The sequence below is a fragment of the Parabacteroides sp. genome (genome assembly GCF_977054455.1).
Genome location: NZ_CDRTCT010000002.1, coordinates 115343 through 173013, shown reverse-complemented (window position 1 = coordinate 173013; position 57671 = coordinate 115343). Strand labels below are relative to the sequence as shown.

Sequence of the window (57671 nt, the reverse complement as noted above, 5' to 3'; positions counted from 1 at the left end):
ACGCTTGCCGCCAGAGCTGCGTCTGCTTTTCCGAGAGCAAAAGTGTCGCGGAAGTGCTCCATTTTCCCGGCTCCCCCCGAAGCGATGACCGGAATGTGGAGGTTGCCGGCCAGCGTAGCCAACGCTTCGTTGGCGTAGCCGTCTTTCACGCCGTCGTGTGTCATGCTGGTAAACAGGATTTCTCCGGCTCCCAGGCTTTCAGCTTCTGCCGCCCACTGGAAGAGACGTTTTTCCGTCGGAATGCGTCCGCCGTTCAAGTAGCATATCCAGTCGCCCGTTTCGAAATTGGCATCGATGGCGACCACACATACCTGGCTGCCGAAGTTCTTGGCAATCTCTTCGATCAGTTTCGGATTGCGCAGGGCTGCCGAGTTGATGGAAACCTTATCGGCTCCGGCGCTCAGCAGGCGGTCCACATCTTGCAGTTCGTTGATGCCGCCGCCGACCGTGAAAGGAATGCTGATATTGGCCGCGACCTTTTTGACCAGTTCCGTAAATGTCTTACGTCCTTCGTGCGAAGCGGTTATATCCAGATATACCAATTCGTCTGCTCCCTCCCGGCTGTATTGTGCGCCCAGTTCGACCGGATCGCCGGCATCGCGGAAGTTTACGAAATTGATTCCCTTAACGGTTTTTCCATCTTTTATGTCCAAACAGGGTACTATTCTCTTGGCAAGCATATATCATCATTGTTTTTTATCAGGTGAAGCGGATCAAATCTTTCAACTGTATCTTCCCTTCGTAAATCGCTTTACCGAAGATGACAGCCGGAATACCCGCTTCAGCCAGTTTTTCAATATCTTGTATGGAACTGACACCTCCGCTGGCTATCAGGTAAAGCAGAGGTATTTGTTCCTGTATCTCCTTATATAATCCGATGGCAGGCCCTTGCAGCATGCCGTCGCGACTGATGTCCGTGCAGATTGTCTTCGTGATTCCTTTGTCGTGATAATTCCGGACGAAAGGGATCAGCTCTTTGTCTGTCGTCTCTTCCCATCCGCTTATCGCGATCTTTTTATCTTTGGCATCTGCTCCGAGGATGATTTTCTCCGGACCGAACCTGGTGATCCAGGAGGTGAACGCCTCCGGGTTCTTCACGGCGATGCTTCCGCCCGTAACCATCTGCGCACCGCTTTCGAAAGCGATTTCCAGATCTCCTTCCTGTTTCAGCCCGCCTCCGAAATCGATGATCAATGACGTGCGTGTCGCCAGTCGCTCTAACGTGCGGTAGTTGATGATCCGTCCTTGACGTGCTCCGTCCAGGTCTACCACATGCAGGCGGCGGATGCCGTGATCTTCAAACATCTTGGCTACTTCCAGGGGGTCTTCGTTATACACTTTCTTGGTGTCGTAATCGCCCTGGGTGAGTCGCACGCATTTCCCGTCGATCATATCTATTGCCGGAATCAACTCTATCATATCACCTTATAGTTTTAAAAAGTTACTTAATATGACCTCGCCGATCGAACCGCTTTTTTCCGGGTGGAACTGTGTCGCATAGAAATTGCCTTTATGCAGGGAAGCGCTGAACGGAAGGATATATTCGGTTGTCGCGGCGGTGTATTCGTTTACGGGTACATAATAACTATGTACGAAATAAACAAACTTGTTCTCCAATTGCTTGCCGAACAGTCCGCCTTTGACATCCGTAATCGTGTTCCATCCCATGTGCGGGACTTTATCCGTATGTTGTTGCGGGATGAAACGTTTTACTTCCGTATCGAAAATGCCCAGGCAATCCGCGTCTCCTTCTTCCGAATGGCGGCACATCAGTTGCATGCCGAGGCAAATCCCTAAAACCGGTTGCTTCAATCCTTTGATAAGGGCATCCAGTTTATGCTCTTTCAGGTGTTCCATGGTGGTCTGCGCTTCACCGACACCCGGAAAGATTACTTTGTCCGCTTTACATAACAGTTCCGGATCTGCTGTGATCGTTGCCTCGACTCCTAATCTCTTCAGTGCGTAACTCACAGAATAAATATTTCCGGCATTGTATTTGATAATGGCGACATCCATTGTTGCTTCCTTTTTTATATTGAGCTGCAAAACTAACAAATTATCATGACATATAGATGTCTGCTTTATGAAAAGTTGCAGAATAGATGTTATTTGTGATAAACTGGCCGGTTTGCCATTCCGGGCTTATTGTATAGTTTCTTCAAATACCCGCTGGTCCGAATCGAAACAGTAGTGCATGAAATTTGATTTTCTACCCCGTTTATTTCAAATTACCCGCAAGGGTAATATTTTTTAATAAACATGGTTTTTGCCAAAGCGTTGAACATTAATAAAATACGAATATCTGCCATTTAGTGGGGGTTGTTGTATTTTTATCGAGTATGCATCTGCTTGGAATCCGTTCCTTTTTGGCAAAAGCAGGCTTTCCTTGTTTCTGCATTTTTGCCCTGTAAAGACGCTGCAAAGCATAAGGGGCGGAACCACGGGATAATAGTAAGATGGAAAGCAATTGTGCTTTTCAGAATATAAACAAAAAAAGTTCCGATGTAAGATGTTTATTATCAGAGGCGATTGAAAAATAATGAAAAATATATGCATATAACTCTTGCATAATTCAAATAAACCACCTACTTTTGCATCGCAATTCAGAGGAATAGCAGTTCAATAAAATAATGGTTATAATGGTTCGGTAGTTCAGCTGGTTAGAATACATGCCTGTCACGCATGGGGTCGCGGGTTCGAGTCCCGTCCGGACCGCACAATAATATATTGGTGCGTTAGTTCAGCTGGTTAGAATACATGCCTGTCACGCATGGGGTCACGGGTTCGAGTCCCGTACGCACCGCGATAAATATTGAAAATCAATGCTTTATAAAGAAAATACCCGGTTTTACACCTAATAATGTAAAACCGGGTATTTTTTTGTATTATTTAAAATTTTCTGTTGATGGATTGAGTTCTTATCATATATAATATGAAAGTTATTCCAGGGCTTGGTCGGGGAAAAAATAACTGAAGCTACACCCAAACACCCGGACAATTTCGTTAAGATGGTTTAAATTATACTTTGCTCTTTTTCGTGGATTTTCACAGTCACGGATAAATCCCTGACTCAAGTTTATGTTATCACCAAATTCTCTCTGGGACATTCCTTTTTCTATACGGAGTTCTTTCACTCTTTGAATTACAAAATCTTCTATTTGTGTCATACATTCTTCCTTTTGTCAAAGGAAGAACTCTTTGCATAAATATTAGAGGGTACATGTGCTCTTGTATAATGTATGTATATTTTCCTCACTGTAGAAGAACATAGTATCATGATAGTTTTAGCGTGATGATAGCTTTCAGTACTAATCTTTTTTTCTCCTTTGAATAAATATGACGGTTTAAAGAATTTGTTGAAAAGTTTTTAGACTGCTCTCTTGTGTATGCATCTTTAATAAATACCTTTGAGAATTATAAATCATGAAAGATGGAAGATATTATAAATAGACGTTGTGGTTGGGCTGGAACTGACGATTTGTATGTGAAATATCACGATGAGGAATGGGGGCGATTGATTACCGATGATAAAACCTTATTCGAATTTCTGGTTCTGGAGAGTGCTCAGGCTGGATTGGCTTGGATTACAATTCTTCGCAAACGCGAAGGATATAAAAAGGCATTTTGCAACTTCGATGTTGAGAAAGTGGCCTCGATGACCTCGGATGATATTGACCGGTTGATGCTTTTTGATGGGATTGTCAGGAATCGGCTGAAGATCGCATCCGCCATCACGAATGCCAAATGTTTTATGGCGATTCAAAAGGAATTTGGCAGTTTCTATAATTATACGTTATCATTTCTTCCCGGACAGAAACCGATTGTAAACCGTTTTAAATCATTAAAGGAGATTCCTGCTACGACTCCGGAATCGGACGCAATGAGCAAGGATATGAAGAAACGAGGATTTAAGTTCTTCGGTTCTACTATATGTTATGCTCATATGCAGGCGACAGGGTTTGTTAATGATCACTTGGAAGGATGTTTTTGCAGGGAGAAGATTCTTGCTGATTGCCCCGTTTAGCGGTTTCTGGAGGGTAAACGCTCTTTACGAAGTGGGCGTATAATCCGGATAATAGGACTGTTTTGCCGGTCTTAACAAGAAAAATGACAATTTATAGGGTGATAATAGTTGTTGGTTTGATTAATAGTGTTACCTTTGAGTCAGAGTTTGAGTTACGTATTATTAGCGTATAGTTCTTCTTTATTATTAAGTAGGCCTCTCCATTAATTTTCCTCTCATACCCTATTAGTATTTATTAAAAACGAAATTTTAAATGAACATTTACATTACAGGTTTGAATTATAGCATTAATGATGCTGATTTGAATGATTTGTTTGCAGAGTATGGAGAGATTACGTCTGCAAAAGTTATCATGGACAGAGAAACTGGAAGATCCAGAGGATTCGGTTTTGTTGAAATGGTAAACGATGCTGATGGCGAAAAGGCTATCGAGGCGCTTAATGGAGCTGAATTTGAGAAAAAAGTGATCTCGGTAAGCGTGGCCCGTCCCCGTGCCGAAAAACCTTCAAACGGCGGATACCGTGAAAGAAGAGGTGGTTATAGTAATTCCAGACGATATTGATCTCCTGATATATGGGGGTATGTCATAAATCTGTATATTAGAACATAGATAACACAGATGAGACGGATTCACACAGATTGATTATTGTAGATCAATAAAATAAAAATCTGCGGTTCTCTGTCGGATCTGTGTCATCTGCGTTCCGTTTTCTATTTTTGACACTCCTTCATGACTCTCCCATAGCTTATAGTTAGCTCCTACTCTTCAATGCAATAGCAGGGATTTTTTTATATCCTGCGTTTCCATATTCCGGAAATACCTTGGCATTCCACTCCGAACCTTTACATAAGAGGTTGATTATTAATGTAATTAAATATAGATTAAATGGCAAAATCCGTAACATACAATAAACGAGAAAACGAAAAAAAGAAACAAGCCCGGCGGGCAGAAAAACAAAAAAAGAAGGAAGACAGAAAACTACTTGGCAAAGCGAATAGTTTTGATGATATGATCGCTTATGTGGATGAAAATGGTGTGATTACATCGACCCCTCCCGAAGTGAATCCTAATAAAGAAGAGATTAAACAAGAAGAGATTCTCATCTCGACTCCCAAAAAAGAAGATATAGAGACGCCTTCCGTACTGAAAGGGAGGGTTGATTATTTTAATGAATCAAAAGGTTATGGTTTTATCAAAGACCTTGATAGTGCCGAGAAGTATTTTTTTCATGTCAGCAATAATACACTGACCGATATTTCGGAAACTGACATCGTTACTTTTGAACTTGAACGCGGTCTGAGGGGGATGAATGCGATTAATATTCGTATTGAAAACGAATCCTGACAAGATACAATAAATCTTGGAAAGTCTTTTAGAGTCATGATTTATTGTTCAGAAAGCTCACGATATAGGTGGCTATCGGGGGCCTTCTTTGACTATTTCGGTTCGTTGAGTGAAGACCAGTGATAAAATGATGGCGACCATCACTAAGGTGAAATCGAAAATGGGCTTGAATTTACCGGACTTTTTATTGTAACGGCTGGCGGTGTAGTTGACTTGGGGCTTGATCTCTAATAGGACATCGATAGAAAAACATTATTCATCGAAGCGATTGTTACTATTTGTCAATCGCTTGTTGGGAAAGATTTAGTACCTTTAGAGCAATTAAAAAGAGTATCTTATGTTTGAAAGTTTTGATTTTCAGCAAATGATCAGTGCATTCATTGTATTATTTGCAGTGATTGATATTATTGGTTCCATTCCGATTATTATCAATTTGAAAGAAAAGGGTAAGGATGTGAACGCCATGAAGGCGACGGTTATCTCTTTTTTGTTGATGATCGGATTCTTTTATGCAGGTGATGTCCTGCTGCGGCTTTTCCATGTGGATATCGAATCGTTTGCAGTAGCTGGTTCGTTTGTTATTTTCCTGTTGTCGCTGGAGATGATACTCGATATAGAAATCTTTAAAAACCAAGGACCGATAAAAGAGGCGACTCTGGTTCCGTTGGTCTTTCCTTTACTGGCCGGTGCCGGCTCGTTTACCACATTGTTGTCTTTGAGGGCGGAGTATGCCAGTGTCAATATAGTGATAGCTTTAATACTGAATATGATATGGGTTTATTTTGTTGTCCGTATGACAGCCCGTATCGAACGTTTTTTTGGAAAAGGCGGAATCTACATTATCCGGAAATTCTTCGGCATTATTCTGTTGGCGATATCAGTCCGCTTGTTTACCGTCAATATCAATCTTCTGGTAGAAGCACTGCAAGGGCATTGAAAAGGAATTTATAAAGTTTCCTTTTCGCTATCTATTTGTCCTTTGTTTTTGCGGGCGGCAGGTGAATAACTGTAATCGCCTGCAAACTGATGTGGCATTAGCTCGACGGATTTTACTGCGATTTTGTTGCCTTTTTTGGTGAATACCAAGCATTGATCGTTAAGTTTTCGTTCTTGCAGGTCGAATACTAAATTCGGATTGAAGTGTTGCCCGTTTACCCGTACTTCAAAATGAAGATGTTCGGTCGTGGCCCTTCCGGTACGTCCGGTCAGGGCAATCGGTTGTCCGGCTTTTACATAATCTCCCGGCTTTACCAGATTCTTGGAGTTATGACTGTAGACTGTTTCTAATCCGTTGTAGTGGCGTACGACAATAACATTTCCGTATGCATAATAGGGTTTTGCTAAACGGACAATTCCATCGAAAGCCGATACAATCGTATCATTGGCACGGGTTTTCAGATCGACACCCGAATGGTGTTTCCTGCGTCCGGCATACGGGGATATTACTTTTGCTCCGGGTAAGGGGAATGCATAATCTTCTTTTTGTACCAAACTTAAATCTATAAGCATCGAATTTTCTTCCGCCATCAGTAATGGATCTGATGCGGCAATATCGCTTTTTTCCCTGCTGGAAAAGTTTTCTGTAATATTTTTGCGGGGAGATGTTTGTTTGTTCAGTTTCGGTTCTTCCGGAAACAGAAAAGCAAAGTCTGTATTAGGAAGAGGAATATCCGTTGTCGGCAGAACTAAGAGCGATTCCTGCTGCGGCGCAGGTTGCGTCTGGGCAGTCCATAAAGAATGGCATGCGCTTAACACGAGTAAGAAGATGACTGACAGTATGCTGTAGTGTGTTTTAGACATTTTGTGAAATTGTTAGCGCTACAAAAATAGGGAAAAACGGTTAAAATCGCTATCTTCTTTTTCTTTGTTTACATATCATTCTGATTTCTTTATATTTATTTTCGTTTTGAAAAGAGCGGAAAAGGGAAAAAGAAAGGCGTCCGAAAAAGAGTCGAACGCCTTTGAATGTCAAACTATTTGTGATTACTTGTCTCTATTATTTAAATAAAGAACGAGCAATACCCAGTTCCAAGCCACGCAATTCAGCCAAGCTACGCAAACGACCGATACAGGAATAACCCGGATTTGTTTTCTTGTGCAAGTCATCGATCATCTGATGGCCGTGATCCGGACGCATCGCGATCGAACAACCGCGTTCCTGTTCGATTTCAAGAAGTGCCTTCATTACTTCATAAACGTTCACGTCGCCTTCCAATAGGTTTGCTTCGAAGAAGTTTCCGGCTTCGTCGCGTTTGGTACTGCGAATATGGACAAAGTCGATACGGTCGCCAAAACGCTTCATCATGCCTGCCAGGTCATTGTCGCCACGAACGCCGAATGAACCGGTGCAGAGACATAAACCGTTACTTTTGTTCGGCACGGCTTCGATCAATTTGCGAAAATCTTCTTCAGTACTCAAGATACGGGGCAAGCCCAGGATCGAGTAGGGTGGATCGTCCGGATGGATGACCATACGTACGCCTACTTCGTCGGCAACCGGAGTGATCTCTTTCAGGAAATAAATCAAGTTGGCCCGAAGTCTTTCTGCATCGATATCTTTATAACGATCCAGTTCGGCACGGAACTGATCCAATGTAAAGCTTTCTTCCGAACCCGGTAAACCGGCGATCATGTTACGAACCAGCAATGCTTTGTCATCTTCGCTCATTTCGTCGAGGCGGGCCTTTGCAATCGCTTTTTCTTCGTCTGTATATTCTTGTTCTGCAGCAGGGCGTTTCAAAATATAAAGATCGAAAGCCATGAAAGCAGCACGTTCGAAACGCAATGCTTTGGAACCGTCCGGCATGGTGTAGGCCAAGTTGGTACGGGTCCAGTCCAGAACCGGCATAAAGTTGTAAGTGATCACACGGATATCACAAGCTGCCAGGTTACGGATGCTTTCTTTGTAATTGTCGATATATTTCTGGAAATCTCCACTCTGTGTCTTGATATGTTCATGTACAGGTACACTTTCCACTACGCTCCAGCGTAAGCCGGCAGCTTCGATCATATCCTTGCGTTTCTGGATTTCTTCAACTGTCCATACTTCTCCGTTCGGGATATGGTGCAAGGCATTTACGATTCCGGTAGCACCGGCTTGGCGGATATCGGAAAGGCTAACTGGATCGTTCGGTCCGTACCAGCGCCATGTTTGTTCGCATAAATACATAATGTCTTGTTTTAATTGTGAGATTAAATAGAAAAAGCATCAAAACCACCGTCTACGATAGCGATTGTTCCGGTTACGAATTTGGAAGCGTCGCTGATCAGATACTGGATCGTACCAAACAGTTCATCCGGTGTACCCAGACGTCTGAACGGAGTATGTGCAATAACGGATTCGGCACGCGGAGTGTAGGATCCGTCCGGATTAGTCATCAAAGTACGGTTCTGTTCCGTCAGGAAGAATCCCGGAGCGATTGCATTTACACGCAAACCTTCTCCGAATTTGATCGCCAATTCACCGGCCAGGTATTTAGTCAGGTTGGAGATGGCTGCTTTAGCCGCGCCATAACCAACTACACGGGTAAGCGGACGCAAGGCGGATTCGGAAGAGAAGTTGACAATAGCACCTTCTTTCTGGTTTGCCATTACATCGGCAAATACCATTGTCGGGAGAACTGTTCCGAACAGGTTCAGGTCTACCACCTTACGGAAAGCGTCGATGTTCAGGTCAAAAATCGTGCTGTCCGGTCCGATAGTCGCACCTGCCATATTTCCGCCGGCTGCATTCAGCAACGCATCGATACGACCGTATTTGGCCAGGATATCTTTTTTGTTCTGTTCCAGAACTTCTTTGTTTAATACGTCAGTCAGGAAAAAACTTACTTCTCCGCCTTTAGCTTTGATGTCGGCTACAATCTGTTCACCAACTTCGGCTGCACGATCGAGAATAACGATTTTGGCACCTTCTTCAGCCAAATGGCCTGCAATACCTCTACCTAAAATTCCGGCTCCACCGGTAATAATGACAACTTTGTCTTTAACGCAAAATAAATTAGCCATATTTTTATTGTTTATGATTGTGATAATTTCATTGTTACTATCCCATTGTGCTCGCGCACACATTGGGTACAAATGTATAGTATTTATTTATCAAACAAAAAGAAAACAGGGAAAAAATACCTTTTTATGTTTTCAAATATAATTGTTATAATATTTGATATTCTCTTTCATCAGGATATCGATCGGCATATAATTGATCTGTTCGACTTTTTCCTTGAGGACCAGGTGGCGGAACAGTGCCCGTATGCAATTGAATCCCTGTACTTCCGGCCGTTGGGCGATCAGGTGCGTGATGGAACCGTCATTCAGGCAAGTGATATTCGGGTCTATCACGTCATAGCCGATCAATCTGAATTTTCCTCCTTTGTCACGGAAGTACTTTCCCAGTAAGTGGGCGCGGGAGTTGAATATGATACCGGCGTTCACTTCCTTATGCTCTTCTAAAAAAGCATCGAGGATGCTTATGTTCTTTTCCGGCTCGTCAGCGTGCAGCTGTACGGAATAGATGCGCCCGTCGTAGTCCTTTTCTGCCAGATAATTCCTGAAGCCTTCCTCGCGTTTCATTACCTGGGTCACCTGCATTTCTCCTTTGCGGATAAAGCGGAAGATTGCGATGTTTTCGGTCGGGTTGATTTGTTCGTACAGCAGACGGCCGGCAATATATCCGGAGTCATACGAATTGGTTCCGTAATAGGCCACGCAATTGGTGTTTTCGATGAATGCATCTATCAGTATATAAGGTATCTGTAGCTGATCCAACCTGGATGCGAGTTTGATAACGCTGTCGTGGAATTGTGTTGCGATCACGACTCCCTGGCAGTCGGCTTTTTCGATTTGGGGAATGAGCTCGTCGAAACTGCTCTTGTCGTATTGGTTGAAGCATATACGTTCGACTTCTACGTTGTAGCTGAAAAGTTCCTGTTCCGCTTTATCTATCCCTTCACAAAGTTTATCCCAATATTCGCCTTTTGCAAAAGAAGGGATCAGTGTGATGAAATGGTAGTTCTTTTTTAGTGCAAGAGAACGGGCTATCAGGTTCGGGTGATAGTCTATTTCTTTTAAGACTTTTTCTACTTTTTTCTGTGCCTCTTCGGATACTTTGCCTCGGTTGTGTAATATGCGGTCGACAGTTCCGGTCGAAACACCGGACATCTCTGCAATGTCTTTGATTCTATATGTCTTACCCATAGGTTGGAAAGCTATACAGCCCGCAGAATGTTTATTTTTGCGGGCTGTTGTCTGTTTTTATTGATTTAATTATTGTAGTTGTTGTACTTCTTCTTCCGTTGAAATTGTATTTAATTTTCTGAATGTGTAGCACTGCATCATAAAGATAAGAGGAATAGCTACGAAAACACCGACGACAAACAATATACAGCCGATGATCGCGATGCCGATCATTGCCAGCAACAATAAGAATAACGGCATTACCTGTCCTTGTGTCAGATTCCAGCTTTTTTGCAAGGATTCTATGATTCCGCAATCTTCTTCCACGATGTAGGCGGCAAAAAATTGTAAACGGATCCCCAGGTAAATCCCCGGAACAATCAGCAAGAATGCACCGATAGTCACCACGATACCTACAATAAGGCTGGCGATAAAATAAGTGACGATTTTACGGGACTGTTGTCCATAAGCCGAAAACTGTGGCTCTTCCCCATCCATTGTCTGGAACAGGTTCTTGATGTATCCCAGCATAAAAGCGCTGTATATCGCGGCGCTTATCAGATACACAATGATTTGCCCGACCATCGATCCTTGTGCCGGCATGCCGAACAGGCTAATGATCATTGACAGGATAAAATACCCGATATACAGTCCTACCAGTACCCAAATCTGAGATTTAGTGTACTTCCATGAAGTGCCGAACACTTCCGATATCATAAACTTTGGTTCCATGTGAATTGATAATTTAGGTTATATAAGCCGTAAAATTAGGATAAATTATTGAATAAACAAATTCCGTGTTAAAATTATGTAGCAATTTAAACGAATATATTTTCGATCGGTCAAAGTCCTGATATATCTCTGATACAGAAATACAAAATAAGCGGTTTTTTAGTATAAAAGATTGTATAAACGGAAAAAGTACAACAAAAAGATTCTACATTTGTACGCTTTTTATGAGGAATAGGCTATGAACCCATAAATTTTGAACAGCATCGTTGTGGAATTTTTACTATGGTGCAGCGGATCTCACCCGTTGCGATGGCTTTAACGGTCTTACTAATGACTAAAAAACGAAAATAGGTAGAATATATATAAATAATGAATATGGATAAACAAATGTTGAGAACTACTATTACCCAATTGAGGCAAATCGCATTGTTTGCAGTAGGGGTGTCTTTATTAACCGCTTGTGGAAACAGTCAAAGCGGTATGAAGTTAGGGGATAATGAGTTTGCTGTTCTTGCTGTCAATTCGACAACGAGCGACCAGTCGACTTCCTATCCGGCCACGATCAGAGGAACGCAGGATATCGAGGTGCGCCCCCAGGTTTCGGGTTTTATTGTTAAGTTATGTGTGGATGAAGGAGCAACTGTTCGTAAAGGGCAGGCTTTGTTCCAGATCGATCCGACCCAGTATGCAGCTGCGGTAGGACAGGCGAGAGCGGCTGTCGAGATGGCAAAAGCCAATGTCGCTACTCTGACTTTGACCGAAAAGAACAAAAAGGCTTTGTTCGATCAAAAGATCATCAGTGATTTTGAATATCAGACAGCGGTCAACCAACTCATGTCTGCCAAGGCAAGCCTGGCCCAAGCGGAAGCATCTTTGGTAAGCGCGAATCAGAATTTATCTTTCTGTACGGTGACGAGCCCGTCGAATGGCGTTGTCGGTACATTCCCGTACCGTATCGGAAGTTTGGTCAGCCCTTCTGTTTCACAGCCGTTGACAACCGTGTCCGAAATCAACGACGTGTATGTTTATTTCTCTATGACGGAGAAAGAGTTGTTGCGCCTGACAAGAGCCGGGGGAACTTTGAAAGAACAGTTGGAAAAGATGCCGGCTGTCCGCTTGCAGCTGTCCGACGGCACTACCTATCAGTCGGAAGGTAAGATCGATGCCGTTAGCGGCGTAATCGACCAATCTACCGGATCTGTCAGCATGCGCGCTGTTTTCCCGAATGATAAAAATATCCTGAGAAGCGGCGGTACCGGTAACATTATATTCCCGTACACGATGGATGGAATCATTATTATCCCTCAGTCCGCTACTGTCGAAATCCAGGACAAGAAGTTCGTTTTCGTCTTGCAGGCGGACAATTCCGTGAAAAATACGGAGATTCAGATCTCCAATCTGGATGACGGAAAGAATTACCTGGTGACGAATGGTTTGAAATCCGGCGATAAAATCGTGATTGAAGGCGTACAGAACCTCCGTGACGGCCAGGCTATCGAGCCGATCACCCCGGAACAGCAGAAAGCGAAATATGATCAGGCCTTGAAAGATCAGAATGAAGGTAATCTGAAGACCGCTTTTAATTAATAACTCCCATTTGTTCGTTAAAAACAGAAAATATGAAATTAGATAGATTTATAAACCGCCCGGTGCTCTCAACGGTGATCTCCATCCTGATTGTCATACTGGGTATATTAGGCTTGCTGTCCTTGCCTATTACCCAATATCCGGATATCGCCCCTCCAACCGTTTCGGTAAGAGCTACTTATACGGGTGCAAACGCGCAGACGGTATTGAATAGTGTGATTGCGCCGCTGGAAGATCAGATCAATGGTGTGGAAAACATGATGTACATGACTTCCAATGCTTCTAACAACGGATCTGCCGATATTTCCATTTACTTTAAGCAGGGAACCGACCCCGATATGGCTGCCGTAAACGTGCAGAACCGTGTTTCTATGGCACAAGGTTTGCTGCCCGCCGAAGTAACCAAGATCGGTGTAACGACCCAGAAACGTCAGAACTCCATGTTGGTCGTGTTCTCCGTCTATGACGCCGAGGACCGTTACGACCAGCGATTCATCGAGAACTATGCGAAGATCAACCTGATCCCCGAAGTACAGCGTGTACCCGGTGTCGGTGATGCGAACGTGTTAGGTACCGACTACTCCATGCGTATCTGGCTGAAACCGGATGTGATGGCACAGTACAACCTGGTTCCGAATGACGTTGCCGGTGTCCTGGCCGAGCAGAACGTGGAAGCCGCTCCGGGTTCGTTCGGCGAACAGGGGAACCAGAGTTTCCAGTACACGATTCGTTATAAGGGACGTTTGCAGGAGGTAAACGAGTTCGAAGACATGGTTGTGAAAGCCTTGCCGAATGGTGAAGTCCTCCGCATGAAAGATATCGCCGATATCGAATTGGGACGTCTGACCTATAACTTTGTCAATAAAGTAAACGGGCATAGCGCCGTAACCTGTATCGTCTATCAGATGGCGGGAACCAATGCGACGGAGACTATCAATAATATCCAGAACTTGTTGGAAGAGACGGAAAAGATATTGCCTCCGGGCTTGAAGATCGACGTCGGCATGAACGCGAACGACTTCTTGTACGCTTCTATCCATGAGGTGCTTAAGACATTGATCGAGGCCTTCATCCTGGTGTTTATCGTCGTGTATATCTTCTTGCAGGATATGCGTTCGACTTTGATTCCGGCTATCGCGATCCCGGTTGCGTTGATCGGTACGTTCTTCATGCTGTCGCTGATCGGCTTTAGCTTGAACTTGTTGACTCTTTGTGCTATGGTGCTCGCCATTGCGATTGTGGTCGATGATGCGATCGTGGTCGTCGAGGGAGTCCATGCCAAGCTGGACCAGGGTTACAAATCGGCGAAACTGGCTTCCATCGATGCCATGAACGAGTTGGGCGGTGCTATCGTCTCGATCACGTTGGTCATGATGTCCGTGTTTATCCCGGTAAGTTTCATGAGCGGTACGGCCGGTACATTCTATCGTCAGTTCGGTTTGACGATGGCTATCGCAATCGGTTTGTCCGCATTGAACGCCTTGACATTGAGCCCGGCTCTGTGTGCGATGTTCCTGAAGCCGCACGAAGAAGGACATGAGAAGAAATCGACTTTCGTTTCCCGTTTCCACGCTTCCTTCAATGCTGCATACGACTCTTTGCTGAATAGCTATAAAAAACGTGTCGTATTCTTTATCCAGAAGAAATGGCTTTCGTTCGGTATCGTTGCCGGATGTATCGTCTTGCTCGTCGTTTTGATGAATGCGACTCCGACAGGTATGGTTCCGAATGAAGATACCGGTACGATCATGGGGGCAGTGACGCTGCCGCCGGGAACTTCCCAGGAACGTACGATAGAGGTAATGAATAAGGTGGACAGCCTGATCGCTGCCGACCCGGCGGTCAAATCACGCACGGCCATCATCGGCTTCAGCTTCATCGGTGGTCAGGGACCTTCCTACGGTTCGTACATTATCAAGTTGAAAGACTGGGAAGAACGTTCCATGATGCAGAGTTCGGATATCGTGTATGGCAGTTTGTTCATGCGTGCGCAAAAGATCGTGAAGGATGCACAGGTGTTGTTCTTTACTCCGCCTATGATTCCGGGTTATTCCGCTTCCAGCGATATCGAGTTGAATATGCAGGATAAGACCGGTGGCGATCTGGAAAAATTCTTCGATGTGACGAAGCAATATACGGCAGCCTTGACCGCCCGTCCTGAAATCAAGTCGGCACAGAGTACCTTCAATCCGAACTTCCCGCAGTATATGATCGATATCGATGCGGCTGCCTGTAAGAAGGTGGGGATTAGCCCGAGCGATATTCTGGCAACCATGCAGGGATATTACGGTGGTCTGTATGCCTCCAACTTCAACCGTTTCGGTAAGATGTACCGTGTAATGGTCCAGGCTGATCCGGCTTTGCGTACCAATCTGGAATCATTGAAGAATATCAAAGTCCGCAATGGAAACGAAATGGCTCCTATCTCGCAGTTCGTATCTATTAAGAAAGTGTACGGTCCGGATATCATCAGTCGTTTCAATATGTACACCTCTATCAAAGTGATGGTTGCCCCGGCAGACGGTTACACCAGCGGTCAGGCATTGAAAGCGATCGAAGAAGTTGCCGGAACGACGCTTCCGACCGGTTTCGGATACGAGTTGGGAGGTATGGCGCGTGAAGAGGCCGAAACCAGCGGCAGCACGACCGGTTTGATCTTCCTGCTCTGTTTCGTATTCGTTTATTTGCTGTTGAGCGCCCAGTATGAAAGTTATATCCTGCCGTTGGCCGTATTGCTTTCCATCCCGTTCGGTTTGATGGGTAGCTTCCTGTTCGTGCAGGGGTGGGCCGCTTTGGGCAATATCCCGGCTCTGAAGATGCTCTTAGGTACGATGTCCAACAATATCTATATGCAGATCGCCTTGATCATGTTGGTCGGTTTGTTGGCGAAGAACGCCATCCTGATCGTAGAGTTTGCCCTCGACCGTCGCCGTATGGGGATGAGTATCACGTGGGCTGCCGTTTTAGGGGCTGCCGCCCGCTTGCGTCCTATCCTGATGACATCACTGGCCATGGTTGTCGGTCTGTTGCCTATGATGTTCGCGTTCGGTGTCGGTGCTCACGGTAACCGTACTTTGGGTACTGCTGCCATCGGAGGTATGTTTATCGGTATGATCTTCCAGATTTTTATCGTTCCGGTTCTGTTTGTGGTATTCCAATACTTGCAGGAGAGATTCAAGCCTATCGAATGGGAAGATCTGGATAACAGCGATATGAATACGGAAATAGAACAGTACGCAAAAACAAAATAAGAGATGACAATGAAGAAACAGATTATATATATGGTGTGTGCAACCGCTCTTTTGAGCAGTTGCCACATCTATAAAGCATATGACCGTCCGGATACGATCGAAACTTCCGGTATCTACCGTGATCCGGTATCGGCTACCGATACGTTGGGCGCAACCGATACAACCAATATGGGAAACCTGCCCTGGAAGGAAGTTTTCCGTGATCCGAAATTGCAGGTCTTGATTGAAGAAGGGTTGGCAAACAATGTGGATATGCAAGCCGCTATCCTGCGGGTCGAGGAGGCTAAGTTATTGCTGACTTCCGCCCGCCTGTCTTTTCTCCCTTCTCTGAATTTAGCTCCCCAAGGTTCCGTTACGACGATCGGCAACTCTGATTATGCAAAAGCTTATACCTTGCCGGCAGCAGCCAGTTGGGAAGTGGATTTGTTTGGTAAACTGTTGAATGCAAGTCGTGGACAAAAAGCCGCTTATTTGCAAAGCCAATACACGCAGCAAGCGATACGTTCACAGTTGATCAGCGGAATCGCCAATACCTACTTTACCTTGTTGATGCTGGACCGCCAGGTGGAGATTACTTCCAAGACGGTGGATATCTACAAAGAGAATGTGCGGGTTATGGAGGCGATGAAGATTGCCGGCATGACAACCGAGGCCGCAGTCGTCCAGATGCGTGCCGTGTTCCATCAGGTGTCCGGTTCGTTGATCGAACTGAAACGTCAGGTGCGTGAGGTGGAGAACTCTTTGTCCGTATTGCTCGCGAAAGCACCGCAGTCCATTGATCGCAGTACGCTCGAAGACCAGGTAATGCCGGAAGAACTGATGGCGGGTGTTCCTTTGCAATTGTTGGAAAACCGTCCGGATGTGAAGATGGCTGAAATGACATTGGCCGGCGCTTATTATACGACCAACAAGGCCCGTGCCGCCTTTTATCCGGGACTCAATATCACGGCGACAGCCGGTTGGACGAACGGTTCGGGCATTACGGTTTCCAATCCGGGACAGTTTATGTTCCAGGCGTTGGCTTCGCTGGCACAGCCTATCTTTAACAATGGTAAGCTGGTGGCTAACCTGAAAATCTCAAAAGCGGAAGAGCAGATTGCCAAGATGAACTACCAGCAGACGATCCTGGAAGCAGGAAAGGAAGTGAGCGACGCCTTGCATCTTTATGACGCGACAGATCGGAAACTTGTCCAGGACAAGGCTCAGATAGAAGAGTTGGAAAAGGCGGTAACCTATACCAATGCTTTGTTCCAGTCCGGACAGTCCACTTATCTGGAAATTCTTTCTGCCCAGCAGAGTCTGCTCAGTGCGCAGTTGACGGAAGTCTCCGACAATGTCCAGCGTATGCAGGCTGTTATCAATTTATATAGTGCCGTCGGTGGCGGAAGAGAGTAAAAAGCAATTGTCAATTAAAAAAGAGATTATTATTATGATTAGTCCGTTAGCTTATATAGATGCAAGCGCGAAGTTAGGAGCGAACGTAACCGTCCATCCGTTTGCATACATCGACAAGAATGTGGAAATAGGGGATGACTGCGAGATCATGCCTCATGCCAGCATCATGAGCGGAACCCGCATGGGAAAGAGAAACCGCGTCTTCAATGGCGCTGTCATTGCTGCCGAACCGCAGGATTTTAAATACAAAGGAGACGATACGATCGTCGAAATCGGAGATGATAACGTGATCCGTGAAAACGTGGTGATCAACCGTGCGACCCTTCCTGATGGAAAGACGATCATCGGCAATGGCAATTTCCTGCATGAAGGCGTACATGTTTCCCACGACACGCATATCGGTAATCATAGCGTGTTTGGCTACGGGAGCAAGATATCCGGCAACTGCATGATTGAAGATTATGTGATTTTCGGAGGTAATGTATTGGTGAGCCAGAATTGCCGTGTCGGGACTTGGTCGATGACGCAGACCGGTTGCCGTTTTCGCAAGGACGTGCCCCCTTATATTGTTGCCGCATTGGAGCCAACCACCTATTACGGGGTAAATTCCGTAATCCTGATGCACGAGGGCATGAGTGAAAAGGTCGTAAAACATATCAGCCATGCTTACCGTATCATCTATCAAGGCAACACCAGTATATTCGATGCCCTGCTGATGATCAAGGACCAGGTCCCGATGAGCGATGAAATTCAGCATATCATCGACTTCGTCAATGCTTCGAAGTTGGGGATTATCAAATAAAATCGGATGATCCGAACTGAAAAGAAAGAGTTGTTCTTTATGGAGCAGCTCTTTTTTTATTTATCTTTGCTCAGTTTTAATATTCTCAATGTCTAATTTAAAAATGAAATGTAACATGAAAAACGTATTGAAATCGTTTGTGGTCCTTTTGGCCGTTATGGCTGCTGTCCCATCTTTTGCGCAAAAAGCGAATAACACGTTGACTGAAAAAGAAAAGAAACAAGGTTGGACCTTGCTGTTCAACGGGAAAGATTTTACCGGTTGGAGACAATGCAACAATACAGGAATGGCTTCGAACTGGGTAATCGAAGACGAAGCGATGAAAGTCTTTACCGCTCCGGGCAAGAAACCGGGACATGGTGCAGGAGGCGATATCCTGTATAAGGAAAAGAAATACAAGAACTTTGAACTGTCTGTTGATTGGAAAACCAGCAAAATGGGAAATTCAGGCATCTTCTACTATGTACGTGAAGTTCCGGGCAAACCGATCTATTATGCAGCTCCCGAAGTGCAGGTCTTGGATAATGTGGATGCTACCGACAACAAGTTGGCCAACCACCTTGCCGGCTCTTTGTATGATATGCTTCCTGCCGATCCGAAAACGGTGAAACCTGCCGGCGAATGGAACACGATCGTAATCAAAGTGAAGGATGGCAAGGTGACGCATACCCAGAACGGTAAAAAGGTCGTTCAGTACACTTTGTGGAGCAAAGAGTGGGATGAGTTGGTTGCCAATAGCAAATTCAAGGATTTTGAAGGTTTTCAGGAAGGTATTTCCCATGAAGGTTATATCGGCTTGCAAGATCATGGCTATCCCATTTGGTTCCGTAACATCAAGATTCGGGAATTGAAGTAAGTGATTGCCTAAGAATATGAGCTGATTGGTAAATCTTAATTTAACGGTCGCCGCCCATTGTCCAATCGGCTCATATTCTTGTAAACGGACCTTCTTCTTGCAAGGTTACAGCTTCCCTTATAAAGACCGGATCGTTTCCTCGCTCAAGCCGGTACACCTTGCTATGGTAGCCATATCTACGCCCGTCTCTTTCATCTTGGAAGCGACTTGGCGCATGCCTTCGGCAAAACCTTCCGCTTTTCCTTCTTCAAGACCTTCTGCTTTCCCTTCCGCTTTCCCTTCGGCGATTCCTTCCAGCTTGGAAGTATAGATCGCGTTGTTCTGGATGTTGATATCTTCGAGGTGACGGATGTAGACGAGGCGTTCGGCGGGCGACATGGAATAGAATTTCAATTTCTCGCGGGCTTCCTTCAGGCCGGGGACGGTCGTGTCCGGACGGATCGTGCCGTCTTTCAGGTATTCCATCCATTCGTCCAAGGGCGTGAGGGCCACTTTGTCGAACTCGTTCACGCGGATCAGGATATATTCGGGAAAGATTTCGGCAGGAAGACGCGAGACGAGGACATTGCGTTCGCGCTCATTGACACGCAACTGGTCGCCCGTATGCACGCCGACGAAATGGTTCTGGCCGTGGTAGATATAGTCCGTCCCGATACCGATGTCGAAATAGAGGACGCTGATGGAGTAGACTTTCTTGATCTTGTCGTAGTCTTCACCCAAGGAGATGTGTTCGGTGATGGCTTTGGCCACGCCGTAGAGGATGCGTTCGAGGTAGTTTATCTCGCGGGTGTTCTGGATCTCGACGATGATGATCTCGCCTTTGCTGTTGAGCGCCTTGATGTCGACGCGGTTGAACTTGTCGTCGGCGCGTTCCTGGTTGCCCTCGCTTTCGAGGATCTCGACGATCTTGATCTCTTCGTTCAGCATGACGGTCAGGAAACCGTCGAGCACGTCGAAGTTGGCCTTCTGGCGCAACAGACGCTTGATGGCCCAATCAAAACGGATATACCTGTCCTGCAACTCTTTTCTTTCCATCTCTTCCATGATTTTCAGATCCGACTCTTCCTTTTTCATAGTTACTGTTTTTTGTTTGTTATGTAATCCACAAATATACATATTATTTACGAACGGGAGGGCCGAACGGGAAGAATGTTTCGGATATTCATACTGTTTTTGCAGGATTCTCTATCACTCTATCACACTTCCTCTTGTAAGCATTGATAAACATAATGTGCGAGAGTGATACATGCCGGATTTATGTATCACTCCTGTATCACACCAGTGTCACACCCTATCGATGTCCGGGTGATGGATATAGCCTTTTTATTCTTGTCAAGTGATTTAATTACATGGGGTTAGTATGGCAAAGTCCTGTACATCCGGGTGTAGCCGTCCCGTACATCCGGGTGTGGAGAGTGGCAACATCCGGGTGTAGAAAGCCCGAAGATGGGCATGTTTCTAAACATTTAAGCTATAATAAGATAAAAAAGAGGATAACCCGTCACGGATTATCCTCTAATATTATATTATCAAACCTTTTTCCGATTATTAGAGAGCGCCGACTTCTTTCAACGCTTCGTTTGTTTTGTGAACGGCTGCTGCACTCTTGGCGAAGAGTTCTTTTTCTTCGGCTGTCAGTTCCAGTTCAACGATCTTTTCGATACCGTTCTTACCTAAGATGACAGGAACACCGATGCAAAGATCAGATTCTCCGTATTCACCTTCCAGATAAACAGAACAAGGGATCATCTTGCCTTGGTTGTGGATGATAGATTCAACGACGAATGCTCCTGCAGCACCCGGTGCGTACCATGCGGAAGTACCCAACAGCTTAGTCAGTGTTGCACCGCCAACCATAGTGGAAGCGACAACTTCCTGCAGTTTTTCTGCGCTCAGCAATTTGCTTACAGGAATACCTTTGTAAGTGGCCAGACGAGCCAACGGGATCATAGTCGTGTCACCGTGACCGCCGATAACCATGCCTTCGACTTCGTTGGCATTGCAACCTAAAGCCTGAGACAGGAAATATTTGAAACGAGAGCTATCCAAAGCGCCGCCCATACCGATGATACGGTTTTTCGGCAGGCCCAGCGACTTCAACGACAGGTAAGTCATGGTGTCCATCGGGTTGGAGATCACTACCAGGATTGCGTTCGGAGAATATTTCAGGATGTTCTGAGCCACGCTCTTCACGATACCAGCGTTAACACCGATCAATTCTTCGCGAGTCATGCCCGGTTTACGGGGAATACCTGAAGTGATGACAACAACGTCAGAGTTAGCTGTTTTTTCGTAGTCGTTTGTGCAACCTGTAACTGTAGTATCGAAACCGAGCAGTTGAGCAGTCTGCATCATATCCATTGCTTTACCTTCGGAAACACCTTCCTTAACGTCAAGCATTACAACTTCGTCTGCCACTTCATTGAAGGCAAGAACATTTGCGCAAGTAGCACCTACATTACCGGCGCCAACAACTGTTACTTTAGACATAATAATAAGTTTTATATGTTTTACTTATGATAATACTTCCATCTCTCTTAAAAGCGAGACAAAGGTACAACCTATTACGAAATAAAGAAATATTTCCGTAAACAATTTGCGCCTCTCTTGATTAAATTTATGATTCATACCTTTTCTCACTCCACATAGAGAACCAGCCCCTTCAAATATTCCCCTTCCGGGTGGTAGATGTTGACCGGATGGTCGGCGGGTTGTGTCAGTTGGTGCAGGATGCGGACACTGCGGCCGGACTGGGCGGCGGCGCTGAATACGGCCAGGCGGAAGTTTTCCTTGCTTACCACCTGCGAGCAGGAGAAGGTGAACAGGATGCCTCCCGGTTTGATCTTTTCGAAAGCGATGGCATTCAGTTTGCGGTAACCCTGCAAGGCGTTGCGCAATACGTTTTTATGTTTGGCGAAAGCGGGCGGGTCCAGAATGATGAGGTCGTAGTTGCTTCCCATCTTTTCGAGATACTTGAAAGCGTCTTCGGCATAAGCCTCATGGCGCGGATCGCCCGGAAAGTTCAGTTCCACGTTCTTGTTGGTCAGCGAGATCGCTTTGGCAGAGCTGTCGACCGAGTGAACGACCTTGGCGCCTCCGCGCATGGCGTAGAACGAGAACCCGCCGGTGTAGCAGAACATGTTCAGTACGGAACGCCCTTTGGCATAGCGTTCCAGCAACGAACGGTTTTCACGTTGGTCGACAAAGAAACCTGTCTTTTGCCCTTTTTGCCAGTCGACGCAGAATTGCAAGCCGTTTTCAAGTGCGATGTCCTCCACTTCTCCGCCGTACAGGTAGCCGTCTTCGCTGCCCAGGTTGGCCTTGTAAGGCAAGGTCGCTTCCGATTTGTAATATATATTCTGTAAAGAATCTCCCAACACGGCTTTCAAGGCCTCGGCAATCTGGTGGCGGGCATAGTGCATGCCGACGGAATGCGCCTGCATGACGGCGGTGTGGGCATACATGTCGATGACCAGCCCCGGAAGATTATCCCCTTCGCCGTGCACCAACCGGTAGGTATTGTTGTTCTCCACTCCGGCAAGCTCCAGTGCCCGGCGCAGTGTGTAAGCGATACGGATGCGTTCTTCCCAGAAAGCGGCATCGATCGTGACCGGGTTGAAAGATAAGATGCGTACGGCGATACTGCCTATCTGATAATGTCCGATACCCAGGAAACGCCCGTTCGTCCCATACACTTCTACCAAGTCGCCTTCTTCCGGTTCGCCTTCGATCGTCTGGATGGCGCCGGAGAATACCCACGGATGGAAACGCAGCAACGATTCCTCTTTTTTCGGTTTGAGAAATACTTTACACTCCTTCATTTATATCTGTTTCAATTGATTGTATATTTTCAGGCAGGCCCATGCGTCGAGGGCCGCATATTTTTTCTGCGCATCGCTGAGGACATCGGCATCCCAGTTGCTCAGACGCTGTCCCTTCGAGATCTTCTTGTTGAACAGGATGGCGTATATCTTTTGCAGGCTGGCGTCTTCGATGCCGAACTGCCCGACGTAGTTCTGCAAGTCCAGGAAATTGGCGGGCTGTATGTCCGTGCGTTTGCGCATCGCCCCGAAATCGTCACGTAGCGAAAGGCCGATCTTCAGCACCTTTCCGTTTGACAGAAATCCTTCGAGAACTTCCGGGATGTCGATCCGGTTCAGGCGGAACAGGAAACAAGTATCGTCGGTCGAAATCTGCATAAGCGATATTTTGAACCGTTGTCCTTTCTTGAAGCTCGGACGGGTTTCCGTGTCGAACCCGACAGACTGGAATTCGGAAAGGTAGCTGACTGCTTTCTCCGCATCTCTCAATGTGTCGATCACGATGATCCGTCCGGCAAATTCCTCTAAGGGGAGTCCGGATATTGCTTCTTTTGTTATCGAATGTGTATATTGTTGTGTCATTCTTCTTCGTCGGTTTCTAAAAGCCCTTCATCGCTGTATCGCACGGCGTGGAGCGCTTTCAATGCATTTAATAATTGTTGTCCCCAGAATTCGCGGAAGTTTTTACGGCACAAAACGATTGCTTCGAGCATCACTTCTTCATTGCCCTGGCGGAACAAAGAGATGAAGTTGCCCGTATCCTGGTAAACATCGGCCAGATTCTCCGAGATAAAGGCGGCGATCGGCGTGTCGCTGTATTGCATGTCCGGATGGAACGTCTCGAGGTAGGAGTCTTTCTCTCCGAGCAGTCCGGCGATCCGGTTGCGGACCGATTCGTACATATCTTCCGTGACAGTCAATTCCGGTTCTGCATCTTCGTCTTCTTCCGTTTCGGGCAGAAGGGTGGCTTTCAGATACAGCAACGGCAAGATCTTGACCGCCTTATCCAAAAAGTCGAAAAGCCCGCTATTGCCGGCATTCTCGACAAACGTACAAAATTCCAGTGCAACGGTTACAAATTCCAGCGTGTTGCGTTCGTATATCGGGTTGTTTTCTTTTTCCATGCGAATGATCTTTGTAGATACCTTGCGTTTATAACTTGCAAAAGTAACAATTTTTTCTTTGTAAAGCTAATAAGGATTCTGACTTTAGTCGGTATTTATTTGTAATCCCGGCGGCGATTACGGAATGAAGGGTGAAAAACTGTTTTTTTTCCGATAGCTTCGAAAGAATTAGATGCAGTTGCCGGGGGAAAATGCGAATGTCGTAGGGAACTTGAAATTTTCTATGTACATTTGCGAGTTGTAAATTTAATTGTGTAATGGCTAAAAAGACGACTGCAAAACAAAATACGAATAACGGGGAAAGTAAATTTAAAGGGATTCGGAATTTCTTTACCAGCGAGCGGACCCGTTTTATTACCGGATTAGTTATTTCCATTGTTACCATATATGTCGGTCTGGCATTGATTTCGTTTTTCTTTACGGGAGGCGCGGATCAGAGCAAGATCGAGAATGTCCCGTTGTCGGATTTGGTGATCAATCGTGGATCGGTAGAGAACTGGACGGGCGTGCGCGGGGCTTTCCTTGCCGATTTGCTGATGAACCGGTGGTTTGGGATTTCTTCTTTCCTGATCCTGTTTTTCCTCGGTTCGGTCGGGGCGAAGCTGATGAACCTGAGCCGGGTGTCGTTGCTGAAACGTTTCCTGTTCAGTGCGGCCATGCTGATATGGGGATCGTTGTTCTTTGCTTTTATCTTTATCCGCGGATATGAAGATACATTTATTTATTTGGGCGGTCAGCACGGATATTATCTGTCGGAGGTGATGATGAATAATATCGGGATACCGGGTACGGTCCTGCTGCTGGTCGGCCTGTTTCTGATTATTGCGATCTTCACGAGTAAACGGACGATTCCGTTCCTGCAAAATGTCTTCTCTTTCGGATGGTTGAAGAACCGTTTGAGACGGGAAAAGAATGAAACGGCGGAAGTGCCGGGAGTGGAAAAAGAGGAGGAAGGGGAAACGGATGTCTATGTTCCGGTTGAAAAAACGGCGGCAATTCCTCAGCCTGCTGCATATTGCGAGACAATGGAAGAGGCCGTCGAACCGGACGAATATGTTTTCGATACGGAAACCGAGATGCGGAAAGCCGAAGAAGAAAAGAAAAGGCCGGTAGAAAAGGAGAGTCCGCAAAAGAATGATTTTGAATTTGAAGTAGCCAGGGGAGATGATCCGGTTGTCGAGGCATCCGTCGATGGCGGTACGACCTTTGAAGTGGAAGTGCCGGAAGACGAAGAAACTTTCGATCAGTCCCAATTGGGTAAATATGATCCGCGGCTGGACTTGTCCCGCTATATGTTCCCGACGCTCGACCTGCTGAAATTTTACGATTCGGGCAATGTTGAGGTGAACCGCGAGGAATTGGAAGAGAACCAGCAGATGATCAAGCAGACGTTGGAGGATTTCGGCATCAATATCGCCTCTATCAAGGCGACGGTCGGACCGACGGTCACGCTTTATGAGATCATCCCGGAAGCCGGTGTGCGTATTTCCAAGATCAAGAACCTGGAAGATGACATCGCTTTGAGCCTTTCAGCCTTGCAGATCCGTATTATCGCGCCGATGCCGGGTAAGGGAACGATCGGGATCGAGGTCCCGAACAATAAACCGCAGACTGTTTCGATGCAGTCGGTGGTCGCTTCGCGCAAATTCCAGGAATGTTCGTATGATTTGCCGGTGGCGATCGGAAAGACGATTGTCAACGAGGTGTTCATGTTCGACTTGTGCAAGACTCCCCACCTGTTGGTGGCCGGTGCGACCGGACAAGGTAAATCGGTCGGCTTGAATGCGATAATCACGTCTCTGCTGTATAAGAAGCATCCGGCCGAACTGAAGTTCGTGATGGTCGATCCCAAGCAGGTGGAATTTAGTATCTACTCGAAGATCGAACGTCATTATCTGGCGAAATTGCCGAATGCCGACAAGCCGATCGTGACGGAGCCGGGCGATGCGGTGGCGACCTTGAATTCCTTGGTAATCGAGATGGAAAACCGTTATAAGTTGCTGGTGGAGGCTTCGGCACGTAATATAAAGGAATATAATGAGAAGTTCATTTCACGTCGTCTGAACCCGGAGAAAGGACATCGGTTCTTGCCCTATATCGTTGCAATCGTCGATGAGTTTGCCGACCTGATCGCGACCTCGGGCAAAGAGATCGAGTTGCCGATCTCGCGTATTGCGGCTAAGGCCCGTGCGGTCGGTATCCACATGATCCTGGCAACCCAGCGGCCGGACACGAAAGTGATCACCGGTACGATCAAGAGTAACTTCCCGAGCCGTATCGCGTTTAAGGTGATGTCGCAGATCGACTCCCGTACGATTCTGGATACTCCGGGTGCCAACCGTCTGATCGGTAAGGGCGATATGCTGATCCTGATTACCGGAAGCAGCGAGCCGACGCGTGTCCAGTGTGCTTTTGTCGATACGCCGGAAGTGGAAGATATCGTGAACTATGTCGGTGCGCAGGTGGCTTATCCGACGGCTTACCTGTTGCCTGAATATGTAGGTGAAGGCGGTGAGTCCTCTTCGGCCGGGTCGGTGGATCTGTCGGATCGCGACCCGTTGTTCGACGAAGCCGCCCGTCTGATCGTGATCCAGCAGCAGGGTTCGACTTCGCTTATCCAGCGAAAGTTCGCAATCGGTTACAACCGTGCAGGCCGCCTGATGGACCAGTTGGAAGCGGCGGGCATCGTCGGTCCTTTCGAAGGCAGCAAAGCCCGTCAGGTCTTGATCCAGGACGAATACGGTCTGGAACAGTTGTTGAATTCATTAAAATAAAAGATAAATGATGATTGAATACAAGATAAATCATCAATCATTTTGATAGTGAAGAATAAGATGAAAAGAGAGAATAAAATAAAAGTTTACCGTGTTTTAGTTGCTGTCTTCCTGTGCCTCTGGGCTGTATCCGGTATGAGAGCATTGGCGCAGAATGCCGCTTCCATTCTGGATAAGGCCGCGTCCGTTTATGAGGATTCCAACGGCTTGACTGCTTATTTTACGATGCAGACACGGTCGGATGTGCAGAAAGTATCGGAGAGTTTTGACGGCACGGTCGATATCAAAGGCGATAAATTCGTACTGAAGACTCCTGACATGATCACCTGGTTCGACGGAACGACACAATGGTCGTTTGTCGAGCGCAACGGGGAAGTCAATGTCTCCACCCCGACCGGTGAAGAGTTGCAGGCTACGAATCCGGCCCTGTTGCTCCGTTCCTATAAAAAAGGTTTTACTGCTAAATATAAGGGTGAGAGCACGGCTCCGAATGGCAAATCCGCTTACGACATCGAGCTGATTCCCAGAAAGAAAAGCGATATCATACGGGTGGAACTCCAGATAGAGAAGTTTTCCGGTCTTCCGGCGTCAATCGCCGTTTTTTCAAAGAATGGAATCAGCAGTACGATCCGTCTCAGTAAAATGAAAACGGGAGTAAACCAACCGGATAGCTATTTTGTTTTTAACGAGAAAGACTATCCCGATGCTGAAATCGTGGACCTTAGATGATGGGATATTAAAAATTAAGAATTAAAAAATAAGATGATGAATACAACTCAGAATGAAAAAGTCCGTTGCCTGATTATCGGTTCGGGCCCGGCCGGTTATACTGCGGCTATCTATGCTTCACGTGCAAATCTGTCTCCTGTTCTCTATGAAGGCATTCAGCCTGGCGGACAGCTAACGACTACGACCGAAGTTGAGAATTTCCCCGGTTATCCTGAAGGTGTTACCGGTACGGAACTGATGGAAGACTTGAAACAGCAGGCTGCCCGCTTCGGTGCGGATATCCGCATCGGCATTGCGACTGAAACGGATTTGTCTGCCGCTCCCTATAAAGTGACGATCGACGGCGAGAAGGTGATCGAGACGGAAACGCTGATCATCTCGACCGGAGCGACTGCCAAATATTTAGGATTGCCGGATGAGCAGAAATATGCCGGAATGGGTGTCTCGGCTTGTGCGACCTGCGACGGTTTCTTCTATCGCAAGAAAGTGGTGGCTGTCGTCGGCGGTGGCGATACGGCTTGTGAAGAAGCGCTTTATCTTTCCAGCTTGGCGAAACAGGTGTATCTGATTGTCCGCAAACCTTATTTGCGTGCATCGAAAGTCATGCAGGAACGTGTCCTGAACACTCCGAATATCACGGTCTTGTTCGAGCATAACACGATCGGCCTTTTCGGTGAAGACGGTGTCGAAGGTGCACATTTGGTAAAACGTATGGGTGAACCGGACGAAGAAAAGGTGGATATCGCAATCGACGGTTTCTTCCTGGCTATCGGCCATACTCCGAACTCCAAGATATTCAAACCCTGGGTCGAAACAGACGAGATCGGCTATATCAAGACGGTTCCGGGCACGCCGAAAACAAGAGTGCCGGGTGTATTTGCTGCCGGTGACGTGGCTGACCCGCATTATCGCCAAGCTATTACGGCTGCCGGTAGCGGTTGCGCAGCTGCAATCGAGGCGGAACGTTATTTGTCAGAGATTGGAAAATAATCCTTTACTTTTGGCTTGATCCGAAAATAACATATAAACTACTACATTATGAAACACTTGAAACTCTTTCTCCTTTTTCTTTTGTGCGTGCTGGTGGCGGTTCCCGTGTCGGCTAAAAGGAAGACAAAGGTGATTGCCCATCGCGGTTATTGGAAAACGGAAGGTTCCGCCCAAAACTCCATTCGTTCGTTGGAACGGGCGAATGAGATCAAAGTCTATGGTTCCGAGTTCGACGTGCACCTGACCGCAGACAATGTCCCGGTCGTGTTCCACGATAGCAAGATTCAGGGTAAGCATATCCAGACGACTCCCTATGCGGAACTGAAAGACCTGAAACTGCCGAATGGTGAAACGCTTCCGACATTGGAGCAGTATTTGGACAGGGCGAAGAAGCTGAAAAAGACCAAGCTGATCTTCGAATTGAAATCCCATGCAACTCCCCAGCGGGATCGGGAAGCGGCAAAGATTGCAGTCGACATGGTGAACGGCAAGAAATTGACGAAACGCACCGAATATATCGCTTTCAGCCTGGAAGCTGCAAAGGAGCTGCATCGCCTGTCCCCGAAGACGCCGGTCTACTACCTGAACGGCGACTTGTCTCCGAAACAGTTGAAAGAACTCGGTTTTGCCGGTCTCGATTATAATTATAAGGTCATGCAGAAACATCCCGAATGGTTTGCCGAAGCAAAAGACCTGAAACTGAAAACCAATGTCTGGACGGTCGATGATCCTCAGGTGATGAAAGAAATGATTGAAAATGGCGTGGACTTCCTTACAACAGATTATCCCGAAGAAGCGCAAAAAGCAGTACATTTGTACCGCTGAATAAATGTGTGAAATGAGAAAGTATTGCCTGTCGTTATTGCTCCTGTTACTGATATCGGTTTCGAATGCGGTCGAACCTCCCAAGCGCGAGATTCGAGGTGTATGGCTGACAACCGTTTATGGTCTGGACTGGCCGCACAAGCCGGCAACGACGGAGGCAGGACGGAAGATGCAACAACGCGACGTCTGCGACATTCTGGACCGTTTGCAGGATGCGAATTTCAATACCGTTTTTTTGCAGGTCCGTTTGCGGGGCGACGTCATCTGGCGCTCGGCTATTGAACCGGCAAGCAAGACTTTCTCCGGAAAATACGGAACGATGCCGGGCTATGATCCGTTGGCTTTCGTGGTCGACGAGTGCCACAAACGCGGGATGGAATGCCACGCCTGGTTCGTTACTTTCCCGCTGGGAACGGACAAAAGCGTGAAAGAGAAGGGGAAACTCTCCGTTGTCAAGTGCCAACCGAAACTATGCAAGCGTCATAACGGCGAGTGGTATCTGGACCCCGGCGTTCCCGGAACTTCCGACTATATATTGTCTTTAGTGAAAGAGCTGGTGAACGGATACGATATCGACGGTATCCATTTTGATTATATCCGTTATCCGGAACAAGCAAAATCCTTTCCCGATAAGGCGTTATACAATAAATACGGCAAGAAGCGCCCGTTGGCGGAATGGCGTCGGGAGAATATCAATAAGATGGTTTACCGCATTTACGACTATGTCAAATCGGTAAAGCCCTGGGTGCAGGTCAGCAGTTCGCCCCTCGGAAAATATAACCGCATCGAACGTGTCCCTAACGCCGGATGGACGGCCTACGAAAGCGTCTTCCAGGATCCGAAAATGTGGATGCAGAATGGGAAGCAGGATATGATCGTCCCGATGATGTATTACCTGCATGATAATTTTTTCCCGTTTGTCGACAATTGGGTCGATAATTGCAACGGACGCCTTGTGGTTCCGGGATTGGGCGCATATCGGATGCTGAAAGAAGAGGCGGACTGGACTGTCAACGACATCACGGACCAGATCGACTACAGCCGTTACTACGGAGGGGCCGGCTGCGCGTTTTTCCGTTGTGCGAACATCCTCGACAATACGAAAGGGCTGTACGACGAGTTGAAAGATAAATATTATAAATATCCGGCACAGCTTCCGCCTTTGTCATGGTTGGATGATACGGTTCCCGCCGCCCCGGAAGAGATACGGGTGGAAAAGGAAGGGAGCGAGTTGAAGCTCTCCTGGCAGAAACCGGATTCGGAAAAGGACGTGTTGACTTATACCGTCTATTATTCGCTGACGGATTCGATAGATCCGGCATCCGCCCGGAATATCCTGATGACGGGAATCCGGGATACTTCCATCTATCTGCCTGTCGATACGGCTTCGGAGCGGGGATATACGTTTTCCGTTTCATCTTCCACCCGCTACCATATCGAAAGTGCGCTATCGAAAGAAACCTATTATTATCTTTCATCCTTCCCTAAATGATCTTTTCTCTTTCCTTTTCCGATTATTTGCCGGAATACAGTATCTTTGTGCGTTTTCAGGAAAAATATTTCATCCGGAATGCAGCGTTTCGGATCATCTGAACATCATAATAAATGTATGGCCCTGGAAAGGGCATGAAGGCACACATTAAATGACGGAGAAACAACTGATAGAGGGTTGTAAGAATGGGGAAAGGCTGGCTCAGAAGGAGCTGTACGAAACGTATTCCCGTAAAATGATGGGGGTTTGTCTGCGTTATGTTAGCGACAGGGAGACTGCCCGTGATTTGTTGCAGGATGGTTTTGTAAAAGTCTTCACCGGCATGGACTCTTATTCGGGGATCGGGTCATTTGAAGGGTGGATGCGAAAGATCTTTGTCAATTGTGCGTTGGAGTATTTGCGCAAATCGGATGTCTTGCGTGAGGCTACCGATCTGGATAATACTGCGGAGTTGATCCACCCGGACAGTTCCGCGATATCCGATATGTCGGCCGTCGAGTTGATGAAATTGGTGCAGGAGCTTCCTGCCGGTTTTCGAACGGTGTTCAACTTGTTTGCAATAGAAGGTTATTCGCATAAGGAGATCAGCGAGATGATGAATATAACGGAGAGCACGTCCCGGTCGCAGTTTACGCGTGCCAAACAATTATTGCAACGCAGGATTAATGAATTGTATTGAGTAAAAAGAAATGAAGGATAAGGAAAGAGATACATTTGACGATTTGTTCCGTTCGAAGCTACAGGACTTCGAAGCGGATACGATGCCGGGCGATTGGGAAGCGATAGCTGACCGCCTCGCAGCTAAAAAGTCTGTCCCTTTCCGGAGGACTTTACGCTATTGGGCGGCGGCAGCCGTTATTTCTTTATTAGTTGTGACGGGTGGGGTTTATGTCTCTAACCACGACCGGGAACATCTGCCTGTAGCCGAAACGATCCAGCAAGAAACCGAGGTTGTAGAGAGCCGGCTGGCTGAACAGTCCGAGCCGGTGATACCTGCAGTTACAGCTTCCGCTCCTGTTAACCGGGTGGCAAAACGTGTCGTTGCGCAAGTTGCGGCCGCTACTGCATTCCGGTCTGACATAACGGAAGACGACGTAGCTCTTTCGGCGGAAGACAAGGACGCTGTCGCAGTGGTTGCTTCCGAAGCTGCTGAAGTAGCCGAGGTAGCCGAGGTAACCGAGGTGGCCGAGACGGCAATGCCGACGGAAATGCACTCTTTACTCGCGGATGCAGCGCCAGTGAAAAAAGAAGAAAAGAAAACGCGGGCAAAAAGATGGAGTTTTGGAATGGGGGGCGGCAGCGTGAGTGCCGGGACATCTAATTCTTTGAATACTTATGCCTTGAAGAATACGTTGATGACAGATCAGGAGTTGTTGCAATTGAATTCCCCGTATTTCAATAACCAATCTCCGAAAACGAATATTCGCCATAAGACACCGGTTTCGGTCGGATTGGGCGTCAGTTATTCTTTGAATGATCGTTTTTCCCTTCAATCCGGTTTGAACTATACACTCCTCTCTTCCGAATGGGAGACTGGGGCTATATATCATGGCGAAACGAAGCAGAAGTTGCATTTTATAGGAATCCCTCTTTCTTTGTCTTATAAGATTGCAGAATGGAGACGTATTCAATTTTATGCAGCGGCGGGTGGCATGACCGAGGTCAATGTTGCCGGCAAGCTGAATGCCAAAATATTTGTGGAAGACAATGAAATCCGTCACGAAAAGAAGCATATCCGTATGAAAGAATGGATGTGGTCTGTGAATGCCCGTGCCGGTGCCAGCTATCCGTTGCTCCGTTTCTTGAGTGTTTATGCGGAGGTGGGAGCCGGTTATTATTTCGATAACGGAAGCGATATCGAAACGATCCGTTCCGAGAAACCGTTTAATGTGAATTTGCAGGCGGGTTTCCGTTTCGGCTTTTGAGTAAGAACAAATAAATAATAAATAATTTATAATTAAAGAACAGTAAAAATGAAGAAACTTAAAGTTTTAGGATTGGCAGCAATCGCTGCAGGCATGTTTTCGTTAACCTCTTGTTTGGATGGCGGCGGTAATCAACGGACGATTCCGGGGATATATGCAATAGTGGATTATTCTTCTTCGATGAAAACACTGATTTATCCTGTCGGTTATCCTTACACTTCTATTCCTCTGTATATCTCGTCAATTGCAAACGATCCGACGTATAGTTCTGGAGATTGTATAGTAGCTAATGTACAGATTGATTATGATTCACCGGATAATGCAAATGTCTCTACTAATGGTTTTTATGTGGCGACAGGAATAGCATCGTCACCATTCGCTAAATATAATTTGAATTTTTCGTCTTTAGATTCAACGGCATTGGATAATGAATTGCTCTTATCTGACTGTGGAGCAGGATTATTGATGTCTAATAACTATAAGAGAATCATTGCTGTCCCTGCTTTTGCTTCTGTGTTGACGGATCAGAAGAACAGTTACGTAATAACTATGGACTATGATCAGGAGCCGGAAACAGTGGATGGAACAGAACGTGTTTATACATTATGTGTACGTGCTCAAAAGAAGGAAGAAGGAAAAGCTCCCACTATGAGCAATGCGATAGATCCGATCGCTATTGAAGGTGGTCAATTTTATTCCATGTTGAAAAGTAAAGAATCGGCAGCAGGGAAAAAGAGTGTAAATTATCGTGTGAAGTATCCGTTGACATTCAACTCGGATTCGACAAAGATCGCGACTTGGGGATATTCTGAGATTTCTCAATTCTCGATTGAGGAAACTACAAATTGATATCTATAAATAAGTGAGAATAGATAGGCATCGGATGGAAAACGGACAAGCACCGGATTTCTATCCGATGCTTGTTTGTTTTTTAGCCAATGCCTTTCAGTTGTAATTAATCTTCAGGCTTTTGCCGTATAAACCTTTTTTCGTACCTTTGTGCGTTTCCTCCATTAAGAGAGGAGGATAAATACGACTTCAAATTTGTTATGGAAATGAGAAAAACAGTATTATATGGCGTTTGGACCTTTTGTTTGGTTGTGTTGAGTTCTTGTTTGGGAGATCCGGCCACCCAGTTGACGATGGCAAATCAGGCTGGGGTCGTGGTGACCGGATACGGACCGGGTAAAGCTATTTATACCAAGGGAGACGTTGTGGTTTCTTCGGAAGATTTCCAGAATGCCAATGTGGAAAACGGAGAATGTATTTTGTTTGATTATTCCATCGATTATGGGACTGCAAACAATATGGGGACAGGAACGGATACCAGTTATATCGAGGCGGTTATCTATGAGAATACGATCTCGGAGGTCAATCGTTGGAACTTCTATAATACATTGACCGATACTTCCAGCGTTGCAAAGGACGAACTGTTGCTTTCTTCCCTCCAGGCGCGTTCCGCTTATATCAGAGGCAATTTGTTCCTGTTCACGGAGATAAGCAATCACCCGGCAAACCAAGTGGACAGTTTCTCTTTGTCCTATAATTCGGATAAATTGTTGGGAGACGATAATATTTATAGCCTCTACCTCCGCACGATCAGAATCAAGGCGGACACGACAAGAGGCGAGGCGATGATTATTCCTTGTGCGTTCAATATCGAAGATCTGGTGAAAAAGGCGGAAAAGAATCATTCGGATGAACTGAAGTTCCGGATTAACTATGCATATTCGTTCGGGAAGGATTCTGCATCGATAAACTGGAAAAGTTCCGACGTGTTTACAATAGACTTGACAGGAAAAGGCAAATAAAATGATAAATAGCAAACGAGCGTATTGAAAAATGTATAAAGAGATATTTAAATTGGTTGTAGCCATCATCTCCCAGCCGGGAAAGGCGTGGGATATTCTGACGAGAAAAGAAGAAAAGGACGATGAGTTTTTATCCCGGTTTGTGTATCCCCTCATCGGATTCGTTACGGTTGCTGCTTTTTTAGGCGTGCTGTTCACTCGGAAGGAGTTTGATGTCGAACTGGCGTTGAAGTCGTCTATCCGGACATTAGTCGCTGCGTTCGGCGGCTTTTATCTGGCTTCCTATTTGCTGAATGAGATTTGGCAGGGATGGTTCAAACGGGAGAAGGATATGAAACTGTGTCAACGCTTTGTCGGCTATTCGTCTTCGTTGATGTTTGCATTGAACATCGTGTTGATGTTGCTTCCGGAGTTTTTCTTTTTGCGTATATTCGTGTTATATACATTTTATATCGTATGGGAAGGGGCCGGCCCTTATATGCAGGTGGAGGAGAAGATCCGGCTGAAATTTGTCGGGACCGCGACCGATCTGATTTTGCTGACGCCCTGGTTGATCGAGGTCATTCTTTCCATGCTGATGCCCGGTTTACGTTTTTGATAGGAGAATAAGATGAAAGAGAAGATTAGTAATAACATACAGATAAAGAACAAGCGGGCGACTTTCGATTATGAGTTGCTCGACACGTTTACGGCAGGGATCGTGCTGACCGGTACGGAGATCAAATCGATCCGTCTGGGAAAGGCGAGTCTGGTCGATACGTTTTGTATTGTGGAGAAGGGTGAATTGTGGGTGAAGAATATGTATGTGGCAGAATATTTCTACGGGACATACAATAACCATACGGCTCGCCGTGACCGCAAGCTGTTGCTGACTAAAAAGGAATTGCGGAAGATTGAAAGCGCTGCCCGCAATAATGGCTTTACAATTATTCCGACACGTCTTTTTATTAATGATAAAGGACTGGCCAAAGTCGTTGTGGCTATCGCCAAAGGTAAGAAGGAATATGACAAACGCGACTCTATCAAGGAACGGGACGACCGCCGGGAGATGGATCGTGCATTTAAACGGTAACGAACCTTTATGGATAAAGAAATATTTTTGAATCTCCTGAAAGAACGCATTTTGATTCTGGACGGAGGAATGGGTACGATGGTCCAAGGCTTTAAACTGACCGAGAAGGACTATCGCGGAGAACAGTTTGCCGATTGGACGAGCGACCTGAAAGGAAATAACGACCTGTTGTGCATCACCCGGCCGGATGTGATCAAATCGATCCACCGTCAGTATCTGGATGCCGGTGCCGATATTTTTGCTACCAACACTTTCAATGCCAACGCCATCTCGATGGAAGATTACGGCATGCAGGGACAGGTACGGAATATCAACCTGGCTGCCGGAAAGTTGGCGCGCGAGGTGGCCGACGGTTTCATGACGGAACATCCGGATCGCACGATTTTTGTTGCCGGTTCCATCGGCCCGACCAATAAGACGGCCTCGATGAGTCCCGACGTGGGCGATCCGGCTTACCGGGCTGTCACCTATATGGATTTGTATGACGCCTATAAGGAACAGGTGGACGCTTTGGTAGACGGGGGCGTGGATATCGTCTTGTTTGAAACGACTTTCGACACGCTGAATGTGAAAGCCGGACTGGAAGCCGCCGAGACCGTGCTGAAGGAAAAAGGCAAGGATTTGCCGATTATGCTTTCTCTGACGTTGTCTGCCCAGGGGGGACGTACCTTTTCCGGACAGACGTTGCTTGCGTTTTTGGCTTCCGTCGGGCATACCAATATAGTCAGTGTCGGCCTGAACTGCTCTTTCGGTGCTGCCGATATGAAACCTTACCTGGCTGAACTGGCTAAACATGCTCCTTATTATATAAGTGCTTATCCGAATGCCGGCCTGCCGAACAGTTTCGGCTCCTATGACGAGACGCCGGAAAAGATGGCTGTCCATGTAAAACCCTTTATCGACGAAGGGCTGGTGAATATCTTGGGTGGCTGTTGCGGTACGACGCCGGCCCATATCGCCAAATATCCCGAATTGGTGAAAGGGGCCAAGCCGCATGTACCGGCTCCGAGGCCCGATTGTCTTTGGTTGTCCGGTCTGGAGCTGCTGGAAGTAAAGCCGGAAAATAATTTCGTGAATGTCGGTGAACGATGCAATGTGGCCGGTTCACGCAAGTTTTTGCGCCTGATCAAGGAAGAAAATTATGAAGAGGCTTTGACAATTGCCCGCAAGCAGGTGGAAGACGGTGCGCAGGTGATCGATATCAATATGGACGACGGAATGTTGGATGCCGTGAAGGAGATGACGACTTTCCTGAACCTGATCGCTTCCGAGCCCGATATTTCCCGTGTTCCCGTGATGATCGACTCTTCCAAATGGGAGGTGATCGAAAAAGGCTTGATGTGCGTGCAGGGTAAAAGCATCGTGAATTCGATTTCTTTGAAAGAAGGCGAAGAGGTATTCCTGCAACATGCCGCCCGCATCAAACAGCTGGGGGCGGCTACGGTCGTAATGGCTTTTGATGAAAAAGGACAGGCCGACACGTTCGAACGGAAGATCGAGGTTTGCGGACGCGCTTACCGTCTCCTTCGGGAGAAAGTCGATTTCGATCCGAACGGAATTATTTTCGATCCGAATGTGCTGGCTATCGCTACCGGTATGGAAGAACATAACGGGTACGGACTTGACTTTATCCGTGCCGTGGAATGGATCAAGAAGAACCTGCCGGGGGCGAAGGTGAGCGGCGGTGTCAGCAATCTTTCCTTCTCTTTCCGTGGAAATAATTATGTGCGGGAGGCCATGCATTCCGTATTCCTGTATCATGCGATTAACAAAGGCATGGACATGGGGATCGTGAACCCGTCGTCGTCCGTACTCTATGAAGATATCGAACCTGCTTTCCGTACGTTGTTGGAAGACGTCATTCTGGCGCGCCGTCCGGAAGCTGCTGAAGAGCTGATCACATATGCCCAGAACCTGCATGTGAAAGTGCAGGAGGGTGGAGAGGAAAAGCAGGAGGTCTGGCGTGAATATCCGTTGAAGGAGCGTTTGGAATATGCTCTGATAAAAGGGGTCGGCGATCATTTGGAAGAAGATTTGCAGGAAGCCTTGAAGGAATACCCGCGTGCGGTGGATATTATCGACGGACCGTTGATGGGGGGGATGAATAAGGTCGGCGAATTGTTCGGCGCCGGAAAAATGTTCCTGCCACAGGTTGTCAAGACTGCTCGTACGATGAAAAAGGCCGTTGCCATCCTGCAACCGGCAATCGAGGCGGAAAAGGTTTCATCTGATTCTGCTAAGGCGGGGAAAGTCCTGTTTGCGACCGTGAAAGGCGATGTGCATGACATCGGAAAGAATATTGTTTCGATTGTCCTGGCTTGCAACAATTATGAGGTGGTCGATTTGGGGGTGATGGTTCCGGCGGACGTGATCGTAAAAAAAGCAATCGAAGAAAAGCCCGACCTGGTCTGTCTTTCCGGTCTGATCACGCCTTCGCTCGAAGAGATGGTACATGTGACGGACGAGATGCAGAAAGCCGGCCTGAGCATTCCCATAATGGTGGGCGGCGCCACGACTTCGAAGTTACATACGGCCATTAAGATCGCTCCGCATTATGACTATCCGGTCATTCATGTGCTGGACGCCTCGCAAAACCCGTTGATTGCGGCCAAACTGTTGAACCCGGATACGCGCGATGCTTATGTGGCCCAGCTGAACAGTGAGTATGAAGCTCTGCGTGTCTCTGTGAATAAGAAAAAAGAGATACTGGTCCCGTTGGCGGAAGCCCGGACGAATCGTCCGGTGATCGACTGGGCTTCTTATAATCCGGTCGTTCCGGCCCGGAGCGGGGTACAGGTGATTCCTTCTATTCCTTTGGAGGAAATAATCCCATATATCCATTGGACCTTCTTCTTTAGCGCTTGGAAACTGAACGGGCGTTTTTCGGAAATTACGCAAGTCCACAGTTGCGATGCTTGTCGTGCCGCCTGGCTGGCCGAATTTCCGGAAGCGGACCGTGCAAAGGCGTCGGAGGCTATGCAGTTATATAAGGATGCCGTTAAGTTGCTGGATCGTCTGGTCGAGATGAAAGCCGAGTATTGCAAGGCGGTTTATGGCTTCTTCCCGGCGAATGGTGACGGAGATAATATCCGGATAGGAGAAGTCTTGCTTCCTGTTTTGCGCCAACAGGCGAAGAAAGAGGAAGGCATCTATAAGTCGCTGGCCGATTATGTGATGCCGCTATCGGAAGGACGTACGGATTATGTCGGCGCTTTCGTGGTGACGGCCGGTGCCGGCGCCGAATCTCTGAAAGAACGGTTCGAGCAGGAGGGAGATACCTATAATTCCATGTTGTTGCAAACCCTGACCGATCGTCTGGCCGAGGCTACGGCCGAATATCTCCATGAAAAGGTCCGTAAGGAATATTGGGGATATGCTCCGGATGAATCGCTTTCCATCTCCGACCTGTATAAAGTGAAATATCAGGGAATACGTCCGGCTATCGGTTATCCTTCATTGCCGGACCAGCTTTTGAACTATACGTTGGATAAATTGTTGGATATGTCACAGATCGGCGTCCGGTTGACGGAAAACGGCGCTATGTATCCGACGGCGACGGTGAGCGGTATTTATATCGCTCACCCTGAATCCCAATACTTCATGATCGGTAATATCGACGTGGAGCAGATGAAGGACTACGCCCGTCGCCGGAATCTGTCGGAAGCGGAAGTGAAGAAGTTATTGAATAAAAACATTTCAAATTGAAATATATACGCTGGATAGTCTTGTCTCTCCTTCTGGCCGGTATCTGGTGCGCCATGCGTTCGCCGGATATGGGAGAGGCGTATGCCCGGAATGTATATCCCTATATATCGGGTGCTTTGTCCTGTTTTTCTTCTCTATTTTCTTTTTCGATAGGTGATTGCCTGATATACGGTAGTATGGCCGGTTTGCTTGCTTATCTGGTTTATGCCATTGTGAAGAAACGTTCCTGGCGGGCGACAGCCGGACGGATGATCGAATATTTGTTGTGGATATATGTCTGGTTTTATCTGGCTTGGGGATTGAATTATTTCAGGAAAGACTTTTTTACACGGACGGAAATCCCGTATGCGGCTTATTCAGCCGATGCTTTCCGTTCGTTCTTATCCACTTATACAGATTCGTTGAATGCGTCCTTTGTGCCTGTCGAAAAAATAGATAAGGCCCTCGTCGCAGAGGAAGTGAAAAAGGGATATCATGAAATTGCCGGGCGTTTCTCTTTAGTCAGTCCTGCCGGGTATTTGCATCCGAAGCCGATGTTAATGCCCTTTTTGATGAGTGGAGTGGGGGTATTGGGGTATATGGGACCGTTTTTTACCGAATATAATCTGAACCCTGATCTGCTCCCGGTCCAGTATCCGTTTACTTATGCACATGAAATGGCGCATGTATTGGGAGTTTCCAGCGAGGCGGAAGCGAATTTGTATGGTTTTCTCGTCTGTTCCCGTTCCGGAGTGCCGGAAATCCGGTTTTCGGCTTATTTGGCTTTGTTGCCTTATGTGTTGAGCAATGCCTACGGCTTATTGTCGGAAGAGGAGTTTAATGAATGGAAAGAGACGATCTCCCCCGAAGTAAAAGATCTTTACAACCGGAAAGTCGCTTACTGGGAGAATTTGTACAGCCCGTTTATAGGCGAGATCCAGAGTACCGTTTACAACTGGTTCCTGAAAGGAAACAACATCCCCTCCGGCCGGAAGAATTATTCGGAAGTGGTGGCATTATTGATGGCGCTGGGAAATACGTCCGGAGAGATTTGATACCTTGTGGTTCCCATATTGCCTAATTCGAATTAAATCACTACCTTTGCGGCAATTTTTGAGAAGATAGATAAATATAACGCATATGAGTAAGAAATTTGCCGAATACTCGAAATTTGACTTGTCGAACGTCAATAAAGAGGTGCTGAAGAAATGGCAGGATGGCGACATCTTCCATAAGAGTCTTGAAATCCGCGAAGGACATCCCTCGTTTGTCTTTTATGAAGGTCCTCCTTCTGCAAACGGTATGCCCGGTATTCACCATGTGATTGCCCGTTCGATTAAGGATATTTTCTGCCGTTATAAGACCATGAAAGGATATCTTGTCAACCGTAAGGCGGGATGGGATACACACGGACTTCCGGTAGAGCTGGGAGTTGAAAAAACATTGGGTATCACCAAGGAAGATATCGGCAAAAAGATCTCTGTGGCCGAATATAATGCCGCCTGCCGTCGCGACGTGATGAAGTTCACGAAGGAATGGACGGATCTGACACAGAAGATGGGATATTGGGTCGACCTTGAAAACCCGTATATCACTTACGACAACCGTTATATCGAAACATTGTGGTACCTGCTGAAGGAACTGTATAAGAAAGGATTGCTTTACAAAGGGTACACGATCCAGCCGTATTCGCCGGCTGCCGGAACCGGTCTTAGCTCGCATGAGCTGAACCAGCCGGGCTGCTATCGTGACGTGAAGGATACGACTTGTACGGCCCAGTTCCGCATTCTCGATCCGAAACCGGAGATGGCGGAGTTCGGCGAACCGTTCTTCCTGGCATGGACGACTACTCCGTGGACATTGCCTTCCAACACGGCTCTTTGCGTAGGCCCGAATTTTACTTATGTGGCTGTCCAGACTTATAATCCGTACACGGGCATGCCGATGACGGCTGTTTTGGCTAAGGACTTGTTGAATGTGTATTTCAATCCGAAAGCAGCTGATATGGCTCTGGCCGATTATAAACCGGGCGACAAACTGGTGCCGTTCAAAGTGGTCGGCGAATGGAAAGGTCCGGAACTGGCCGGCATGCGCTACGAGCAACTGATCCCGTGGGTCAATCCGGGCGAAGGCGCTTTCCGGGTAATCACCGGCGACTATGTGACGGTTGAAGATGGTACGGGTATCGTACATATCGCTCCGACTTTCGGTGCGGATGACGACCGTGTGGCAAAAGCAAGCGGCGTACCTCCTTTGATGATGATCGACAAAGACGGGAACCGCCGTCCGATGGTCGATATGACAGGTAAGTTCTATCTGTTGGAAGACCTCGATCCCGAATATGTACAGGAGCACATGAATGCGGCCGACTACGACCCGTGGCAGGGTAAGTTCGTGAAGAACGCTTATGATGCGACCAAAGGCGAAAAAGACGAAACGCTGGATATCGAAATCTGCATGATGCTGAAAGCGCAGAACCGTGTGTTCCGCATCGAGAAGCATGTGCACAACTATCCGCATTGTTGGCGTACGGACAAGCCTGTGTTGTACTATCCGCTGGATAGCTGGTTTATCCGCACGACCGCTTGCCGCGAACGGATGATCGAACTGAACAATACGATCAATTGGAAACCGCAGAGCACCGGCACGGGACGTTTCGGCAAATGGTTGGAAAACCTTCAGGACTGGAACCTGAGCCGTAGTCGCTACTGGGGAACGCCGTTGCCTATTTGGCGTACCGAAGACGGGACGGAAGAAATCTGCATCGGTTCGGTTGAAGAACTGTACAATGAAATTGAGAAATCCGTAAAAGCCGGGCTGATGGAGTCCAACCCCTACAAGGAATTGAAATTCCAACCGGGCGAATATACGAAGGAAAACTACGAAAAGATCGACCTGCACCGTCCGTATGTGGATGATGTGATCCTGGTTTCCGAAAGCGGTAAGCCGATGAAGCGCGAGACCGACCTGATCGACGTATGGTTCGATTCCGGCGCGATGCCTTATGCTCAGATTCATTATCCGTTCGAGAACAAGGAAATCTTCGACGACCGCAAGGTTTATCCGGCCGATTTCATCGCCGAAGGCGTCGACCAGACACGCGGATGGTTCTTCACATTACATGCGATCGCTACGATGGTATTCGATAGCGTGTCGTATAAAGCCGTCGTTTCGAACGGCTTGGTGCTGGACAAGAATGGCAACAAGATGTCCAAACGCCTGGGCAACGCCGTCGATCCGTTCGCCACGATCGAACAGTACGGTTCCGATCCTTTGCGCTGGTACATGATTACGAATGCCTCTCCGTGGGATAACATCAAGTTTGATATCGACGGTATCGAAGAAGTTCGCCGCAAGTTCTTCGGTACATTATATAATACATATTCGTTCTTCGCCTTGTATGCGAATGTGGACGGTTTCGATTATTCCGAACCGGATGTGGATTGGAAAGAACGTCCCGAAATCGACCGTTGGATTCTGTCGTTGCTGAATTCGTTGGTAAAGGATGTGGATGGATTCCTGGATACATACGAACCGACCCGTGCCGGACGTGCGATCTCCGATTTCGTAAACGATAACCTGAGTAACTGGTATGTGCGCCTGAACCGCCGCCGTTTCTGGGGTGGAGGCATGACGACCGACAAGTTGTCCGCTTACCAGACTTTGTACACCTGTCTGGAAACGGTCGCCAAGTTGATGGCTCCGATCGCGCCGTTCTATGCAGACCGGTTGTTCTGTGACCTGATCGCCGCTACCGGACGCGAAAAGGTTGAATCTGTCCACCTGTCCGAATTCCCGGTTTGCAATGAGGCAATGATCGACAAGGACCTGGAAGAACGTATGCAGATGGCTCAGGATGTGTCTTCTATGGTGCTGGCTTTGCGCCGTAAGGTGAACATCAAGGTGCGTCAGCCGCTTCAAACCATCATGGTCCCGGTTGTGGATGCCCACCAGCAGGAAAGCATCGAAGCCGTGAAAGCACTGATCTTGAACGAGGTCAATGTGAAGGAACTGAAGTTTGTCGATAATGCCGCCGGTATTTTAGTGAAGAAGATCAAGCCGGACTTCAAGAAGCTGGGCCCGCGTTACGGCAAGATCATGAAGGCATTGGCCGCCGCTATCCAGGCGATGAGCCAGGACGAAATCAATGCGTTCGAGAAAGCCGGAACGTTCACGCTGACCGTTGAAGGACAGGAGGCGATGATCGAACGTGCAGACGTCGAAATCATCTCCGAAGACATACCGGGCTGGTTGGTTGCGAACGAAGGCCGCTTGACGGTGGCGCTGGATATCACCGTGACGGAAAACCTCCGCAAGGAAGGGCTGGCGCGTGAGTTGGTAAACCGTATCCAGAACCTGCGTAAGAGCAGTGGTTATGACATCACCGACAAAATATCCGTCACTGTCCTTTCGAACGATGGGATGGACGAGGCGATCAAGGACTTCAATTCCTATATCGCAAACCAGGTGTTGGCTGTATCAGTGGAAATTACGGATGTGATCAGCGACGCGACCGAGATGGATTTCGAAGACTTCAAGCTTTCGGTCCGGATCGAAAAAGCATAAATATTCAATGAATAATGAATAATTAATAATGAACAATGGAAGAATTGCTTATATTTGTGGGCAAGAGAAAAGGAAATCTTTCTCATTGTTGAATTATTCATTATTCATTCTTGATTGTTAATTATTAATTTAAATGAACCATGGCAGAAAAGACAAGATATTCGGATGCCGAACTCGAGGAGTTCCGCGCCATAATATTGGAAAAGCTGGAAAAGGCGAAAAAAGATTATGACCTGTTGAGATCCGGTGTCACCAATTCTGACGGCAATGATGTCGCCGATACGTCTCCTACGTTTAAAGTATTGGAGGAAGGTGCTGCGACTTTATCGAAGGAAGAGGCCGGTCGTTTGGCACAACGCCAGATGAAGTTTATCCAGAACTTGCAGGCGGCATTGATCCGGATTGAGAATAAGACATACGGTATTTGCCGCGAGACCGGTAAATTGATCCCGAAAGAAAGATTACGTGCAGTACCTCACGCTACGTTGAGTATCGAAGCTAAACAGGGAGGTGCCAAGTAAATGAGATATTCCAAAGGTTGGGGAGCAGCGTTGATTGTGATGCTGCTCCTTATTCTTGACCAGGCTCTTAAAATATGGATTAAGACTCACATGCAATTGCATGAGAGCATTGAAATCACCCCGTGGTTTTATCTGTACTTCACCGAGAATCCGGGAATGGCTTTCGGGATAGAAGTGATCGGCAAACTTTTTTTGTCGGTATTCCGCATCGTGGCCGTCGGTTTTATCGGTTATTACCTCTATAAGCTGGTGAAACAGAATTACACCTTTGGCTTTATCGCTTGTATCTCGTTGATCTTTGCGGGGGCTATCGGGAATATCATCGACTCCATATTCTATGGGGTAGTGTTCGATCATAGCTTCGGGCAGGTCGCCTCGTTTATGCCGGAGGGGGGCGGTTATGCCGGTTGGTTGCACGGGAAAGTGGTGGATATGTTCTATTTCCCTTTGATACAGACGGTGTTGCCCGGATGGATTCCGGTGTGGGGAGGAGAGGAGTTCATCTTTTTCCGTCCGATCTTTAACTTGGCCGATTCGGCGATTTGCGTAGGCGTCTTTTTGTTGTTGCTGTTCTATCGTCATACATTGTCGACAAGTCTCTCAAAAGAAAAATAAAAGAATTGATGCGGAACAGGCTGCATAGATATAGTGTCGTTTTGTTGCTGGCAACCTGGCTGGTTGCCTGTAGCAAAGTACCGGATGATATTCTTTCGGAAAAGAAGATGCAGGCCGTACAGGTGGATATGCAATTGGCGGAAGCCATGATCAGCCTGGACGCCAAGGAGTTTTCCGATGATGCCCGCAAAGAGGCCTTATACCGGTCCATCTTCCGCAAATATGATATCACGCAGGCCGAGTACGATAGTTCGCTCGTTTGGTATGGACGGCATCTGGATATTTATATGAAGGTGTATGACCGCGTGCTGGCCGATTTGAATAAACGGCAACAAGCGTTGGGCGATGTGCAGGCTTCGGCGGCCCCTGTTTCCAAACAGGATTCGGTGGATATCTGGCCTCGCCGTACCTCTTTGAGATTGGAACCCGATGCTTTGTTTAACGGTGTGACGTTCGACATCAAGCCGGAAACGAACTATTCGTCCGGCAGTTCGTTTGTCTTGGGCATGAATGTCTGGGGCATCAACAAGAATATGACGTATCAACCGGAAATACGCATGAGCGCCGACCAGGGCGATACAATCGTGACCGTCAATGACAAGGTGCTTCGCGATGGCTATCACGAAACCGTTTTGAAGACGGTTCCTACCAAGCAGGTCAAACGCGTGTACGGGTATATCTTTATGAACAATGCCGACTCCTCTTACTACAAGGTCTATCTGGATAGCCTGAGCCTCATGAAATATAATTACGGCCGCCTGACCGATATGGCAAAAGATTCGTCTGCCGTGCGGAAACAGGAGGTGAAATAGAGAGCAATATGCGCAGAGTCGCTTCCCATTACGTGTATTGGAACGGACTTTTCCGAATGCATTACGTCGAGTTGGACGACGAGGGATGTTTGGCCGGTGTCTATCCGCTGGACAGCGAGATTGCAGGGACCGAGTTCTATGACGGCATCCTTTTTCCGGTGGTGGAAGTCGGGAAAGAGTTGCATGCCGGAGAAACTAAAGTTACATGCCTACGGGCCAAAAGTCTCATGCTGATGGAACCCGGTTTCGATGCCTGTCGGGAGTTAGGGCTTCCGCAAGCGGCCGCGATCGGCGAAGCGGCTTGTTTGTTGTTATTGGCCGGCATTCCCCTGACGACGGCGGAATTCGGCGCAGATGACGGCCGTAGCGATGGCTACATTCAAAGACTCTGATGTCTCTCTTTCGGGTGGAAAGCTAGGAATGTAGAGTTTCCGGTCGATCAGCTCTCCTATTTGCGGGCGTATTCCGTTCCCCTCGTTCCCCATCACGATGATTCCGTTTGCCGACAATTCCTTCGTGTACATGTTTTCTCCGTCGAGGAATGTGCCGAACAACGGAACCTGCTTCACCGCCTGTTTTTTCAGGTAGTCTTCCAGTTCCGTATAATGGACTTTAACGTGTGCCAGTGCGCCCATTGTGGCCTGTACGGTTTTCGGGCTGAAGACATCCGCGGTGTCGGGGCTGCAAACGATATGTTCGATGCCGAACCAGTCGGCAAGCCGTATGATGGTTCCGAGATTCCCCGGATCTTGTATGCCGTCCAAAGCTAAAACGAGCGATGAGGAAGGATCGGCTTCGTCGAGCGACCAGTCCGGACGTTTGAACACGGCGAGTACATCCTGCGGGTTTTTCAGGAAACTGGCTTTGCGGATGTCTTCGTCTTCCGCTTCCAACAATTCTTTCGCCGGAATGTTTCCCTGCATCGCCATCCAGGAGGGTTTGGCGAGAATCAGTTCGCATTCGAAAGCAAACATCATGTCGGCCACCAGTTTGTTCCCTTCGGCAACGAATGCATTCAGTTCGTTCCGGTGTTTCTTCATTTCTAACGAATGGATGTATTTGACTTTCCCCTTGCTTAGCATCTTTCCTCTTTTTATGCGGCAAAGGTAATAGGTTTTTATGATTTATGATTTATGTGCCATTGATAAATGATAAATGATAAAACATAAACCACATTTTATTTTTACATTTGCGTGCGTAAAAGCTTGAATGATGAAGGGAATCCGGACACTATATTTCATTTTTTTCCTATTGCTGTTCTTCTCCTGTAGCTCGACGAAATATGTGGGCGAGGGAGAATACCTGCTGGACAAAGTGGAGATCGTGTCGGATGGCAAGACGTATAAAACCGGCGATTTGAAGCCTTATTTGCGCCAGCAGCCCAACTTTAAGGCATTCGGGTTGATGAAATGGCAGTTGTTCGTGTACGACTGGTCGGGCCGGAACGAGAAGAAATGGATCAATAAACAGCTTCGCCGGATGGGGGAGGCGCCCGTTATCCTGGATACGGCGCTGGTAACGCAATCGGTCGACGAGTTGAAACGTTTCTTCATCAATAAAGGATATATGAATGCCGAAGTCTCGGCTTCTATCGATACTTCGCGAAGCAAAAAGGCGGTTGTGACCTATAAGATCGTCCCTAACATCCCTTACCGCATCCATGACTATTCGGTGGATTTGAACGATCCGAAGATCGACAGCATCGCCAAACTCAAACCGCCCCACCGTTCCGTCCTGGCTTCGGCTTTCCGTACTTATTCCGACGATTATACTTCCCTGATAAAAGACAGCGCCCTGTTTGACCGCGATGTACTGGACAAGGAGCGGCAACGCCTCACGACTTTGCTCCGGCGGCGGGGGTATTATGCCTTCAACCGGGATTACCTGTCTTATATTGCCGATAGCTCATTGAACCGCAATATCGTGGATCTGGACATGTTGCTGAAACCCTACCGTTTGCAGAAGCCCGACGGGACGGTGGTCGACACGTTGCATCGCCGGTATTACATTAAAGACGTTTCGATCGTGACCGATTACGATCCGTTGACGTTGGAGGAAAACAACGCGTTGCCTTACGATACGGTCCGGACTGGCGGTATCGATATCCTGTACGGCAAGAACGGCAGAAGCATCCGTCCCGGAGTTTTGCGCAAGAGCAATTATATCATGCCGGGACGCCTGTATAACGAGCGGACGGTGGAGCAGACCTATTCTTCGTTTGCCACGTTGCGTGCTTTGCGCAATGTGAATATCCGCTTTTCGGAGGTCGAAGAGAACGACACGATGAAGCTCAATTGTACGATCCTGACTTCTCCCGCCAAGTTGCAAGGTTTCGGGGTCGATCTGGAAGGGACGAACTCGGCAGGGGATTTTGGCTTTGCTTCGAGTTTGAACTATCAGCACCGGAACTTGTTCAAGGGCTCGGAGGTTTTCTCGGCCAAAATCCGTGGTGCTTATGAGGCGTTGTCAGGCAGCCAGTCGGAAGGAAACAACTTTTGGGAGTTCGGTGCGGAGGCGTCTGTCTTGTTCCCCCGTTTCCTGTTCCCCTTCCTGCATGAGAATTTCCGTCGTAAGATTCGTGCAACGACCGAACTGAAGGTGAGCTATAGCGTACAGACACGTCCGGAGTTCAAAAGAGCCATCGTCTCTGCCGGATGGAATTATATCTGGCAGGAGCGGAGCAATATGCAGGCACGCCATGTGTTCAAGTTGTTGGATATCGACTATGTGCACTTGCCGAAGGTCGATTCTACCTTTAAAAAGGATTTGCCTGAATCCACGTTGCTCTATAATTTTACCGACCAGTTTATTGTCGGTACGGGTTATACCTACTCTTTTAACAACTACGATCCTCAGAATCGTCTGAGAAATACCCATTCCATCCGTTTCTCGTTCGAGATGGCCGGAAACTTGCTATATGCTCTTTCCAACCTAACGGGAGCGGATAAGGATAATGGAGGACGATATGAATTGTTCGGAATTAATTATGCCCAGTTTGTGAAAGGCGATGTGGATTTCAGCAAAAGTATCGTGCTGGACAGCCGTAACAAGCTGGCTTTCCATGCCGGGGTCGGGGTCGGTTACCCGTATGGCAACTCGAAGATGTTGCCGTTCGAGCGCAGCTATTTCTCAGGAGGCGCCAATAGTCTCCGCGGCTGGTCTGTCCGCTCGCTCGGTCCGGGTAGCATGCCGATCGATTCGGTCAAGTCCTTTGCCCAGCAGATCGGTGATATCCGTCTGGATTTGAATTTGGAATACCGCACGAAACTATTCTGGAAATTCGAGATGGCCGCCTTTATCGATGCCGGTAATATCTGGACTTTCCATAAGGATAAGAGCCGTCCGAACGGCAACTTCGATTTTTCCCGCTTCTACAAGGAGATTGCCGTCTCTTACGGATTAGGCCTCCGCCTCGATTTCGATTTCTTCCTGATCCGCTTCGATACCGGCATGAAAGCCTATAACCCTCAGGAAAGCGGCAAAAGGAAATGGGCCATCCTGCATCCGAACTTTGGCCGCAATTTCGCTTGGCATTTTGCGGTGGGTTATCCGTTCTGATACTCGAAAACATTCACATCTTCCACGTATATACAAGCAATTGTTAATCATGTCGATATGCGCTATTTTAACCGCTATGCGAACCTTCACGTCCTTCACTGCTTTCACATTCCCGGAAACTTCTGTTGTTTATTGCATTTCTCTTGAAAATCTAAGGATTTGTCCGATATATTTTATATCTTTACACACGTATGAGTCGCCTTGTCTCCCATGTCGCAAAGCTTGACGAACTATGTCGCTCTCTTTCTCCATATATATCGCAAGGCTTTTCCATATAGGTCGCAAATCGAATGAGATGTGGCGTTGATCTTAAATCAATATAAATACACTCTTAATGTCTAAGGATAGAGGGAGTAAACAAATAACAACAAAGAATGGCTGCAAAGTATCAGTTTTTCAAAAATCCCCCTTCCTCTCTGGTCGAAACAGGCGCGAAACCTGTTTTACATGTGCGGATCGTGGACCGGGATGTGCTGTCCTTTAAGGATTTATGCCGGCGGATTGCCGAACGAAGCACCTTTAATGCCGGCGAAGTGGAAGGTATCATGTCCCTGTTCAAAGAAGAGATGGTCGGCGCTCTCTCCGATGGAGACCGTGTCGAGCTGGAAGACATCGGAATATTCGAGGCGACGGCCTCTTGTCCGCCTGTTTCCGATGCAAAGGATATACGGGCGGAAAGTATTCGTTTTTCGCGTGTGGTATTCAGGGCTGCCAAATCGTTGAGGCGTAGAATGGACCTGATGAAGTTCGAACGGGCTTCCCGCTTCCGGAAGCAGGACGCGTTTCCGGAGGAAGAGCGGCTGGCGCGTATCTTGCGGTATCTCCGGCGAAACGGCGAAATCAGAAGCTCTACCTGCATGGGACTGAATGCTTGCTCCCGCTATCAGGCGCAGGCGGATTTGAACCGCTTGAAAGCCGGAGGGAATATCCTGCGGTTGGGGGGACCGAAAGTGGCGGTTTATGTATTGGCGAATAAGGAGGAGGTCGGATGAAAGTTACGTGGGTAAAAGGAAATGGCGGCAGCCATAAGTTGATGGAGCTCCAGGCTGTAGTAGAAATGTTGAAAGACGGGAAAAGGGAAAACGCCGTGTTGTCCTTGCGGCAGTCGATTCCGTATTGCTCGCCTGGTAGCCGTCCGGTTGAAGCGGGGAAAATCCCGTCTGTAATTTTCTCTTCCGGTTATAAGGATCGTCTTTGGCGTCATTACAACGGGCTGGTGCTGGTTGTGATAGACCGTTTGGCAAGTGTGGAGGAGGCCGGGCGGATACGGGATCGCCTGGTTTTGTATAACCAACCGCTATTGGCTTTTGTCGGGGCCGGCGGACAGAGCGTGAAAGTGGTTGTGAGGTACACGTTGCCGGACGGGCGCCTGCCGGAGACGGAGGAAAAGGCGGCTTGCTTTCATGCCCACGCTTATCGGCGTGCGGTGCTGCATTTCGAGACGCAGTTGCAGCGTGCCGTCACACATCGGGAACCTCTGCTTGACGGGGGATGCCGCCTCTCTTTCGATCCGGGATGTTTCTACAATCCCGAAGCGCAGCCCGTACGGATGGAACAACCCGCAGGGATGCCGGAGGAACCGGGATACACAGAGCTGGTCGAGCGTTCGGACGATCCGCTCGACCGTGTCCTGCCGGGATTCGAACGGCATAAAAAGATTGAGATGATGTTTGAGAACTGTCTGGCGCAAGTGATTCGCGAGAAAGGGGCCGGTTGGCAGGAGGAGGAGCCGAAAGGGTTTCTGGTTGCTGTGGCGGAATTGTGTTTCGCTTCCGGAATCCCGGAAGAAGATGTGGTGAAATGGGTCTATTTCCATACTTATTATAGGAGCGATGAACGGCTGGTACGGCTGACCGTGCATAATGTGTATGACAGCCGGAAGGTGTTCGGGCGGAAACCTTGCGTCCCGCCCTCCATGAATTTGCTGGTCAGGATGGAGGAGTTCCTGAAACGCCGGTATGAGTTCCGTAAGAATGAGATACGCGACGAGGTGGAATATCGTGAACGGCAATCGTTTTGTTTCCATTTTCGTCCGGTTACGCCCGAGGTGCTGAATGGGATTTGTCTGAATGCGATGGAAGAAGGGCTGGAAATATGGGATAAGGATGTGCGCCGGTATCTCTATTCCCCGCGGGTTCCGGCCTATAATCCGCTGGAATCGTTTTTAGGCCAGTTGCCGGAATGGGACGGTAAAGACCGGATACGTCCGCTTGCCGACACGGTTCCGACGGGTGACCGGCTGTGGCGTGACCGGTTTTACATCTGGTTCCTCAGCATGGTGGCGCATTGGTATAAGCGCGACCGGCTGTATGCGAATAGTTTGGTCCCGGTATTGGTCGGCGGGCAAGGAATATCGAAATCGGTTTTCTTCCGTCTGTTGCTGCCTCCGTCTTTGCAGGAATATCATGCGGAAAGTATCAATCTGGAGAACAAGGCGGAAGCGGAGTTGCTGATGGCGCGTAACCTGTTGATCACGATTGATGAGTTCGATCGGTTAGGCCGTAAGTATCAGGCCGATTTGAAACATCTTATCCAGAAACCCGACTTGAAAGTACGTGCTCCGCATCAAAAGACGTTCCGGCAGATGAGGCGGCTCGCTTCGTTCTCGGCAACGGCTAATCCGATGGACTTGCTGACAGACCCGACCGGGAGCAGGCGATATCTTTGTGTGAAGGTGAACGGTGCGATCGACATCTCGACTCCTCCCGATTATGGGCAGCTGTATGCTCAGGCGCTTGCCGCTATCCGTAACGGGGAACGTTATTGGCTGGACAAGGAGGAGGAGCTGGCAATGGAGCAGGCGAATATGGATTTTCAGCAGCTCCCTCTTGAAATACAATATCTCTACAGCTATTTCCGTGTTCCGGGGAGTGATGAGGATTTTGAATTGTATACGGCTGTCGAGTTGCTGGATTATATATCCGTAACTTCCGGACGAAAATTCAGCAATCGCTCCTCATTGGCCTTCGCCCGTACCTTGAACGCTTCCGGCCTGCGATGTGTGCACACCAGACGCGGAAATTGTTACCGGCTGATCAAAATATGATGGTTCGATAATGCAATGGATAGAAGATGGAATCGCAGTGTGGTGTGAAGGTTGTGGATGATGTGAAGGAAAGGATGTTGTGAAAAAGAAGCTCTAACCTGTTATTATCCAGTGGCGTATTGCTTTGTGAATGTTGTGAGTGATCGTTATGTCCAAATTGACGAGGCGGAAGTGCTTCTGATAGGAATACCGGTTTATATCCTCTAAAGTGAAAAAATGGCATAAAGCCTTTGTGTATTTAAATAATAATACTACCTTTGCACCGCAAATAAGGATGGTTCCGTAGCTCAGCTGGATAGAGCAACGCCCTTCTAAGGCGTGGGTCGAGCGTTCGAATCGCTCCGGAATCACATGGTTTGAAAGCAATACCCGGTAAATTAAGTATTTGCCGGGTATTGTGTTTTTATATAGATCGTTCTACCGGACATCCGCACCGCGGCAGGCAACACTTTTTGGGGAGGAACTTTATAAAAAAACACCAGGGTCCGTATCACTACAGACCCTGGTCAAAAATGTTTATAAAAAGTGTGTCAAGTCTTGGTCTGGTATATTAGTTATTAAGCTATCAATCATTAGGAGCGACATCCCACCATACACGTGTGTCGTCTGTATCCGGACCCTGTAGGGCGATGGCTGCGTCATAGTTGTCCTTATTCGAGTTGAAATCCGGTGTGTCGTAGACTTTACGATAAGGAATGTGTGGAGCGGTAGATCCCGGACCCGGTTTCAGCTTCGGAACATTCAGACGACGCCAGTCCGACCAAGCTTCAAAGCCGTCTTGCATGAAGTTGGCCAACCAACGTTGCATGGCTATTTTTTCAATCTTTTCGGTAGCAGAACCCGTAAAAGCGATCTGGGGTTGTGCAAGATATTCATCGATTTTGTCAGTCAGGCCATACTGGTCGAATGATGCGGTAACCCCGCTTTTGTACAACTTTTCGGCATCGGCTGAAATCCATCCTCTTAAGGCTGCTTCTGCTTGGATCAACAGGATGTGGGAGGGAGAAATGACTACCATAGGTGAATTTTGCTTATAATAACGTTCATCGAAAATGGCCGTTACATTCGTGTAGTCGGGTAACTCGCTGATGGTGATACCGAACGGCATCCCGTCATATTTGCCTTCACTGTTAGGATCGGCATAAGCTTCGAGACGCGGGTCATTATAAGCGATCAGCTGATCTAATAATGTTTTGGATGGAGCGAAGTCTTCCCGGCCTTGTACGACGATGTTGTTGTATAAGGGATTTTCATTGGCCGATTCTGCCAGATATTTGTATTCCAACCGTTCTGCATTGTCGGTCATACCACCATCGGCATAAGCCCGGCTGAAACGTTCTTTGCCGGTATCGGGAGCGACATCGGACAACTTGATCGCCATCATCATACGAATGGAAGCATTCAGCTTTTTCCAATAGCCGATGTTCCCGTTATAGAGTATGTCGTAATCCTTGCTTAATGTGCCGCTTTCATTAAATTGTGAATAGGCTTCTGTCAACTCTTTATCCAGATCCGTGTAAATGAATTCTTGTGTGTCATATTTAGGAGTGAAATTGCCGTCGTCTCCTTTCAGGGCTTCCGAGTAGGGGAGCATACCTAAGGCGTCTGTCAGGTGCATATAAATGAATGCACGTAATGTCCGGCAGGCTGCTATCTGGTTTTCCGTGCTTCCGAAGGCTACGACGTATGATTCGTTACGGGTCGCTTCATCCGTATTCAACTTGATGATTGTTTCCAGATTTCGTAACGGTTCCGTATAGAAGGTCCCGATACCGTAGTTGGATTGTAAGAAAGTCGAATGCTGGATTGTCTTACGTTCCGACAAGTATTGGGGATACAACTGGTTCCAGGGATTGTAGGTACCGGTCAATGTGAAATTCGGAATCGTTTTGCAAGCATATGCAAACATAAAACTTGCATTGGGCTGGGACGGGTTGTTGGGGTCGATATTGGTGTCACCGAAATCCCCGCAACCGGATAATGTTATTGCGCCGGTCAATGCGCATATCAATGATTTTATTTTGTTCATATATAATTCCTCCTTATAAATTTAGAAAGTGAGATTTACAGTAAAGCCAAACGAACGGGTCGCTGCTGCTTGGCCGTCTTCCAAGAAGCCCCAATAAGCATTACCTGCTTCCGACGGGTCGATATTAGGCACGCCCGAACAAATCAACCAGGGGTTCTGAGCTACGAATGCCACGCTTGCTTTTTTGACACCTGTACGTGTCTTTTTCAGGAAGGTGGACGGAACGTCATATGTCAACGACAATTCGCGCAACTTCAAGTAGCTTGCATCATATACATAGTCTTCGAACAATGTGGACTTCATGCTTTGGAAATAATATTGGGCATCGATATAAGTTGTTACCGGGCTATAAGAACCGTCGGCATTGGCTACGACACCATCCAAACGGACACCACCACCTTCTGATAACGGGTTACGGATGGGGTTGCCTTTGTCGTTCCGTCCGGTCGTAGATGACAAAATACCGGAACCTTCTCCGTTTTCGTTGGTGAAGGAAGCAATGTTACCACCGATCTGGAAGTCGAATGAAGCGCCTAAACGGAAGTTTTTGAAACGAACGGAGGTCGAGAATCCGCCGGTGAAGTCCGGCTGAACGTTACCTAATTCTTTTTCTGCATTTGATTCCATTCCGGGGATGTATTCGCCATATTTGGCAATCTGGCTCGGATTGGTCAGTTTGTGCAGGATCAAATTGCCGTTATCGTCTCTTTCCCAACCTGATCCACGGATGACACCGATCGGTTTGCCTACTTCTGCATATGTGTAGATATAGGTCATCAGTCCCATATAAGTGATCCGGTATGAATCCAAGCCGTCAGCCAACTCTTCCAGTGTGTTGTTGTTCTTTGAGATGTTGGCATTGATTTCCCAACCCCAGTCTTTTGTCTGTATAGGAGCGCCACCTAAGCTCAGTTCGAAACCTCGGTTGCGGATCAAGCCTGCATTCATTTTACGGCTGGTATAACCGCTGGCGGGAGTCGTGTTGACATTGATGATCTGATCTTTTGAATCACGATTGTAGAAGTTGAAGTCTCCCCAGATCCTGTTGTCCAGTAATCTGAATTCCGTACCGACTTCGTAGGATGTTGAAATAGTCGGTCTGATATACGGGTCTTTGAGATTCGCATCGTTCCACATATTGGACAATGAGCCGTATTTGATTAATGTGCCGGAACCGTTTTTCACCTTATAGGTCGGATATACGTTATAAGCGCTCATGGTAGAACCTACCTGTGCCATGGAAGCACGTATCTTCCAGAAATTAAGCCATGGTGCGGCATCTTTAAACCAGTTGCTGGCTATCGCTGCTACGGAAACGCCGCCGTACAGGTAACTGTTTTTGTCGGGATGCAATGTGGAAGTCCAGTCATTGCGCAGGGAGAAGTCGAAATAGTAAGTGTCGTCCCATCCGAGTGTTCCGGTACCGTATATGCTTTGTTCCTTCATCTCTGTTTTGGATGTGCTACCACCCGGAAGTCCTATCGAACCGGCTGTAGAGAAAAAGTCGTCTTGTGTCAGACCGTCACGTGTGAAAGCGGTAGTGACCTTATAGGTGTAGTTCCTGTTTTCAAGGAAGAGGGCTGCGTCTACGGACAGGCGGTCGTCGATAAAACGGTCGCTCCAAGTCAAACGTCCTTGTACCTGTAAATCGATCAAAGAGTTTTGTTCTTCTTCCAGACGAGGAACCTGGTCAAGAAAGTTGAAAGGCATTTCGAAATCCTTGAAATAGTTACGGATATTTCCGTTCATTCTGACTCCTGCTTTCAAATTCCACGGGAGATCGAGTTGTGCGTCAGCACTGAACACATTCCACTGATAAATTTCGGATTTGTTGATCTCGTTATATAGAGCAAACGGGTTGTCGTGGAAGTTGGCATCGGTGTTTGTCGGGCTTTTGATGTTCCAGGCATAAAACGTTCCGTCCGGTCGTTTGTAGTTCCGCAGATCGTTTATGTCGAGGTTGGTTTGTCCCCATTGCAGGTAAGAGTAGAGCACGTTGCCTTCTCCTCCGTAACCTTCCTTGGCTGCATTGTGGTTCTTGCGATATGTATATTTGTAATCTAAAGAAACCGTCAGACGGTCCACCGGTTTAAATTGCGTTTTTGCAGAAAGGAAACGACGAACGGCGTCACTGTTTGGGGCGATACCGTCACGAGCGGAGTTCGTAAAAGATATACGTGTCATATAGTCTTTGCCTGAGCGGGCGAATGAGAGGTTGGTTGTGTTGGTCAAACCTGTATCGAACAAGTCGTTCGGATCCATTTTGTACTCCCATTTTGCTGTTTGTCCGAACTTGGGGTGAGTGGGGTCCCATGCATACCAGGGAGCATATTCCCGGCCATCGAAAGCGGGGCCCCAACTTGCGTCCGAACCGTAATCGAAATATTTCACGCCGTTCAATTGTTGCAGATATTCCGGATGTTTGGCGGGGTCGTAATTGAATGTATACATTTCTCCTTTCGCTCCCAGGTTACCACCACCGTAATCTTTTTGAATGTCTGCGTGGATATAGGGCTTTTCCCAAGAGATCGTATGGCTCACATTAAATTCCATATTATCACCTTTTATCCCTTTTGTGGTGATGATGATGGCTCCGTTGCCACCACGGGCTCCATATAGCGCTGTTGCTGCCGGGCCTTTCAACACGTTGACTGACTCGACGTCATCCATATTGATTGCGTTGGCGTTTGAAATGACTCCGTCGACAACGTACAAAGGCTCTGATCCTGTTACATCTGTCAAGCCGGTTGTCCCACGCAATACGATTTTTCCGGCATCAAATGTCGCGCCGGAACCACCCATAAAACGGACTCCTGAAATCTTGCCGACCAAAGCATTATTTAAATCTGTCTGTCTAACGGCTTGGAGTTCTTCCGCTTTGACTTGTTGGGTCGCATACCCTAATGATTTCTCTTTACGGGTCAATCCTTGGGCTGTTACGACAACTTCATCCAGATTTTCCACGTCAGATTGTAAAACGACCGTGATAACGGGTTTCACTCCGACTTCCTGAGTTTTCATTCCTACAAATGAAATTTGAAGAACTTTGGCATTTGACGGGACTTCTAATGTGAATTTTCCGTCATAGTCCGTTACCGTACCGAGTGTAGTAC

47 protein-coding genes and 3 tRNA genes (2 of these 50 running past the window's edge) are annotated in these 57671 nt (G+C 47.4%); 33 read left to right on the top strand and 17 right to left on the bottom strand.

Features of this window, described 5'->3' with window-relative positions:
* The 3 genes in view from hisF to hisH are tightly spaced (at most 19 nt apart) and all read right to left on the bottom strand, a layout consistent with a single transcriptional unit that may run on beyond the window.
* On the bottom strand, positions 1–680 hold the 5' portion of the coding sequence (gene hisF, locus ACW6QF_RS01680) for an imidazole glycerol phosphate synthase subunit HisF (protein ID WP_456086572.1). 76 nt of this gene lie to the left of the window's left edge; the window shows 680 of its 756 coding nt (coding positions 1–680); the start codon lies at positions 678–680; the stop codon falls past the left edge of the window.
* 19 nt (positions 681–699) lie between these two features.
* Complete coding sequence (gene hisA / locus ACW6QF_RS01675) at positions 700–1419, bottom strand: 1-(5-phosphoribosyl)-5-[(5-phosphoribosylamino)methylideneamino]imidazole-4-carboxamide isomerase (RefSeq protein ID WP_298550609.1); 720 nt, start codon at positions 1417–1419, stop codon at positions 700–702.
* 6 nt (positions 1420–1425) lie between these two features.
* Complete coding sequence (gene hisH / locus ACW6QF_RS01670; RefSeq protein ID WP_456086571.1) at positions 1426–2016, bottom strand: imidazole glycerol phosphate synthase subunit HisH; 591 nt, start codon at positions 2014–2016, stop codon at positions 1426–1428.
* A 625-nt stretch (positions 2017–2641) separates the two neighbouring features.
* Here hisH and ACW6QF_RS01665 point away from each other — a divergent pair.
* Both ACW6QF_RS01665 and ACW6QF_RS01660 read left to right on the top strand, forming a co-directional pair.
* Positions 2642–2715 (top strand) — tRNA-Asp (locus ACW6QF_RS01665).
* A gap of 14 nt (positions 2716–2729) precedes the next feature.
* A tRNA-Asp gene (locus ACW6QF_RS01660) sits at positions 2730–2803 on the top strand.
* A gap of 136 nt (positions 2804–2939) precedes the next feature.
* Here ACW6QF_RS01660 and ACW6QF_RS01655 read toward each other — a convergent pair.
* Positions 2940–3167, bottom strand: a complete 228-nt coding sequence (locus ACW6QF_RS01655) for a helix-turn-helix domain-containing protein (RefSeq protein ID WP_298553366.1) — start codon at positions 3165–3167, stop codon at positions 2940–2942.
* A gap of 263 nt (positions 3168–3430) precedes the next feature.
* Here ACW6QF_RS01655 and ACW6QF_RS01650 point away from each other — a divergent pair, with 263 nt between their 5' ends.
* The 4 genes from ACW6QF_RS01650 to ACW6QF_RS01635 all read left to right on the top strand — a co-directional run bounded on the left by ACW6QF_RS01650 (position 3431) and on the right by ACW6QF_RS01635 (position 6306).
* Positions 3431–4024 carry a DNA-3-methyladenine glycosylase I gene (locus ACW6QF_RS01650; protein WP_456086570.1) on the top strand — a complete coding sequence of 198 codons (594 nt, stop codon included), beginning with the start codon at positions 3431–3433 and terminating at the stop codon, positions 4022–4024.
* A gap of 253 nt (positions 4025–4277) precedes the next feature.
* The gene (locus ACW6QF_RS01645) at positions 4278–4586 is read left to right on the top strand and encodes an RNA recognition motif domain-containing protein (RefSeq protein WP_298553370.1); all 309 of its coding nucleotides are present in this window, start codon (positions 4278–4280) and stop codon (positions 4584–4586) included.
* 324 nt (positions 4587–4910) lie between these two features.
* On the top strand, positions 4911–5369 hold the full coding sequence (locus ACW6QF_RS01640) for a cold-shock protein (RefSeq protein ID WP_298553371.1): 459 nt from the start codon (positions 4911–4913) through the stop codon (positions 5367–5369).
* 337 nt (positions 5370–5706) lie between these two features.
* A complete protein-coding gene (locus ACW6QF_RS01635; protein ID WP_298553373.1) occupies positions 5707–6306 on the top strand; it encodes a MarC family protein in 600 nt (199 codons plus the stop codon).
* Positions 6307–6314: 8 nt separating this feature from the next.
* Here the strand turns inward: ACW6QF_RS01635 and ACW6QF_RS01630 are convergent, their stop codons facing one another.
* The 5 genes from ACW6QF_RS01630 to ACW6QF_RS01610 all read right to left on the bottom strand — a co-directional run bounded on the left by ACW6QF_RS01630 (position 6315) and on the right by ACW6QF_RS01610 (position 11273).
* Entirely contained in the window at positions 6315–7169 is an 855-nt protein-coding gene (locus tag ACW6QF_RS01630; protein WP_456086569.1) for a M23 family metallopeptidase, read from the bottom strand.
* 196 nt (positions 7170–7365) lie between these two features.
* The gene (gene uxuA, locus ACW6QF_RS01625) at positions 7366–8538 is read right to left on the bottom strand and encodes a mannonate dehydratase (protein WP_456086568.1); all 1173 of its coding nucleotides are present in this window, start codon (positions 8536–8538) and stop codon (positions 7366–7368) included.
* Between the two features lie 23 nt (positions 8539–8561).
* Complete coding sequence (locus ACW6QF_RS01620; RefSeq protein WP_456086567.1) at positions 8562–9374, bottom strand: SDR family oxidoreductase; 813 nt, start codon at positions 9372–9374, stop codon at positions 8562–8564.
* 132 nt (positions 9375–9506) lie between these two features.
* Positions 9507–10562 (bottom strand): LacI family DNA-binding transcriptional regulator, encoded by a 1056-nt coding sequence (locus ACW6QF_RS01615; RefSeq protein WP_456086566.1) that lies wholly within the window; start codon positions 10560–10562, stop codon positions 9507–9509.
* Positions 10563–10631: 69 nt separating this feature from the next.
* On the bottom strand, positions 10632–11273 hold the full coding sequence (locus ACW6QF_RS01610; protein WP_298553383.1) for a hypothetical protein: 642 nt from the start codon (positions 11271–11273) through the stop codon (positions 10632–10634).
* Positions 11274–11648: 375 nt separating this feature from the next.
* On the opposite strand from ACW6QF_RS01610, the gene ACW6QF_RS01605 reads away from it, so the two are divergent.
* The 5 genes from ACW6QF_RS01605 (at position 11649) to ACW6QF_RS01585 (ending at position 19164) form a co-directional block, all read left to right on the top strand.
* Positions 11649–12860, top strand: coding sequence for an efflux RND transporter periplasmic adaptor subunit (locus tag ACW6QF_RS01605; RefSeq protein WP_298553386.1), 1212 nt, complete (start codon positions 11649–11651; stop codon positions 12858–12860).
* 32 nt (positions 12861–12892) lie between these two features.
* Complete coding sequence (locus ACW6QF_RS01600) at positions 12893–16111, top strand: efflux RND transporter permease subunit (RefSeq protein WP_298553388.1); 3219 nt, start codon at positions 12893–12895, stop codon at positions 16109–16111.
* A gap of 3 nt (positions 16112–16114) precedes the next feature.
* Positions 16115–17506: an efflux transporter outer membrane subunit gene (locus ACW6QF_RS01595; RefSeq protein ID WP_456086565.1), complete on the top strand. Its 1392-nt coding sequence runs from the start codon at positions 16115–16117 to the stop codon at positions 17504–17506.
* Between the two features lie 34 nt (positions 17507–17540).
* Positions 17541–18308 (top strand): acyl-ACP--UDP-N-acetylglucosamine O-acyltransferase, encoded by a 768-nt coding sequence (gene lpxA / locus ACW6QF_RS01590; RefSeq protein WP_456086564.1) that lies wholly within the window; start codon positions 17541–17543, stop codon positions 18306–18308.
* 115 nt (positions 18309–18423) lie between these two features.
* Positions 18424–19164 carry a 3-keto-disaccharide hydrolase gene (locus ACW6QF_RS01585; protein ID WP_298553394.1) on the top strand — a complete coding sequence of 247 codons (741 nt, stop codon included), beginning with the start codon at positions 18424–18426 and terminating at the stop codon, positions 19162–19164.
* Positions 19165–19281: 117 nt separating this feature from the next.
* On the opposite strand, the gene ACW6QF_RS01580 is transcribed toward ACW6QF_RS01585, so the two are convergent.
* The 5 genes from ACW6QF_RS01580 to ACW6QF_RS01560 form a co-directional block, all read right to left on the bottom strand.
* Entirely contained in the window at positions 19282–20238 is a 957-nt protein-coding gene (locus ACW6QF_RS01580; protein ID WP_456086563.1) for an Rpn family recombination-promoting nuclease/putative transposase, read from the bottom strand.
* Positions 20239–20712: 474 nt separating this feature from the next.
* On the bottom strand, positions 20713–21654 hold the full coding sequence (gene mdh, locus ACW6QF_RS01575) for a malate dehydrogenase (RefSeq protein ID WP_298551075.1): 942 nt from the start codon (positions 21652–21654) through the stop codon (positions 20713–20715).
* A 146-nt stretch (positions 21655–21800) separates the two neighbouring features.
* A complete protein-coding gene (locus ACW6QF_RS01570; protein ID WP_298551077.1) occupies positions 21801–22985 on the bottom strand; it encodes a class I SAM-dependent rRNA methyltransferase in 1185 nt (394 codons plus the stop codon).
* Positions 22986–23567 carry a 3'-5' exonuclease gene (locus ACW6QF_RS01565; RefSeq protein WP_298551079.1) on the bottom strand — a complete coding sequence of 194 codons (582 nt, stop codon included), beginning with the start codon at positions 23565–23567 and terminating at the stop codon, positions 22986–22988.
* On the bottom strand, positions 23564–24109 hold the full coding sequence (locus ACW6QF_RS01560; RefSeq protein WP_456086562.1) for a DUF5063 domain-containing protein: 546 nt from the start codon (positions 24107–24109) through the stop codon (positions 23564–23566). Before ACW6QF_RS01560 ends, ACW6QF_RS01565 begins: the two co-directional genes overlap by 4 nt.
* A 257-nt stretch (positions 24110–24366) precedes the next feature.
* On the opposite strand from ACW6QF_RS01560, the gene ACW6QF_RS01555 reads away from it, so the two are divergent.
* From ACW6QF_RS01555 to ACW6QF_RS01470, 18 genes are all read left to right on the top strand, one after another.
* Complete coding sequence (locus ACW6QF_RS01555; protein WP_456086561.1) at positions 24367–26883, top strand: DNA translocase FtsK 4TM domain-containing protein; 2517 nt, start codon at positions 24367–24369, stop codon at positions 26881–26883.
* Positions 26884–26943: 60 nt separating this feature from the next.
* The gene (locus ACW6QF_RS01550; protein ID WP_456086560.1) at positions 26944–27612 is read left to right on the top strand and encodes a LolA family protein; all 669 of its coding nucleotides are present in this window, start codon (positions 26944–26946) and stop codon (positions 27610–27612) included.
* A 36-nt stretch (positions 27613–27648) separates the two neighbouring features.
* Entirely contained in the window at positions 27649–28602 is a 954-nt protein-coding gene (gene trxB / locus ACW6QF_RS01545; protein WP_298551210.1) for a thioredoxin-disulfide reductase, read from the top strand.
* 48 nt (positions 28603–28650) lie between these two features.
* Entirely contained in the window at positions 28651–29427 is a 777-nt protein-coding gene (locus ACW6QF_RS01540) for a glycerophosphodiester phosphodiesterase (RefSeq protein WP_456086559.1), read from the top strand.
* 13 nt (positions 29428–29440) lie between these two features.
* Positions 29441–30919: a glycoside hydrolase family 10 protein gene (locus ACW6QF_RS01535; RefSeq protein ID WP_456086558.1), complete on the top strand. Its 1479-nt coding sequence runs from the start codon at positions 29441–29443 to the stop codon at positions 30917–30919.
* A 151-nt stretch (positions 30920–31070) separates the two neighbouring features.
* Positions 31071–31598: an RNA polymerase sigma factor gene (locus tag ACW6QF_RS01530; protein WP_298551091.1), complete on the top strand. Its 528-nt coding sequence runs from the start codon at positions 31071–31073 to the stop codon at positions 31596–31598.
* A gap of 10 nt (positions 31599–31608) precedes the next feature.
* On the top strand, positions 31609–32844 hold the full coding sequence (locus tag ACW6QF_RS01525) for a porin family protein (protein WP_456086557.1): 1236 nt from the start codon (positions 31609–31611) through the stop codon (positions 32842–32844).
* Between the two features lie 48 nt (positions 32845–32892).
* Positions 32893–33693 carry a BFO_2992 family lipoprotein gene (locus ACW6QF_RS01520; protein ID WP_456086556.1) on the top strand — a complete coding sequence of 267 codons (801 nt, stop codon included), beginning with the start codon at positions 32893–32895 and terminating at the stop codon, positions 33691–33693.
* Positions 33694–33899: 206 nt separating this feature from the next.
* A complete protein-coding gene (locus tag ACW6QF_RS01515) occupies positions 33900–34655 on the top strand; it encodes a BFO_2992 family lipoprotein (protein WP_298551097.1) in 756 nt (251 codons plus the stop codon).
* 31 nt (positions 34656–34686) lie between these two features.
* Positions 34687–35253, top strand: coding sequence for a YIP1 family protein (locus tag ACW6QF_RS01510; protein WP_456086555.1), 567 nt, complete (start codon positions 34687–34689; stop codon positions 35251–35253).
* Between the two features lie 12 nt (positions 35254–35265).
* Positions 35266–35727 (top strand): SsrA-binding protein, encoded by a 462-nt coding sequence (smpB, locus tag ACW6QF_RS01505; protein ID WP_005641532.1) that lies wholly within the window; start codon positions 35266–35268, stop codon positions 35725–35727.
* 9 nt (positions 35728–35736) lie between these two features.
* On the top strand, positions 35737–39432 hold the full coding sequence (gene metH / locus ACW6QF_RS01500) for a methionine synthase (RefSeq protein ID WP_456086554.1): 3696 nt from the start codon (positions 35737–35739) through the stop codon (positions 39430–39432).
* A gap of 53 nt (positions 39433–39485) precedes the next feature.
* Positions 39486–40466, top strand: a complete 981-nt coding sequence (locus ACW6QF_RS01495; protein WP_456086599.1) for a DUF3810 domain-containing protein — start codon at positions 39486–39488, stop codon at positions 40464–40466.
* 85 nt (positions 40467–40551) lie between these two features.
* Positions 40552–43977 (top strand): isoleucine--tRNA ligase, encoded by a 3426-nt coding sequence (gene ileS / locus ACW6QF_RS01490; RefSeq protein WP_456086553.1) that lies wholly within the window; start codon positions 40552–40554, stop codon positions 43975–43977.
* 140 nt (positions 43978–44117) lie between these two features.
* Positions 44118–44498 carry a TraR/DksA family transcriptional regulator gene (locus tag ACW6QF_RS01485; protein ID WP_005641525.1) on the top strand — a complete coding sequence of 127 codons (381 nt, stop codon included), beginning with the start codon at positions 44118–44120 and terminating at the stop codon, positions 44496–44498.
* The gene (locus ACW6QF_RS01480) at positions 44499–45113 is read left to right on the top strand and encodes a lipoprotein signal peptidase (RefSeq protein ID WP_456086552.1); all 615 of its coding nucleotides are present in this window, start codon (positions 44499–44501) and stop codon (positions 45111–45113) included.
* A gap of 8 nt (positions 45114–45121) precedes the next feature.
* Positions 45122–45925 (top strand): DUF4296 domain-containing protein, encoded by an 804-nt coding sequence (locus ACW6QF_RS01475; RefSeq protein WP_298551111.1) that lies wholly within the window; start codon positions 45122–45124, stop codon positions 45923–45925.
* 8 nt (positions 45926–45933) lie between these two features.
* The gene (locus ACW6QF_RS01470; protein ID WP_456086551.1) at positions 45934–46317 is read left to right on the top strand and encodes a hypothetical protein; all 384 of its coding nucleotides are present in this window, start codon (positions 45934–45936) and stop codon (positions 46315–46317) included.
* Here ACW6QF_RS01470 and ACW6QF_RS01465 read toward each other — a convergent pair.
* Complete coding sequence (locus ACW6QF_RS01465; RefSeq protein ID WP_456086550.1) at positions 46237–47007, bottom strand: TrmH family RNA methyltransferase; 771 nt, start codon at positions 47005–47007, stop codon at positions 46237–46239. The genes ACW6QF_RS01470 and ACW6QF_RS01465 overlap by 81 nt on opposite strands.
* Before the next feature lie 127 nt (positions 47008–47134).
* Here ACW6QF_RS01465 and tamL point away from each other — a divergent pair, with 127 nt between their 5' ends.
* From tamL to ACW6QF_RS01445, 4 genes are all read left to right on the top strand, one after another.
* Entirely contained in the window at positions 47135–49483 is a 2349-nt protein-coding gene (gene tamL / locus ACW6QF_RS01460) for a translocation and assembly module lipoprotein TamL (protein WP_456086549.1), read from the top strand.
* Between the two features lie 374 nt (positions 49484–49857).
* Positions 49858–50475 carry an HU family DNA-binding protein gene (locus tag ACW6QF_RS01455; RefSeq protein ID WP_298551118.1) on the top strand — a complete coding sequence of 206 codons (618 nt, stop codon included), beginning with the start codon at positions 49858–49860 and terminating at the stop codon, positions 50473–50475.
* Positions 50472–52529, top strand: coding sequence for a VapE domain-containing protein (locus ACW6QF_RS01450; protein WP_456086548.1), 2058 nt, complete (start codon positions 50472–50474; stop codon positions 52527–52529). Before ACW6QF_RS01455 ends, ACW6QF_RS01450 begins: the two co-directional genes overlap by 4 nt.
* 276 nt (positions 52530–52805) lie before the next feature.
* A tRNA-Arg gene (locus tag ACW6QF_RS01445) sits at positions 52806–52879 on the top strand.
* Positions 52880–53094: 215 nt separating this feature from the next.
* On the opposite strand, the gene ACW6QF_RS01440 is transcribed toward ACW6QF_RS01445, so the two are convergent.
* Both ACW6QF_RS01440 and ACW6QF_RS01435 read right to left on the bottom strand, forming a co-directional pair.
* Complete coding sequence (locus tag ACW6QF_RS01440) at positions 53095–54558, bottom strand: SusD/RagB family nutrient-binding outer membrane lipoprotein (RefSeq protein WP_456086547.1); 1464 nt, start codon at positions 54556–54558, stop codon at positions 53095–53097.
* 21 nt (positions 54559–54579) lie between these two features.
* Positions 54580–57671: the 3' portion of a SusC/RagA family TonB-linked outer membrane protein gene (locus ACW6QF_RS01435; protein ID WP_298551124.1), read on the bottom strand. 142 nt of this gene lie beyond the right edge of the window; 3092 of the gene's 3234 nt are visible here — the last part of the coding sequence; its start codon lies off the right edge, out of view — the gene reads right to left on this strand; its stop codon occupies positions 54580–54582.

Bases quoted from the DNA above. Each gene is read 5' to 3' on its own strand.
- hisA (WP_298550609.1), bottom strand. From the start codon at position 1,419: ATGATAGAGTTGATTCCGGCAATAGATATGATCGACGGGAAATGCGTG.
- hisH (WP_456086571.1), bottom strand. From the start codon at position 2,016: ATGGATGTCGCCATTATCAAATACAATGCCGGAAATATTTATTCTGTG.
- ACW6QF_RS01655 (WP_298553366.1), bottom strand. From the start codon at position 3,167: ATGACACAAATAGAAGATTTTGTAATTCAAAGAGTGAAAGAACTCCGT.
- ACW6QF_RS01650 (WP_456086570.1), top strand. From the start codon at position 3,431: ATGGAAGATATTATAAATAGACGTTGTGGTTGGGCTGGAACTGACGAT.
- ACW6QF_RS01645 (WP_298553370.1), top strand. From the start codon at position 4,278: ATGAACATTTACATTACAGGTTTGAATTATAGCATTAATGATGCTGAT.
- ACW6QF_RS01640 (WP_298553371.1), top strand. From the start codon at position 4,911: ATGGCAAAATCCGTAACATACAATAAACGAGAAAACGAAAAAAAGAAA.
- ACW6QF_RS01635 (WP_298553373.1), top strand. From the start codon at position 5,707: ATGTTTGAAAGTTTTGATTTTCAGCAAATGATCAGTGCATTCATTGTA.
- ACW6QF_RS01630 (WP_456086569.1), bottom strand. From the start codon at position 7,169: ATGTCTAAAACACACTACAGCATACTGTCAGTCATCTTCTTACTCGTG.
- uxuA (WP_456086568.1), bottom strand. From the start codon at position 8,538: ATGTATTTATGCGAACAAACATGGCGCTGGTACGGACCGAACGATCCA.
- ACW6QF_RS01620 (WP_456086567.1), bottom strand. From the start codon at position 9,374: ATGGCTAATTTATTTTGCGTTAAAGACAAAGTTGTCATTATTACCGGT.
- ACW6QF_RS01615 (WP_456086566.1), bottom strand. From the start codon at position 10,562: ATGGGTAAGACATATAGAATCAAAGACATTGCAGAGATGTCCGGTGTT.
- ACW6QF_RS01610 (WP_298553383.1), bottom strand. From the start codon at position 11,273: ATGGAACCAAAGTTTATGATATCGGAAGTGTTCGGCACTTCATGGAAG.
- ACW6QF_RS01605 (WP_298553386.1), top strand. From the start codon at position 11,649: ATGGATAAACAAATGTTGAGAACTACTATTACCCAATTGAGGCAAATC.
- ACW6QF_RS01600 (WP_298553388.1), top strand. From the start codon at position 12,893: ATGAAATTAGATAGATTTATAAACCGCCCGGTGCTCTCAACGGTGATC.
- ACW6QF_RS01595 (WP_456086565.1), top strand. From the start codon at position 16,115: ATGACAATGAAGAAACAGATTATATATATGGTGTGTGCAACCGCTCTT.
- lpxA (WP_456086564.1), top strand. From the start codon at position 17,541: ATGATTAGTCCGTTAGCTTATATAGATGCAAGCGCGAAGTTAGGAGCG.
- ACW6QF_RS01585 (WP_298553394.1), top strand. From the start codon at position 18,424: ATGAAAAACGTATTGAAATCGTTTGTGGTCCTTTTGGCCGTTATGGCT.
- ACW6QF_RS01580 (WP_456086563.1), bottom strand. From the start codon at position 20,238: ATGAAAAAGGAAGAGTCGGATCTGAAAATCATGGAAGAGATGGAAAGA.
- mdh (WP_298551075.1), bottom strand. From the start codon at position 21,654: ATGTCTAAAGTAACAGTTGTTGGCGCCGGTAATGTAGGTGCTACTTGC.
- ACW6QF_RS01570 (WP_298551077.1), bottom strand. From the start codon at position 22,985: ATGAAGGAGTGTAAAGTATTTCTCAAACCGAAAAAAGAGGAATCGTTG.
- ACW6QF_RS01565 (WP_298551079.1), bottom strand. From the start codon at position 23,567: ATGACACAACAATATACACATTCGATAACAAAAGAAGCAATATCCGGA.
- ACW6QF_RS01560 (WP_456086562.1), bottom strand. From the start codon at position 24,109: ATGGAAAAAGAAAACAACCCGATATACGAACGCAACACGCTGGAATTT.
- ACW6QF_RS01555 (WP_456086561.1), top strand. From the start codon at position 24,367: ATGGCTAAAAAGACGACTGCAAAACAAAATACGAATAACGGGGAAAGT.
- ACW6QF_RS01550 (WP_456086560.1), top strand. From the start codon at position 26,944: ATGAAAAGAGAGAATAAAATAAAAGTTTACCGTGTTTTAGTTGCTGTC.
- trxB (WP_298551210.1), top strand. From the start codon at position 27,649: ATGAATACAACTCAGAATGAAAAAGTCCGTTGCCTGATTATCGGTTCG.
- ACW6QF_RS01540 (WP_456086559.1), top strand. From the start codon at position 28,651: ATGAAACACTTGAAACTCTTTCTCCTTTTTCTTTTGTGCGTGCTGGTG.
- ACW6QF_RS01535 (WP_456086558.1), top strand. From the start codon at position 29,441: ATGAGAAAGTATTGCCTGTCGTTATTGCTCCTGTTACTGATATCGGTT.
- ACW6QF_RS01530 (WP_298551091.1), top strand. From the start codon at position 31,071: ATGACGGAGAAACAACTGATAGAGGGTTGTAAGAATGGGGAAAGGCTG.
- ACW6QF_RS01525 (WP_456086557.1), top strand. From the start codon at position 31,609: ATGAAGGATAAGGAAAGAGATACATTTGACGATTTGTTCCGTTCGAAG.
- ACW6QF_RS01520 (WP_456086556.1), top strand. From the start codon at position 32,893: ATGAAGAAACTTAAAGTTTTAGGATTGGCAGCAATCGCTGCAGGCATG.
- ACW6QF_RS01515 (WP_298551097.1), top strand. From the start codon at position 33,900: ATGAGAAAAACAGTATTATATGGCGTTTGGACCTTTTGTTTGGTTGTG.
- ACW6QF_RS01510 (WP_456086555.1), top strand. From the start codon at position 34,687: ATGTATAAAGAGATATTTAAATTGGTTGTAGCCATCATCTCCCAGCCG.
- smpB (WP_005641532.1), top strand. From the start codon at position 35,266: ATGAAAGAGAAGATTAGTAATAACATACAGATAAAGAACAAGCGGGCG.
- metH (WP_456086554.1), top strand. From the start codon at position 35,737: ATGGATAAAGAAATATTTTTGAATCTCCTGAAAGAACGCATTTTGATT.
- ACW6QF_RS01495 (WP_456086599.1), top strand. From the start codon at position 39,486: ATGCGTTCGCCGGATATGGGAGAGGCGTATGCCCGGAATGTATATCCC.
- ileS (WP_456086553.1), top strand. From the start codon at position 40,552: ATGAGTAAGAAATTTGCCGAATACTCGAAATTTGACTTGTCGAACGTC.
- ACW6QF_RS01485 (WP_005641525.1), top strand. From the start codon at position 44,118: ATGGCAGAAAAGACAAGATATTCGGATGCCGAACTCGAGGAGTTCCGC.
- ACW6QF_RS01480 (WP_456086552.1), top strand. From the start codon at position 44,499: ATGAGATATTCCAAAGGTTGGGGAGCAGCGTTGATTGTGATGCTGCTC.
- ACW6QF_RS01475 (WP_298551111.1), top strand. From the start codon at position 45,122: ATGCGGAACAGGCTGCATAGATATAGTGTCGTTTTGTTGCTGGCAACC.
- ACW6QF_RS01470 (WP_456086551.1), top strand. From the start codon at position 45,934: ATGCGCAGAGTCGCTTCCCATTACGTGTATTGGAACGGACTTTTCCGA.
- ACW6QF_RS01465 (WP_456086550.1), bottom strand. From the start codon at position 47,007: ATGCTAAGCAAGGGGAAAGTCAAATACATCCATTCGTTAGAAATGAAG.
- tamL (WP_456086549.1), top strand. From the start codon at position 47,135: ATGATGAAGGGAATCCGGACACTATATTTCATTTTTTTCCTATTGCTG.
- ACW6QF_RS01455 (WP_298551118.1), top strand. From the start codon at position 49,858: ATGGCTGCAAAGTATCAGTTTTTCAAAAATCCCCCTTCCTCTCTGGTC.
- ACW6QF_RS01450 (WP_456086548.1), top strand. From the start codon at position 50,472: ATGAAAGTTACGTGGGTAAAAGGAAATGGCGGCAGCCATAAGTTGATG.
- ACW6QF_RS01440 (WP_456086547.1), bottom strand. From the start codon at position 54,558: ATGAACAAAATAAAATCATTGATATGCGCATTGACCGGCGCAATAACA.